This is a genomic window from Acidovorax sp. 22279, from assembly GCF_052045435.1.
In the GTDB taxonomy this organism is placed as follows: domain Bacteria; phylum Pseudomonadota; class Gammaproteobacteria; order Burkholderiales; family Burkholderiaceae_C; genus Acidovorax; species Acidovorax delafieldii.
The window spans coordinates 1-54,656 of sequence record NZ_JBQEOV010000020.1; the positions used below are offsets into that span (position 1 = coordinate 1).

Here is a 54,656-nt window from a genome sequence, read left to right on the forward strand (position 1 = left end):
GCGCGGCTGCGGCGCGCTGGGGCATGTCCTCTACGAGAGTTGCGATGGAGTGCCAGCCGTTGAGCATCCCAGCGCCGGATTGACCATTGATCTCGATACGCGGCCAGCGCAACGAGGCGGAAGAACCCTTGACGTAAGAGCGGGTGCACACCCCCAGCGCAGGCGCGGCAGGAGCCGCCACAGCGCATGCAGCGCCTTTGGTGGCTGGAGGTGTGCGAACGGGGCAGGGTCTCGACATTGGCGGCTCCTAAGAACTTCTTAGAGACCGGAATGTAAGAACCCCTTAGACACCCGCAAAATGATTTCTGCTAAAACCCACTTATATCTAAGGGGTCATTACATGCAGAACACGATGGAGCTTTTCAGCAAAGCGCTTGAAATCAAGCATGCATCGGCATGGGCGCGTGAGTTCAACATCACGCCTGAAGCATTCTCAATGGCGAAGAAGCAAGGACGTCTAAGCCCCGTGCTAGCTGGGAATATTGCTATTGAATTAGGAGAAGATCCAGAGCACTGGATTGCTGTCGCTGCGATAGAGGCGACGAAGGACAGCGAGCTGCTTGCACGACTGAAAAGCCGCGTCAAGTCATGGCGGAGACTGTGAGATTCGAACTCACGGACGGTTGCCCGTCGGCAGTTTTCAAGACTGCTGGTTTAAACCACTCACCCAAGTCTCCGGGAGGGAAGGCGCGAATTCTAGCCGACTGCGGGTGCTGATTTTTTCAGCATGCCCCGGGTCTCGATGAACTTGACCACATCGGCCACGCCAGCCAGGGTTTTGAGGTTGGTCATCACAAACGGCTTGAGGCCCTGGGCGTTGGTGCGCATGCGGGTGGTGTCGGCGTGCATCACATCCAGGTTGGCGCCCACGTGGGGGGCCAAGTCGGTCTTGTTGATGATGAACAGGTCGCTTTTGGTGATGCCAGGGCCGCCTTTGCGGGGAATTTTTTCGCCAGCGGCCACGTCGATGACGTAGATGGTGAGGTCGCTCAGCTCGGGGCTGAAGGTGGCGGCCAGGTTGTCGCCGCCGCTTTCCACAAACACGATGTCGGCGTTGGGGAACTCACCCAGCATGCGGTCGATGGCTTCGAGGTTGATGGAGCAGTCCTCGCGGATGGCGGTGTGGGGGCAGCCGCCGGTTTCCACGCCCAGGATGCGCTCGGCGGGCAGCGCGCCGCTCACGGTGAGCAGGCGCTGGTCTTCCTTGGTGTAGATGTCGTTGGTGATGGCGATGAGGTCGTAGTCATCGCGCATGGTCTTGCACAGCATTTCCAGCAGCGTGGTCTTGCCGGAGCCGACGGGGCCACCGATGCCCACGCGCAGGGGCGGCAGATTCTTGGTGCGGTTCGGGACGTGGTGCAGGTTGCTGGTGGTCATGATCGGAACAGGCGGGAGTATTGGGTTTCGTGCTGGGCTGACAGGATGGCGAGCATGGGCGAAAAGGCCTGGCGCTCGTTGTCCATCAGCCCGATGGCATGGTCGGCTGCGGCTGGGATGGCATCGGCCAGCCGGGCCAGGATGCGCTGGCCGGCGCTTTGGCCCAGCTGCATGGATTTGAGGGCAGCCTGCACCATGTTCTCCGCCCAGCCAAAAGCGTAGGCCAGCAGGACGTCGCGCACGGGCGCCTGGGTGGTGGAGGCGGCCAGTGCGAATGCCACAGGGTAGGTGGGGGGCAATGCGGCCAGGTGGCGCACGGCGGGCATCAGGGTCTCGTCGCCCTGGTTCTGATTGCGCAGCCAGTCGGCCATCGATCGGCCCATTTGCTCGGTCTGCAGGCGCAGTTCGCTCGTTTCTCGGGTCTGCAGCACCCAGTCGTTGAGTTCGCGCACATGCGCCCAGTCGGCGCGCCGCCACGCACCCACAGCCTTGGCGATGAGGGCCATGTCGCCCCGGGCCTGCGTGATGTGGAGCTGGTCCTGCAGCCAGTCACCCACGGCGGTTTCGCTGGCGAGGCCCACATTTTCAATGGCGCTTTCCAGCCCCTCGGAATACGAAAACCCGCCCACCGGCAGTGCAGGGGAGGCCAGCCACATCAGCTGCAAAAAGCTGGCGGCCGGCAGCGGCGTGGGGCGGTCCAGGCGCATGGGCGGGGGCTCAGTGGTCGTGGTTGCAGTTCGGGCCATGCACGTGCCCTTGGGCAACCACGGGGATGGACACGGTGCGGCCTCGAGCTGGGGGCGTGGCCGCAGTCGGTACCTCTGCGTGAGCGTGCCCGTGGTCATGGCCATGATCGAGCGCGTGACCATGCTCGTGGTCGTGATCGTGGCGATGGCCGTGACCCCCATGGTGGTGCCCGCCGCCATGCCCCGCAGCATAGGCACCGCCTTCGGGTTCAAACGGCAGGTTTTGCTCGTTCACGATGAGGTGCATGGCGCGCAGCATGTCGGCCAGCACGTGGTCAGGCTCGATCTTGAGGTGGTCGGGCTGCAGCTCGATGGGCACGTGGCGGTTGCCCAGGTGGTAGGCGGCGCGGGTCAGGTCAAACGGTGTGCCGTGGTGTTGGCAGTGGGTGATGACCAGCACCGGCTGCGGCGCTGCGATCACGCGCACCATGGAACCGTCTTCGGCCACCAGCACATCGCCGCCGCGCACCAGGGTGCCACGGGGCAGGAAGATGCCCAGTTCGCGTCCGGCCGAGTCGGTGGCTGCAAAGCGGCTTTTCTGGCGCACGTCCCAGTCCAGCTCGATGGTGGTGGCGCGCTTGAGCAGTACGGGAGCGAGGCCTTGGCCTTGGGGGAGAAGTTTGGAGACCTGGATCATGGCAAGAGGGAAGGGCGGAGCCGGATAGGCGAGGTCAACATTGTGGCCCTGGCCGAAAGGCGATGCGCGGATGCGCTACAGGGCGCGGCTCATGTAGCGGCTGTGGGGATCGGGCCGGTAACTGCCGAATGGTGCACAGTCGGTAAAGCCATAGCGCAGGTACAGCTGGTGCGCGGGTTCAAAGAAGGGCTGGGTGCCCGTTTCCAGGCTGATGCGCTGGTAGCCCAGGTCCACCGCCTGGCCCAGGATGTGTTCCAGCACGGCCCGGCCCACCCCCTGGCCACGCATGCTGGCTGCTGTGCGCATGGACTTGAGTTCGGCATGGTCGGCATCCAGGTGCTTGAGTGCACCGGTACCCACCAGTTCGTCATCGCCGCGCCAGGCCGTCCAGAAGCGGATCTCAGGCTGGCGCAGTTGCACCATGTCGAGCGCGTGCACGCTCTCCGGTGGCGAGGTGGCACGCATGTCCTTCAAATGCTCCTGCATGAAGGCTTCGATGCGGGGATCGGTCAGGTCGTCCAGGCGGATCCGCAGGTCTTGCAGCAAGGCATTCATGGGAAGCGACCTCAGAACAGGAAGTAGCGCTGTGCCATGGGCAGCACGGTGGCCGCTTCACAGGTGAGCAGCTGGCCGTCGGCGCGCACGGTGTAGGTCTGCGCGTCCACCTCCATCTTGGGCGTGTAGCTGTTGTGCACCATGTCGCGCTTGCGGATGCCGCGGATGTTGCGCACGGCGGAAAGCGTCTTGCGCAGGCCAAAGCGCTCGCCAATGCCAGCAGCCAATCCTGCCTGCGAGACAAAGGTGAGCGACGTTTTGGCGATGGCCCCGCCAAACGCGCCAAACATGGGCCGATAGTGCACGGGCTGCGGCGTGGGGATGGACGCGTTGGGGTCGCCCATCGCAGCCATGGCAATCAGTCCGCCCTTCAGGATCAGCGCGGGCTTGACGCCAAAGAACGCGGGCTTCCAGATCACGATGTCGGCCCACTTGCCGACTTCGAGAGAACCCACCTCGTGGCTGATGCCGTGCGCAATGGCGGGGTTGATGGTGTATTTGGCCACGTAGCGCTTGATGCGCGTGTTGTCGTTGCGGGCGGTGTCACCTTGCAGGCTGCCGCGCTGCACCTTCATCTTGTGCGCCGTCTGCCAGGTGCGCAGGATGACTTCGCCCACACGGCCCATGGCCTGGCTGTCGCTGCTCATCATGCTGATGGCGCCCAGGTCGTGCAGGATGTCTTCGGCCGCGATGGTCTCCTTGCGGATGCGGCTCTCGGCAAAGGCCAGGTCCTCGGCAATGCTCGCGTCCAGGTGGTGGCACACCATGAGCATGTCCACATGCTCGTCCAGCGTGTTGTGCGTGTACGGCATGGTGGGGTTGGTGGAGCTGGGCAGAAAGTTGTCTTCGCCCACCACGCGCAGGATGTCCGGTGCATGGCCGCCGCCCGCGCCCTCAGTGTGGAAGGCGCAGATCCCGCGCCCACCCACGGCGGCAATGGTGTTCTCCACAAAGCCCGATTCGTTGAGCGTGTCGCTGTGGATGGCCACCTGCGTGTCGGTGGCTTCGGCCACATCCAGGCAGTTGCTGATGGCCGAGGGCGTGGTGCCCCAGTCTTCGTGCAGCTTCAGGCCAATGGCACCCGCGTTGATCTGCTCGTGCAGCGCATCGGGCAGGCTGGCGTTGCCCTTGCCGAGGAAGCCGAGGTTCATGGGGAAGGCGTCGGCGGCCTGCAGCATGCGCTCCATGTTGAAGGGGCCCGACGTGCAGGTGGTGGCCAGCGTGCCCGTGGCGGGGCCGGTGCCGCCGCCCAGCATGGTGGTCACGCCGCTGGCCAGGGCCTCTTCGATCTGCTGCGGGCAGATGAAGTGGATGTGACTGTCGATGCCGCCTGCAGTGACGATGTTGCCCTCGCAGCTGATGACCTCCGTGCCGGGGCCAATGATGATGTCCACGCCGGGCTGGGTGTCGGGGTTGCCGGCTTTGCCGATGGCGGCGATGCGGCCTGCGCGCAGGCCGATGTCGGCCTTGAAGATGCCGGTGTGGTCTACCACCAGGGCGTTGGTCAGCACTGTGTCCACCGCGCCTTGTGCGTTGCTGCGCTGGCTCTGTGCCATGCCGTCGCGAATCGTCTTGCCGCCGCCAAACTTCACCTCTTCGCCGTAGCTGCCGGCGCGCAGGGTGTGGTCGGCCTCGACTTCGAGAATGAGTTCGGTGTCGGCCAGGCGCACGCGGTCGCCCACCGTGGGGCCGAACATCTCGGCGTAGGCGCGTCGTCCAATGGTTGCCATGTGAGGGGTGCTCCGCAGGAACGGTTTACTATGTTTTTGATAGCTGCTGGGGCAATTGATACCGGCGCTATCGGCCAATTGGGATTGAAGTTGCTACAGCGGGCCCTGGGTCAGGCCCTGAAAGCCGAACACGCGGCGCTCGCCCGCGTAGTCCACCAGCTCCACGGTGCGCTCCTGGCCGGGTTCAAAGCGCACGGCGGTGCCGGATGCGATGTTGAGCCGCATGCCGCGTGCAGCCACACGGTCAAAGCCCAGGGCGTTGTTGGTCTCGGCAAAGTGGTAGTGCGAGCCCACCTGGATGGGCCGGTCGCCGGTGTTGCGCACCACCACGGTCTGCGTACGGCGGCCCGTGTTGAGCGCGTGCTCGCCGGGTTCGGTAAAGAGTTCGCCTGGGATCATGGTCGGGTCCTTGAGGGGGGAGCTGCTGCTGTGTCGGTATGCATGACGCCAGTCAGACCTGTCAGGCCATCTGGGCCAGCAGGGCGCCACCCATCAGCGCCACGGCAGCGCCTGCAGCGCGGCTGAGCCACACGGTGCGATGGCGCAGTGCCCAGCCTGCCGCCAGCCCCGCGCCATGCAGCAGCACGGTGGCCGTCAGCATGCCCGCCAGGGTTTGCCAGGCGCTGTGGCTGCCCGCCAGCTCGACGCCGTGGGCGACGCCGTGAAAGACGGCAAATACGCCCACGCCCAGCGCGGCCACGAGGCCGGGCACGCGCAGGCGCGACACGACGAGCAGGCCCGTGGCCAGCAGCGACGCGGCAATCATCGGCTCCACCGCAGGCAGTGTCACGCCCTGCAGGCCCAGCACGGCGCCTGCCAGCAACATGGCCGCAAAGCCCACGGGGCCCCACAGCAGTTCGCGTCCAGCACGGCGCGCGGACAGGGCGCTCCACAGGCCCACGGCCACCATGGCGGCCAGGTGGTCCAGGCCGAACAGGGGGTGGGCCAAGCCGCTCAGAAAACTGTTGTGGATGTGGGATTCAGCGCCGGTATGGGCGAAGGCGCTAGAACTGATTGCACTGGCTGCTATGAAAAGAAGAGCGGCTGTGTGACGGTGTGAGAGTGTGATGCGCATGGGGGCTCCACGGAGAGAAGAGGGGGGAGAAAAGGGGTCAGACGATCGGCTGATGGACGGTGACGAGCTTGGTGCCGTCGGGGAAGGTAGCCTCCACCTGGATGTCCGGAATCATCTCGGGGATGCCTTCCATCACGTCCGCGCGGGTCAGCACGGTGCGGCCTTCGCTCATGAGCTGCGCCACGGTCTTGCCGTCGCGCGCGCCTTCCATTACGGCGGCACTGATCAGGGCGACGGCCTCGGGGTAGTTGAGCTTCAGCCCCCGGGCCTTGCGCCGCTCGGCCAGCAGGGCGGCAGTGAAGATCAGCAGCTTGTCTTTCTCACGAGGGGTCAGTTCCATGTCGTTCTGCTCAATGTAAGGAGGGGTGGGCTCGTGTGGCGGGTTGTCCAGGCCGGACACACGGGGCAATCGTCATCGATGGCCATGCGGTCCGAAGGGCAGCGGATTCATCATAGGCAGCAAGCCCCGTGCCCGCCATACGCCAGAGGGCGAAGGTGCGCTGGACGTGAAGGCGAATCGTGGCATGGAAACTGCACTTGCAAGGGCTGCCGTCGTCCTTTGCCCATGCCCCTTTCCACCGCCCCCCTTGCACCGCCCGACGCGGCCTCAGCAGCAGCCTTGGGGCCGGATGCCGACGCGCAGGCGCCGCAGCAGGTCGTGAAGGTCCGGCGCGACTACAACAGCTGGGTGGCCACCGAGACCATGGAGGACTACGCGCTGCGCTACACCCCCCAGCGCTTTCGCAAATGGTCCGAATGGCGGGTGGCCAACACGGCGTTTGGTGCGGCCTCGTTCCTGATCCTGGAGGCCGTGGGCGCCACGCTGCTGGTGCAGTACGGCTTCATCAATGCCTTCTGGGCCATCGTGGCCACGGGGCTCATCATCTTCCTGGCGGGGCTGCCCATCAGCGTGTATGCGGCGCGCTATGGGGTGGATATGGACCTGCTCACGCGCGGCGCGGGCTTTGGCTACATCGGCTCCACGCTCACCTCGCTGATCTACGCCAGCTTCACCTTCATCTTCTTCGCGCTGGAGGCGGCCGTGATGGCCTATGCGCTGGAGCTGGCACTCGACATCCCGCCCACCTGGGGCTACCTGATCTGCGCCATTGTGGTGATTCCGCTGGTCACGCATGGCGTGTCGGCCATCAGCCGCCTGCAGGTGTGGACCCAGCCGCTGTGGCTGGTGATGCTGGTGGTGCCGTTTGCCTATGTGCTGGTGCGCGATCCTGGTGCGTTTTCCGGAGTTGTGCACTACGGTGGTGAATCGATGCGCGGCGCCACGTTCCAACTGCCCTTGTTTGGTGCAGCGCTCACGGTGGGCATTGCACTCATCACCCAGATGGGGGAGCAGGCTGACTATCTGCGCTTCATGCCCGCCCGCACGCCCGCCACGCGCGGGCGCTGGTGGCTGGGCGTGCTGGTGGGCGGGCCGGGCTGGGTGGTGCTGGGGGTGCTCAAGATGCTGGGTGGCGCGCTGCTCGCCTATCTGGCGCTCACCCACATGGTCCCCGCCGACCGGGCGGTGGACCCGAACCAGATGTACCTGGCCGCCTATGAATATGTGTTCCCCAACTACGGCTGGGCGGTGGCGGCCACGGCCTTGTTTGTGGTCGTCTCACAGCTCAAGATCAACGTGACCAACGCCTACGCAGGCTCGCTGGCGTGGTCCAACTTCTTCTCGCGCCTCACGCACAGCCACCCGGGGCGGGTGGTGTGGGTGGTGTTCAACACGCTGATTGCCTTCATGCTGATGGAGATGAACGTGTTCCGCGCCATGGGCGAGGTGCTGGGGCTGTACTCCAACATCGCCATCGCCTGGATCATGTCCGTGGTGGCCGACCTCGTCATCAACAAGCCGCTGGGCTTGTCGCCCAAGGGCATCGAGTTCAAGCGCGCGCATCTGTACGACATCAACCCGGTGGGCGTGGGTTCGATGGCGCTGGCGTCCATCCTTTCCATCAGCGCGCACCTGGGGCTGTTTGGCCCGCTGCCGCAGGCGTTTTCGGCGGTGATTGCGATGGCGGTGGCCTTTGTCACCGCGCCGCTCATTGCCTGGGCCACCGGGGGGCGCTACTACATTGCGCGCCAGCCCGAGCCCGCCACATTGACCGATGTGATGACCGATGTGGTGGCAGTGCCCATGCACGGACCGGTCAGCGGCCAACGAGGTGCTGACCTGGGCAGCTACGTACGCTACACCGTGCAGCGCTGCGTGATCTGCGAGCGTGAATACGAAGCCCCGGACATGGCGCAGTGCCCCGCGTACCGGGGCGCCATCTGCTCGCTGTGCTGCACGCTGGATGCGCGCTGCGGCGACCTGTGCAAGCCCCACGCGAGCATGGCGGTGCAGTGGTCTGCCGCTCTGCGCTGGGTGCTGCCGCGCGCCATGTGGCGCTACCTGGACACGGGCCTGGGGCACTTTTTGCTGCTGATGCTGGTGATTGCGCCGCTTCTGGCCTCGGTGATGGGGCTGCTGTACCACCAGGAGCTCAACACCATCGCCCAGGCGGCCACGGACACCGAGGTGATGGCGGCACCCGAAGTGGCGCTGCGCTCGGGCCTGCTCAAGGCATATCTCGCGCTGCTGGTCATCTCGGGCATCGTGGCCTGGTGGCTGGTGCTGGCGCACAAGAGCCGCCAGGTGGCGCAGGAGGAATCCAATCGCCAGACCGGCCTCTTGGTGCGCGAGATCGAGCTGCACCGCCAGACCGACGAGGCGCTGCAGACAGCGCGCAGCGTCGCCGAGCAGGCGCGCCAGGTGGCCGAAACGGCCCAGCGCGCGGCCGACCAGGCCAACCAGGCCAAGAGCCGCTACATCAGCGCCATCAGCCACGAGATCCGCACACCGCTCAACTCCATCCTGGGCTATGCCCAGCTCATGGGCGAAGACGCGGGTGTGCCGCCGCACCGCAAGCAGGCGGTGCATGTGATCCGGCGCGGCGGCGAGCATTTGTTGTCGCTCATCGAAGGCACGCTCGACATCGCGCGCATCGAGTCGGGCAAGCTCACGCTCGACGTGGCGCCCATGCGCTTTGCCGACGGGCTGCACGAGATGGCCAGCCTGTTCGAACTGCAAGCTGCCGCCAAGGGCCTGGCGTTCACTTTCGATGTGCAAGGCGTGATTCCTGAAGTGGTGCGCGCCGACGACAAGCGGCTGCGCCAGATCCTCATCAACCTGCTGGGCAACGCTGTCAAGTTCACCGCGCACGGCACCGTCACCCTGCGCGTGCGCCATGCGCGCGAGATGGCACGCATCGAGGTGCAGGACACGGGGCCGGGCCTCACGGCCGAGGAGATCGAGCGCATCTTCGAGCCCTTTGCACGCGGCGGCTCGGGCGGCGGCAGCACCACGGCCGCGCCGGGCGCAGGCCTGGGCCTGACCATTGCCAAGATGCTCACCGCGCTCATGGGCGGCGAGCTGACGGTGAGCAGCACGCCGGGCGTAGGCTCGGTGTTCCACGTCAAGCTGTTCCTGCCCGAGGTGCATGGGGATGTGCTGGGCAAGGCGGCGGCGCCCGTGGCGGTGCAAGCCCAGCGTGCCCGCAGGGGGTATGCAGGCGAGCGCCGCCGCATCCTGGTGGTGGACAACGAGGAGCCCGACCGCGAACTGCTGCTGCAACTGCTGGAACCCCTGGGCTTTGAGCTGCGCCAGGCAGCCAGCGGCCACGATGCGCTGGACCTGCTGGCCACCGGCTACCGGCCGCACGCCATCTTCATGGACCTGGCCATGCCGGGCATCGACGGCTGGGAGACTTTGCGACGTGTGCGGCAGATGCGGTTGCCGGACGTGCAATGTGCCATCGTCTCCGCCAATGCCTTCGACAAGGCGCTCGACAACGACGTGGACATCCGGCCCGAAGACTTCATCGTCAAACCTGTGCGCCACCGCGAGCTGCTGGACTGGCTGGAGCGCCGCCTGGGCCTGCAATGGCAATACGACGAGGCTGCCGAGGCCCCCACCGGGCCAGCGCCCACAGCGGCCTCTGCGGCGCCCGCACCCCTCACATACCCCAATACCACTGCGCTGGCGGCTTTGGCGCAGGCAGTGTCTTTGGGCTACTACCGGGGCATTCTCAACACCCTGGACGACATTGAACGCAGCCAGCCCGCGCACAGCGCTTTTGTGGACACCATGCGGCAGCTGGCCAAGCAGTTCCAGTTCGATGCCATGGGCCAGATCCTGGAACAGGCACCCTCGTGATGACCACCGCTAACCCACCTTCCTTCCAGGCCCCGGGCGCGCCGGGTGCCGCGCTGGACCGCACCGACAGCGATGTGGTGCTGATCGTGGACGACGTGCCGGACAACCTGGCCGTCTTGCACGACGCGCTCGATGAGTCGGGCTACACCGTGCTGGTGGCCACGCATGGCGAGGCCGCCTTGCAGCGCGCCGCGCAGGCCCTGCCCGACATCGTGTTGCTGGACGCGATGATGCCCGGCATGGACGGCTTTGAAGTGGCCCGGCGCTTGAAGGCATCGCCCGCCACGGCACACATTCCCATCATCTTCATGACCGGCCTGACCGAGACCGAGCACCTGGTGGCCGCGCTGGAGGCGGGCGGCGTGGACTACGTCACCAAGCCCATCAAGCCGCGCGAGGTGATGGCGCGCATGGGGGTGCACCTGGGCTCTGCCCGCAAGGCCCGGCAGGACGCGCGCCAGGCCCGCGAGGCGCGCAACGCGCTCGATGCGTTTGGCTACGCCAGCATCACCGTGCGTGCGGTGGACGGACGGATCGTGTGGCAGACCCCGCTGGCGCGCGAGCTGCTGCAAAGTTACTTTGGTGAAGTGGGCCCGGACGGCGCGCCCACCGCCTTCGGCCAATGGGCGCCCGAGCCGGTGCAGGCCTGGCTGCGTCGCCATGTGCTGGCCGACAACGCGGCCGAGCTGCTGGCCGCTTCGCTGGCCGAGCCCCCGCGCCTTGCGGTGGAGCAGGGCGCCCGCAGGCTGACCTTCCGTCTGCACCAGCAGGCTGGCGACAGCGCCGGCGGCGGCGACTGGCTCATCGTGATGCGCGAGGTGTCGGATGCCAAGATCATCGAATCCATGAGCCTGTCCTTCAAGCTCACCGCGCGCGAGGCCGAGGTGCTGTACTGGGTGGTCAAGGGAAAGATCAACCGCGACATCGGCGACATCCTGGGCGCCAGCCCCGCCACCGTCAAGAAGCACCTGGAGCGTGTGTTTGCCAAGCTGGGGGTGGAAACACGCACCGCAGCAGCGGCCATGGCCATGAACCGCATCCGGCAGTTGCATCCCCAGTTTGAAGGGTGACCGTCGGGGCCAAAAAAACGCATTGACCTCGTCATGTTGCAGCGCAATAATCGCGCACCTTCATTTCCGGAGCCCCAGCGTGGAAAGTGCCAGTTGTTGCAGTGAACCCCAGCAAGCCGTGACGGCAGCTGCCTGCCAGGCCTCCTGACGCCCGCTCCCGGGCCGTGGATTGCCTTGTGCAAGCTCCGGCCCCGTCTCTCCCCGCCCCTGTTGTACCCCCTGCGCCCCTGTCGGCCATGGCGGTGTGGGTGGCTTTACCGTCTTGCCGCTTTGCTGCATCTGTGCCGTCTGCACGGGCCGCGCCCCTTTGGCTGGGGCATGGCCCGCCTGCTGTGACGGTGCCCCCTGGCACCCATCTGCGTCTGCGTGCTCCGCCCTGCCTGCCAAGGACAACGACCATGCGTTTTTTTGTTGTGGATCTGCCCAGCCTTTTCCAGCGTGCGGTGGCGCCTGGCGCTGAACGCGCCGAGCATGCTGCATCGCTGCCTTCAGGCGCACAGGGCCCTGCCCATGGGGCCGCTGGCAGCCTGCAAGCCGTGGCCGAACTTGACGGCACCACGTTGTGGCCCACGCACCGCATTCGCTGCTACCTGCATGGCCAGCCGCCTGCGCGGGCATTGCGACGGCGGGCGCGGCCGCTTTAAGCCGGCCCACGCCGGTATTGCAACCACTACCCAGGAGGCCCTATGGACCCAGACCCGCGCAGGCGCTCCGAAGCGCCGCCCCACACCACATCCCCATTGAACTTTGCATACCAGGCCCAGGGCCCGGGGCGATGGCTCGCGTGACGGCGTGAGCCTCACGCCTCTGGCCGTTGCCGGCCAGAAGGAGTGACTCACCATGTTCCGTTTCAGTTTCATCAACATTTCTGCGCACACGGCACCACTGCCCGTGACGCGCAACGCCGTCAGCGCTTGCTGCTAGGGAGACCGCCATGAGCTTCCTGCACCACCTGTTCGACCGCTTTCTGCACACCCGCCATGTGACGCGCCACTTTGCGCGGCGGCTGATCCTGGACACGCTGACCCTGGGCCGCGCGCCCACCCCCGCCACGTCGCCCGACCTGCTCAGCCGCGAGCTGCAGCGCGCCGCCAGCGATGACCTGCCCCCACTGATCGAGCGCCTGCAGTCCGACCCTGCGGGTCTGAGTGACGCCCAGGCCGCCGCCGCCCTGGCCCAGCACGGCCCCAACGAGGTGGAGCACGAAAAGCCGTTGCCCGCCTGGCTGCACCTGTGGCACTGCTACAAGAACCCGTTCAACGTGCTGCTCACGGTGCTGGCACTGATCTCGTACCTCACCGAAGACCACGAGGCCACCGTCGTGATTCTGGCGATGGTGGTGCTCTCCACGCTGCTGCGGTTTGTGCAGGAGGGCCGCTCCAACCGCGCGGCCGAGCGCCTCAAGTCGCTGGTCAGCAACACCGCCACGGTGCTGCGCCGCAGCGGCGCGGAGGCCGCAGCCACGCCGCGCGAGCTGCCCATCCACCAGCTGGTGCCGGGCGACCACATTGTGCTGTCGGCGGGCGACATGATCCCGTCGGACTGCCGCGTGCTCACGGCCAAGGACCTGTTCGTGAGCCAGTCGGCCATGACGGGAGAATCGCTGCCGGTCGAAAAATTTGCCGAGCGCAGCCAGCCCGGCACCAGTGCGCTGGACGCCACCAACCTGCTGTTCATGGGCACCAACGTGGTCTCGGGCTCGGCCACGGCGCTGGTGGTGGCCACGGGCAACCACACCTACTTTGGCACGCTGGCCACCCGCGTCACGGCCACCGACCGCACGCCCACCGCGTTCCAGGCAGGCGTCAACAGCGTGAGCTGGCTGCTGATCCGCTTTGCGCTGGTCATGGTGCCTATCGTGCTGGTGGTCAACGGCTTTACCAAGGGAGACTGGCTGGAGGCGTTTCTGTTCGCGCTGTCGGTGGCCGTGGGCCTCACGCCCGAGATGCTGCCCATGATCGTGACCAGCACGCTGGCCAAGGGCGCCGTGCTGCTGTCGCGCAAGAAGGTGGTGGTCAAGCGGCTGGACGCGATCCAGAACTTTGGCGCCATGGACGTGCTGTGCACCGACAAGACCGGCACGCTCACACAGGACAAGATCTTTCTGGAGCGCCACACCGACGTGTTCGGCCACAACAGTGACGAGGTGCTGGCCTTTGCCTACCTCAACAGCCACTACCAGAGCGGCCTGAAGAACCTGCTGGACCACGCCGTGCTGGAGCATGTGGAGCTGCAGACCGACCTGCGCCTGGCGCAGGACTACCGCAAGGTCGATGAGGTGCCGTTCGACTTCGTGCGCCGGCGCATGTCGGTCATCGTCAGCGAGCGCAACGACCACCACGAGCTGATCTGCAAGGGTGCGGTGGAGGAGATGCTGGACGTGTGCACCCAGGTCCGCGTGGTGGAACACACCGGCGCGCAAGACCTGCCGCTGGACGCCACCCTGCGCGCACGGGTGCTGGAGGTGACGCGCGGCCTGAACAACGAAGGCCTGCGCGTGGTCGCCGTGGCCATGAAGGAGACGCCGCCCCAGCAGACGGTGTACAACGTGGCCGATGAATCGGGCCTCACGCTGATCGGCTACGTGGCGTTTCTGGACCCACCGAAGGAATCCACTGCCCCCGCGCTGAAGGCGCTGGCTGCGCACGGTGTGGCCGTGAAGGTGCTGACCGGCGACAACGAGCTGGTGACACTCAAGGTCTGCCGCGAGGTGGGCCTGGCGGTGCAGGGCGTGTTGCTGGGCAAGGACGTGGACGCCATGGACGACGCCACCCTGGCGCGCGCGGCCGACACCCACAACGTGTTTGCCAAGCTCTCGCCACTGCACAAGGAGCGGCTGGTGCGCGCGCTGCGCGCGGGCGGCCATGTGGTGGGCTTCATGGGCGACGGCATCAACGACGCCCCCGCGCTGCGTGCGGCCGACATCGGCATCAGCGTGGACAGCGCGGTGGACATTGCCAAGGAGGCGGCCGACATCATCCTGCTGGAGAAAAGCCTGATGGTGCTGGAAGAGGGCGTGATGGAGGGCCGCAAGACCTTCAGCAACATGCTCAAGTACATCCGCATGACGGCCAGCTCCAACTTCGGCAACGTGTTCTCGGTGCTGGTGGCCAGCGCGTTCCTGCCCTTCTTGCCCATGCTGCCGCTGCATCTCTTGGTGCAGAACCTGCTGTATGACCTGTCGCAGATCGCCATTCCGTTCGACAACGTGGACGAGGAGCTCATCCGCAACCCGCTGAAGTGGAACCCGGGCGACATCGGCCGCTTCATGGTGTTCTTCGGGCCCATCAGTTCGGTGTTCGACATCACCACCTTCGCCGTCATGTGGCACGTGTTTGGTGCCAACAACGTCGGGGCGCAGACGCTGTTCCAGTCGGGCTGGTTCGTGGTGGGGCTGCTCACGCAGACGCTGATCGTGCACATGATCCGCACGCCCAAGCTGCCATTTGTGCAAAGCGTGGCGTCGGTGCCGCTGCTTGCGGCCACGGTGCTCATCATGGCGGTGGGCATCTTCATCCCCATGGGGCCGCTGGCCGGGCACTTCAAGCTGCAGGCGCTGCCGCTGGCTTACTTTCCGTGGCTGGTGGGCATTCTGGCGGGCTACGTGCTGCTGACGACCGTGATGAAGCGCTGGTACATGCAGCGCTACGGCTGGCAGTGAGCGGACGCCAAGCGCGGGCCAGGGTCAGCGCGCCAGCGCCTGCTCCAGTTGCTGCTTGTTCATCCGGGAGCGACCCCGGATGTTCTCTCGCTTGGCGTCCTCGTACAGCTGCTCGCGCGTGCGGCCCTGCGGGCCGCGGTGTGAGTTTTTGCCGCCGCGCACAGGGGCCGGCGTGGCCTTCAGGGTCTTGGGGTTGGCCGTGCGGGCTTCGCCGTGTTGCGCGCGCTCCTTGTTCACGGTGCGCGCGGCAATCTCTTCGGCGGTGCTTTCGCTCTCTCCGCGCTCCAGCAGGCTGTCCTTGATGTGTTCGTACTGGCGCTCGCGTTTGGCGCTCCAGGCGGCACGTGGCATGGGGACTCCTTTCCGATCAACAGGTGGGCTTTTCAGCTTAGACCCGTGACCTGGCGGAGCGGTCAGTGCATCGTGACGGCGGGTGTAGGACAGGCCCGCTTGGCCGCCCGGAGGGGCGCCGCAGCCACTCTGGGCGCTTCTTCGAGCGACATTGGCTGCAAGCGCTAGTGCATCATGCGCTGGCAGCTATCTTTTTTGTAGTGTTGCTACATGCCCAGGGACTTGAGCAGCGCATCCGTGTCGTCCTGGCCGGCGGGCGGTGGGGCGGGCACGGGCGGTGCTTCTTGCGACTGGGCCATCAGCGCGTCCGGGTCGGGAGCTTCCTGCGCTTCAAAGTCGTAGAGCTTGATGAACTCGGTACGGTCGATGGCGAGTTCCAGGTAGAAGATGTTGTTGTTGCTGGTGTAGAAGGTCACGCGCCGGGCCTCGGGCTTGTCGAGGTTGGCGTCCACCGACAGCTGCACCTGCTTGTTCAGCACCAGCATCTTGGGCTGGTTTTGTGTGATGTGGGTCTGCAGTTCGCGGCGCACCTTGCCGGTGAAGTCGCCCACCACCTGGTTCATCAGCTCGCCCATCACGTTGCTGACCTCGTCGGAGGTGTAAGAGCTGACCAGGTCGTCCTTGGACATACCCATGTTCAGCAGGTAGTTGGCGTACAGCTCCATCGCCGCCTGGCCCGAGAAGTTGATGATCACCAGCCCCGAGAAGCCGCCGTCAAACAGCACAAAGCAGCCAATGTCGGGTTTCAGGCAGGTCTTGCTGATGCGCTGCACCATGCCGGAGTAGTGGATCTGGCTGTGTGTAGCCACGCCCAGCACGCGGGTGACGGAGTTGCACAGGCTGATCAAAAGGTCTTCGGTGCCGTAAACGGGGGATTTTTCGGGGGTGCTCATGGTGGGGGTAGCGGAAAACAACTTGGTGCACAGCATAGGCGATGATGCCGCCGTAAACCAGAGTGCAGGCCCTGCCGTGGTGCCGATCCCCCCGTGGTATCCCGGTCATTGACTTTCGACGGGGCTCGGATATCGTGCTTTTCATCCAAATAAGAGAGGGGGGCCCGATGGGCAATGTCTATTTCTATGGCCTGACCGATTTCCAGGCGATCGCCACCGGGGCGGCCGTGCTGGCCAGCGGCGGTGGTGGCAGTTACCAAGACGCATGCGCCATCGTGCAGCAGCTGGCAGACCAGGGCTACACGGGCACGGTGCAGGTGCAGGACTACGACGGCGCCACCAATGCCTGTGTGCTGGCCATCATGGGTTCGCCCGACGCGGCCGACAACCTCACCCTCACGGCGGTGCAGAACTCCATCAGCAACACCGTGGCCGTGATGCAGGCGTACACCGGCATGCAGCCAGGCGCCTTCATCCCGGTGGAGATCGGGCCCATCAATTCGCTGGTGCCGTTGATTGGCGCGGCCATGTCGGGCGGCAGCATCTGGGTGGTGAACGGCGATGGCGCAGGCCGTGCCGTGCCTGAACTGCCCCAGACCACCTTCACCGCCCCTTCCGGGCCAGCGCCCAGTCCCGCCGTGCTGGCCAGCGATGCGTCCACGCTTGTAGCGGCGGAGTACGCGGTGCTGGGCTCCGCCACGGCGTCGGGCATCGAGTCGCTGGCGGGCGGGGTGGTGGGCGGCTTCGGCGGGTACTCGGGCATTGCGATGTGGCCCTCCAACGCGGGCAACCAGTTCGCGTTGTCGGGTAGCTACATTCCGGGCACGCTGGAGCAGGCACGCCAGCTGGGCCTGCAGCTCTTGCAGGCGGTCACGCCGCTGAGCACCCAGGCCGTGGCGGCGGGCATCCAGAACCTCACTGGCCGTGCCGCGCGCGCCGTGGTCACCAACTTTTTCATCACCTCGGTCAGCCAGTCCACGTCCAGCGCGTCGCTGGACTCGGGCATCATCCGGCTGGACAATGCACCCGACCCGGCCCAGAGCACCGAGACACATTACCTCTACAACCTCAACGAGAACCTGATCATGTATTCGGCGGCCAGCACCACCCCCGACATCATTGCACCCGACTCGATCTGCTACTACTCCGAGAGCACGGGTCGTGGGTTCTCCAACGCCAGCGACGACCTGGCCCAGTATTTCGACCCTAAAACGGGCCGCAGCACTGGCAACCAGGTGAGCGTGATTGCGGTGCAGACAGCGCCCCAGCTCTACAACACCCCCGGTGTCGTGGCATCGTTTGCCGCGCTGCTGCGCAATATCGGTTACGCGGGTGGCATGCCGCCCGGCTGAACCCTGAAGCCCGCACCGACGCACGAGAGAAACGGAACGCTGTGAAAAAAGGTGGTCATGGCCATGGGTGAGGCGGACCTGAACAAGGAGCGGCTGGAGCTGGCCCTGGAGGCCGCCGGGCTGGACCTGTGGGAGAACGACCTCATCACCGGCAACGTCACGCGCAAGGCGACCAAGACGTTTGAAGAGCTGGGGTTCTCCGAGGATGAAATCGTCTCGGGCGTGCAGGACATCTACGGCCTATTCCACCCCGACGACATCGACACCGTGCGCAAGGCCGTGGCCGACCACCTGACGGGCGTCACGCCGCAGTACCGGTGTGAGTTCCGGCTGCGCTCCAAGAGTGGCGAGTGGATCTGGTTTGCCAACTATGGCCGCATCATGGACGGCCACAGCGAGACGCCCGGCAAGCGCTTGATCGGCGTCACGTTCAACATCCACGACCGCAAGTGCCGCGAGACCGAGATCGCCCAGATCAACCAGCAGCTCACCGAGCAGAACCGCCTGCTGCAGCAGCTCAACGCCACGCTGGAGCGGCTGGCCGCCAACGACTCGCTCACGGGTCTGTCCAACCGCCGCACGCTGATGGAGCTGGGCGCCAAGGAATACAAGCGCACGGAGCGTTTTGGGCACCCGATGTCCGTGCTGGTGGCAGACATCGACCTGTTCAAGACCGTCAACGACCTGTACGGCCACCTGGCGGGCGACCGCGTGATCTGCGCAGTGGCCCAGGTGTGTGCTGGGCACAAGCGCAGCGGTGTGGACATCGTCGCGCGGTTTGGGGGCGAGGAGTTTGTCATCGTGCTGCCCGAGACCGACAGCGCGAGCGCGTTGCAAGTGGCAGAGTCGCTGCGCCGCGAGGTCGAGTCCTTGCTGGTGTGCGTGGGCGACGAAGGGCAGGAGGTGGCCGTCACCGTGAGCATTGGCGTAGCCACCCTGTACAAGGGCTCGGGGATGAATTTTGAAGAGCTGGTGAACCGTGCCGACCAGGCCCTCTACCAAGCCAAGGGCACAGGGCGCAATGCCGTGTACTGCGCCGACATGCCGCCCGAAAAAGGGGGCGTGGTCGAGCAGGTTTCGCTCGACCTGGGAGGGGGGATCTCTCAGCCCTGAGGCCCGCGCGCAGCCTGGTGGATCGCCGCCCGGATGCGCGGGTAGGTGCCACAGCGGCAGGCATTGCCCGACATGGCGGCGTCGATGTCGGCATCGGTAGGCTGCGGCGTTTTCTTCAGCAGGGCACAGGCTGACATCAGCTGCCCGCTCTGGCAGTAGCCGCACTGCGCCACATCCACTGCGGTCCATGCGGTGCGCAGTGCAGAGGCTTCGGGGCCCTGCAGGCCCTCGATGGTGGTGACCTGGGCGCTGCCCACGGCCGACAGGGGCGTGATGCAGGCGCGCACCGGCTCGCCGTTCAGGTGCACCGTGCAGGCGCCACACAGCGCCATGCCGCAGCCAAACTTGGTGCCGTTCATCTGCAGCTCGCCGCGCAGCACCCACAGCAGGGGCGTGTCGGGTTCGGCGTTGACAGCGACAGGTTGGCCGTTGAGGTTCAGGGTCGTGGTCATGGGGGCTCCGGTGCGTCGGGTCAGCTGAGCTTGAGCGGCAGCGCGCGCAGGCGCTGGCCGGTGAGGGCAAACAAGGCATTGGCCACGGCGGGTGCGATGGGCGGCACGCCGGGCTCGCCCACGCCCTCGGGGGGCTCGGCGCTGGCGATGATGTGGGTCTCCACGCGGGGGCAGTCGGCGATGCGCAGCAGGGGGTAGTCGTGCAGGTTGCTCTGCTGCACCTGGCCATCCTTGATCGTCACTTCGCCCCACAGCGCAGCGGTGAGGCCATAGACCACGGCGCTTTCCATCTGCTGGGCAATGAGGTTGGGGTTGATGGCCGCGCCGCAGTCGATCACGCACACCACGCGGTGCACGCGGATGGCCTTTTCGGCACCCACCGACACCTCGGCCACCTGCGCGACGATGGAGCCGAACGACTGGTGCAGCGCCACGCCGCGCGCCCGTTGCACGCCCGACGCATCGGGCGGCAAGGGCTGGCCCCAGCCCGCCAGCTCGGCCGCCTTTTGCAGGACCTTCAGGTGGCGCGGGTGTTTTTGCAGCAGCGCGGCGCGGAAGGCCACCGGGTCCTTCTTGGCGGCGTGGGCTGCTTCGTCCACAAAACTCTCTTTGAAGAACGCCTGGTGCGAATGCCCCACCGAGCGCCAGAAGCCCACGGGCAGCGGCAGGTCGATGATCTCGTGGGCAATGCGTGCGTGGGGCCACTCGTAGGGCTGGTCGAACGCGCCTTCGGACGTGGTCTTGTCCGGCCCGGCGCCCGGCAGGCCAAAGGTGCGGGCCAGCACCTGCGGCACGATGGCCTGACCGGCCGACACGTTGTGCCAGGCCACCAGCTGGCCCTGTGCGTCCAGCCCGGCCTTGAACCGGGCCACGCAGGCGGGGCGGTAGAAGTCGTGCTGCAGGTCCTGCTCGCGGGACCACAGCGTCTGCACCGGCGCGCCGCCCGCGGCCTTGGCAATGGCGGCGGCCTGGGCCACATAGTCCACCTCCAGCCGCCGGCCAAAGCCACCGCCCAGCAGCAGCTGGTGCACAGTCACCTTGGTGTCGTCGATGCCCAGGGCCTTGGCGGCAGCCATGCGCGCCAGGCCCGGCACCTGGGTGGATGTCCACACGCTGGCCGCGCCATCCTTGAACTGCACGGTGCAGTTGATGGGCTCCATGGTGGCGTGGGCCAGGTAAGGCGCGCGGTAGTCGGCAGTGAGGGTGGTTGCAGCGCCTTGCAGGGCCTGGTCCACATCGCCCACGCTGTGGTAGCCAAAGCCCTGGGCCTGGTCCAGCGCCTGGGTCAGCTGGGTCATGACGGCGGCGCTCGACAGCGCGGCGGCGGGGCCGTGGTCCCACTGCGCGGTGACTGCTGCGGCGGCCTTTTTGGCGTGCCAGGGCGTGTCGGCAATCACGGCCACGCCGCCAGTGCCGCCGTGGTACGGCGCTACGGCCAGCACCTCCTTCACCCCGGGCATTTTTTGCGCGGCTGCGCCATCGAACTGGACTACTTTGCCGCCCCGCGTGGGGCACATCACCACGCTGGCGTACAGCAGGCCGGGCGGGTGGGCATCGATGCCAAACACCGCACTGCCGTCGAGCTTGGAGGGCGCCTCGATGCGGGTGAGCGGCTTGCCGATCAGCTTGAATTCAGCAGGCGCCTTGAGGGGCACCTTGCCTGGAGGCGGCTGCTGCGCCGCCAGTGCGGCCAGCTCGCCAAACGTGGCGCGCTGGCCTGCCGCATGTTCCACCACGCCGGCGTTGGCCTTGCATTCGGCGGCCTGCACCTTCCATTGCACGGCCGCTGCGTTGATGAGCATGGCGCGGGCGTGGGCACCGGCCTCGCGCATGGGACGCCACAGGTCCTTGATGCTGCTGGAGCCACCCGTCATCATCACGCCCACTTCGCGCATGGTCTTGGCGGTCAGCCAGCCCGCCACGGCCTTGATGGAGCCGTCGTTGTCGGGGTGGAACGGCAGGCCGTCCACCACCGTGGCCAGGTTGTTGTAGATGTCGTCGATGGGCGCCATCTCCAGCCGCACCTGGGCCCAGTCGGCGTCCAGCTCTTCCGCCAGGATGGCGGCCAGCCCGGTGTGCGCGCCCTGGCCCATTTCGGACTTGGCCATCATCACCGTCACCGTGTTGTCGGCTGCTACCTTGAGCCAGCCATTCAGCGCCACCTGGCCTGTGCCCTGGGGCAGGGGCTGCGCGGTGTGCAGCCGCTGGCGCGGGGGCACCACGCCCCAGCCAATGACCAGCGCGCCGGCTGTTGCGGCGCCACCGAGAAGCACTGTGCGTCGTTTCACCATGGGTTGTCCTGAGCGGTTGAGAAAGTGCACGCCGGCGTCTTCGATGGCAATCACCGCGTGGCAAGGGCAGGGGGCCATCCTAGCGCCACTGCGCAGCGCTGCGCTGCCGGCGAATGTCGGCTATGTGACGCTGCGCCGCACGCGCATGGCAATGCGGTTGAGCCCGACGGGCGTCAATCCCAGGTGGCGCGCCAGGTCTTTTTGCGGGATGCGCAGCGCCAGGTTGGGGTGTGATGCCAGGAAGGCACGGTAGCGGCCCTCGGGGGTGAGGGTGAGCAATTCGCGCTCACGCGCCTCCTTGCGCGCGGCGTACACCAGGGTCAGCTGGTACAGCGCCTTTGCCCAGGGCAGGTGGCGTTCGGCCAGCGCGAGCAGCACGCCGTGGTCGATGCGCTCCAGGGTGGCGGGCTCGATGGCCGTCACCATGAAGGCCGTGCGGCCGCCAGGCTGCAGGGCGGATACGCTGGCAAAAAAACGTCCTTCTTCGGCAAACGACTTGATCCATTCCGTGCCGTCATCCTGCAGGTAGCTCAGCTTGAACAAGCCTGCTTGAACCGCGTAAACATACGGGTGCTGTACCCCCTGCAGAAAGACCGTGCCGCCTGCCTGTACTGCGTGCGTGGTGATGGCGCGCTCTGCCGTGGCCCAGTCGGGCAGGGCCTGCGTGCCCGCCGCCTGTGTGAGGAGCGACCAGAAGGCGGGGTGCGGGATGGGGGCCATGGCGCGCAGTATGCCGCGTGGCAGTGTGGCGAAGTTTCCGCTGGGCCTGGGGGTGAGAGCCCCCTTCGTTCGCCAATTAACCTGGGTTGATGACGACGGACGGCGCCATGCCTAGAGTGCGGCCCATGTCACACGCTCGCACCCCCACCACCGCACGCCAGGCCGCGCCCGCAGGCCCGTTGCCACGCACCATCGTCACCGGCGCGAGCTCGGGCATTGGCCGGGCGCTGGCCCTGGAGCTGGCACGGTGCGGCGTGCCCGTACTGGCCGTGGCACGGCAGGCTGAGCCGCTGCAGGCGCTGGCAGATGCCCATGGACTGATCGAGCCCTGGGTGGCCGACCTGTCCCGCATCGAAGAGATGGACGGCCTGGCGGCGCAGTGGCTGCTGCGCTATCCCGATATTGGCGCGCTGGTGAACAACGCAGGCATCCAGCACGATCTGCGGATGGACGATGCCGGCTATAGGGCACAGGACATGCGCGCGGAGGTCGAGATCAACCTGCTGGTGCCGATGGCGCTGACGCGCGTGCTGCTGCCCCATTTGCAGGCCCAGCAGCGCGCATGGGTGGTCAATGTCGGGTCGGTGCTGGGCTCTTGCCCCAAGCGCACGGCGGCGGTTTACAGCGCCACCAAGGCCGGGCTGGACCTGTTCACCAAGGCGCTGCGGGTGCAGATGCAAGGCAGCCCAGTGCGGGTGGTTCACGCTGTGATGCCGCTGGTGGACACGCCCATGACCCGGGGCCGAGGGCGCGGCAAGATCCCTCCCGATGTCGCTGCACAGGCACTGGTCCGCGGCCTGATGGCGGGGCACACCGACATCCGCATCGGCAAGGCGCGCGCGGCCTGGCACTTGCAGCGCTGGGCGCCCGGGCTGCTGGCCCGCCTGCTGCGCACTGCTTGATCCAAGCCTGCCGGCTCAACACCTGTTTTCTCATCGACCCCAGGAGATCACCCCATGGCCACCCGTTATGCCTTCTTCATCCACCTGCGTGCACTGCCCGAGTGGCTGCGTTTGCCCCGTGAGCAAAGGCGTGAGTTGGGTGAGGCGCACCTGCATGCCCTGCTGCCCCGCTACCAGGGAGCCCTGCGCTTGCGCCACTTCGATGCCGAGGCCTTCGCAGCGCCTTGCAGCGACCTGATGCTGGTGGAAACCGATGACCCGCTCAAGCACTACGACTTCATGGAGCGGCTGCGCGATTCCCCCCTGCTTACCGTGCCGTATTTCGAGGTGCTGCAGATCCTGCCTGCCATCGAAGACGGCTATGTGGCGTTCGAGCGCGCCGAAACGGCTTAGGCCGCCTTGCAGTCGGCCAGCGCCGGAGCCTTGTGCGTGGGCTGCCGGTCCAGCCAGGCAATGTAGGCCGTGAGCGCCAGCGCACTCAGCGTGACGGCGGCCGCCACCAGCGGAATGGTCTGCAGCGACCACCCGGCCGTGATGACTGCGCCCCCCAGCCAGGCACCAATGGCATTGCCGAGGTTGAATGCGCCGATGTTGAGCGTGGACGCCAGGCTGGGCGCATCGCCCGCCTGCGACACCACCCGCGCCTGCAGCGGCGTGCCCGCCGCGAACGACACCATGCCCCACACCACCACGGTGATGACGGCAGGCCACAGCCACACGCTGGTGAACGAAAACGCTGCCAGCACCCCCGCCAGCACGGCAAAGATGCCCATCAGCGAGGGCAGCAGCTTCCAGTCTGCCAGGCGGCCGCCCAGCAGGTTGCCAATAGTCAGGCCCACGCCGCACAGCAGCAGCACGCCGCTCACGTTCTGGGGCGAGACACCGGTCACGTCGCGCAGGATGGGCGTGATGTAGGTGAACAGCGTGAACATGCTGGTGGATGCGAGCACGCTCACCGCCAGCGCCAGCCACACCTGGCGAATGCGCAGCACGCGGAACTCGCCCAGCGCGCTGCCGCTGATCTGGTGGCGCAGGTGTGGCACCCAGCGCACCACGGCGGCCACGGCCAGCACCCCAATCACCACCACCGCCCAGAAGGTGGAGCGCCAGCCCAGGTGCTGGCCCAGCAGCGTGCCCAGCGGCACGCCCAGCACGTTGGCGAGCGTGAGTCCGGTGAACATCAGCGCCATGGCCTGGGCGCGCTTGTGGGGCTCCACCACGCTGGCGGCCACCACGGCGCCAATGCCAAAAAACGCGGCGTGGCAGAACGAGGTGACCACGCGCGCCACCATCAGCCACGCATAGCTGGGGGCCAGCGCGCAACCCACATTGCCCACGATGAACAGCACCATCAGCCAGGTCAGCGTGGTCTTGCGCGGCCAGCGCGCGGTGGCCACCGCCAGCAGCGGTCCACCCACGGCCACGCCCAGGGCGTAGGCCGACACCAGCATGCCGGCGGCGGGGATGGAGACGGACAGGTCACCTGCCACCTCGGGCAGCAGCCCCAGGATCACGAATTCGGTGGTGCCAATGCCAAAAGCGGCAATGGCCAGGGCCAGCAGGGGGAGGTTCATGGAGCGCAGAGGGACAAAAGGACAGCACCGGGGCCGATGGGGTCAGGCGCGCAAAACTAGGGAAAACCCTTGGATTCTACGGAGGCCCCACAACCTTTGCAGGCCAAGGTTTTTGCATGAAATGGGCTGGTAGCGCTAGTGGTACATGCCGTAACAGCTATTGTTTTCATAGTGAATGCCATCCTTGCCCTTGTGCGCCTGTGGCGTGCATCGGGGGTGGTGAGTCGCCTCGCAACGGCCCCCGTGTGATGCGGGCTCGCCGCGGGGCGTGTACGCCACCCGGCGTATTTCGCCAACCGGCCCCGCTCTCCAGAATCCATTCCATCGCCCGATCCACAGGGGCTCCACACCGGGGCCCACCGGGCGAAGCGGTTTGATTGATTTCCTGATTGAAACCACCACCGGAGAAGCACACATGCAACGTCGTTATTCCCTCAAGGCCCTCGCGGCCGTCGCTACGCTCGCTGGCCTGTCTGCGCTGCCAGCCCACGCCCAGGACACGATCAAGGTCGGCATCCTGCACAGCCTGTCGGGCACCATGGCCATCTCTGAGACCGTGCTGAAAGACACCGTGCTCATGGCGATCGACGAGATCAACGCCAAGGGCGGCGTGCTGGGCAAGAAGCTCGAACCCGTGGTGGTGGACCCAGCCTCCAACTGGCCCCTGTTCGCCGAAAAGACCAAGCAGCTGCTGGGCCAGGACAAGGTCTCGGTCATCTTCGGCTGCTGGACCTCGGTGTCGCGCAAGTCGGTGTTGCCGGTCGTGGAAGAAATGAACGGCCTGCTGTTCTACCCCGTGCAGTACGAAGGTGAAGAGCTGTCCAAGAACGTGTTCTACACCGGCGCCGCGCCCAACCAGCAGGCCATCCCCGCGGTGGACTACCTGATGAGCAAGGACGGCGGCAGCGCCAAGCGCTGGGTACTGCTGGGCACCGACTACGTCTACCCCCGCACCACCAACAAGATCCTGCGCGCCTACCTCAAGAGCAAGGGCGTGAAGGACAGCGACATCGACGAGAAGTACACCCCCTTCGGCCACTCTGACTACCAGACCATCGTGGCCGACATCAAGAAGTTCAGCCAGGGCGGCAAGACGGCCGTGGTCTCCACCATCAACGGTGACTCCAACGTGCCCTTCTACAAGGAACTGGGCAACGCCGGCCTGAAGGCCAAGGACGTGCCCGTGGTCGCCTTCTCGGTGGGCGAGGAAGAGCTGCGCGGTGTGGACACCAAGCCGCTGGTGGGTCACCTGGCTGCCTGGAACTACTTCCAGTCCATCAAGAGCCCGGCCAACACCGAGTTCATCAAGAAGTGGAGCGACTACGCCAAGGCCAAGGGCATTGCCGGCCACAAGGACAAGCCGCTCACCAACGACCCGATGGAAGCCACCTACATCGGCATCAACATGTGGAAGCAAGCGGTTGAAAAGGCCAAGAGCACCGATGTGGACAAAGTGATTGCCGCCATGGCCGGCCAGACCTTCAAGGCACCGTCGGGCATCGTCTCCAAGATGGACGAGAAGAACCACCACCTGCACAAGAGCGTGTTCATCGGCGAGATCAAGGCCGACGGCCAGTTCAACGTGGTGTGGAAGACCCCCGGCCCCGTGAAGGCCAAGCCATGGTCTCCTTACATCGAAGGCAACGACAAGAAAAAAGACGAACCTGAAAAGAAGTAAGCACCTGCAGTGTGCCCAAGAGGGGAGGGCGCCTGTGTGCGCCCTCCCTTTTTCTTTGACACCCGCCTGCCACCGACAGCAGGCCGAATGGAATTCTTCTTATGTTGCGATGTTTTCTGGCCATGCGCTGGTGCCTGGTCAGCCTGTTGTGCCTGGCGGGCAGCGCCCACGCCCTCACCGCCGAGCAGGCCTTGGCCATGGCCGCTGGTGACACCGACGACCGTGTGGCCGCCGTGCAGCAGGCCGTGGTGGAGCCCAGCGAACGCACCGCTGCCTTCTTGCAGGCGCTGGCCGAGGACGCGGTGAAGGTGGCCGATGGCAAGGCGCTGATCGTGCGCGATGACAAGGGCATCGATCCTGTCACTGGCGCCGAGGTCCCCGTGCCCGTCGATGCCGAAGACATCATCAACAACAACCGCATGCGCGGCGAGATCGACACGGCCCTGGCGGGCCTGGCGCTGTTTGGCAAGGACGAAACCCGGCGCATGGCCGCCGCCAAGGCACTGACCAAGGAGCCGGATGCAGGCCGACTGCCCCTGCTCGACAAGGCGCTGGCGCAGGAGACCAACGACAAGATCAAGACCCAGCTGGAGCTGGCGCGTGCCGCCACGCTGCTGGGCAGCGACGACCCCGCACAACGCATCGCGGCCGCCCAGGCACTGTCGCTCAGCGCAACACCTGATACGCGGCTGCTGCTCAACGAACGCGTCACCGTCGAAGAAGACGCCAAGGTCAAGGCCGCGCTGCAGGCCGCACTGCGCGCCATGGAAGGCCAGCTCGCGTGGGGCGAGCGCCTGGGCGCTGCGTTTTCGGGCATCAGCCTGGGCTCCATCCTGCTGCTCGTCGCCTTGGGCCTGGCCATCACCTACGGCCTGATGGGCGTGATCAACATGGCCCACGGCGAGCTGATGATGATCGGCGCCTACGCCACCTATGTGGTGCAGGGCATCTTCCAGAAGTATTTTCCGGGTGCGTTCGACTGGTACCTGGTCGCTGCGCTGCCCCTGGCCTTTGGCGCCTCGGCCGCCGTGGGCGCGGTGCTGGAGCGCGGCGTGCTGCGCTTTCTGTACGGCCGCCCGCTGGAGACGCTGCTGGCCACCTGGGGCATCAGCCTGGTGCTGATGCAACTGGTGCGCACGATTTTTGGCGCGCAGAACGTGGGTGTGGAAAACCCCGCGTGGATGAGCGGTGGCGTGCAGGTGCTCTCCAACCTCACGCTGCCCTACAACCGCCTCGTCATCATTGGCTTTGCCATCGCGGTGCTGCTGGGCATGGGCTACCTGATCGGTCGCACGCGCCTGGGCCTGTTCGTGCGTGGTGTGACGCAAAACCGCCCCATTGCCTCGTGCATGGGCGTGAACACTGCGCGCATCGACACCATGGCCTTTGCGCTGGGCTCGGGCATTGCGGGCCTGGCGGGTTGCGCGCTGAGCCAGGTGGGCAACGTGGGGCCGGACCTGGGGCAGAGCTACATCGTCGATGCCTTCATGGTGGTGGTGCTGGGCGGCGTGGGCCAGCTGGCGGGCACGGTGTATGCCGCGCTGGGCCTGGGCATCCTGAACAAATTCCTCGAAGGCTGGGCGGGCGCGGTGCTGGCCAAGATTGCGGTGCTGGTGTTCATCATCATCTTCATCCAGAAGCGGCCCCAGGGCATCTTCGCGGTCAAAGGGCGTACGGCCGACTGAAGCACCAGAGACGACTGATCATGACTACGCCAACCTCTCCCAACATCCAACTGCCCGCACCGGCGCCGCTGCTCACGCGCGGCGGCTGGTCGGCCTTTATCGTGGCGCTCATCGTGGTGTGCGCCGTGGCACCCGTGCTCAACCTGTGGGTGCCCGCAGGCAGCGTGTTCCACCTCAGCGACTACGCCGTGGCGCTGCTTGGCAAGATCATGTGCTACGCCATCTGTGCGCTGGCCATGGACCTGATCTGGGGCTACACCGGCATCCTGAGCCTGGGCCACGGCCTGTTCTTTGCGCTGGGCGGCTACGTGATGGGCATGTACCTCATGCGCCAGATCGGCCGCGACGGCAACTACAAGAGCGACCTGCCCGACTTCATGGTGTTCCTCGACTGGAAGGAGCTGCCCTGGCACTGGGCGCTGTCCGACAGCTTCATCGCCACGCTGATCCTCATCGTGGCCGTGCCGGGCGTGATCGCGTTTGTGTTCGGCTACTTCGCCTTCCGCTCGCGCATCAAGGGTGTGTACTTCTCCATCATCACCCAGGCCATGACTTATGCGGCCATGCTGCTGTTCTTCCGCAACGAAACCGGCTTTGGCGGCAACAACGGCTTTACCGACTTCAAGCGCATCCTGGGCACGCCCATCGCCACGCAGAACATGCGCATGACGCTGTTCGTGCTGACGGGGTTGTCGCTGCTGGGCTTCTTCCTGCTGGCGCGCTGGCTGGTGCGCAGCAAGTTTGGCCGCGTGCTGCAGGCGGTGCGCGATGCCGAGAGCCGCGTTATGTTCTCGGGCTATTCGCCGCTGCCCTACAAGCTCACCATCTGGACCATCAGCGCCATGATGTGCGGCGTGGCGGGGGCGTTGTATGTGCCCCAGGTCGGCATCATCAACCCCGGCGAGATGAGCGCCGCCAACTCCATCGAGATCGCCGTATGGGCGGCCGTGGGCGGGCGCGCCACACTCATCGGACCCATCGTGGGCGCGTTCATTGTCAACGGTGCCAAGAGCTGGCTCACGGTGACGGCGCCGGAGTTCTGGCTGTACTTTCTGGGCGCGCTGTTCATTGCGGTCACGCTGTTCCTGCCCGACGGTGTGGTGGGGCTGGTCAAGAAGCTCAAGGCAAAAATGACAACACCGAAGGGAGCCGCGCAATGACGCCCGATCTGATGGAAGAAGGCGCGCGGCGGCTGCAGAAGACGCTGGCGCCCGTCGCACTGGGCCAGACCGAGTCGGGCGGCCGCGCTGCAGGCTTCTCGCGCATTGCCACGCCGGGCGAAGTGGACGTGACCCACGGCCGCATCCTGTACCTGGAAGATGTTCATGTGAGCTTTGACGGCTTCAAGGCCATCAACGGCCTGAGCCTGGACATCGCCCCGGGCGAGCTGCGCTGCATCATCGGCCCCAATGGTGCGGGCAAGACGACGATGATGGACATCATCACCGGCAAGACCCGGCCCGACAAAGGCACGGTGTTCTTTGGCTCCACCATCGACCTGCTGCGTCACAACGAGCCCGAGATCGCAAGCCTGGGTATCGGCCGCAAGTTCCAGAAGCCCACGGTGTTCGAGCAGCTCAGCGTGTTCGAGAACCTGGAGCTGGCGCTCAAGACCCACAAGGGCGTGAAGTCCAGCATGTTCTTCAAGCTCGACTCCGCACAGTCGGACCGCCTGGCCGAGATCCTGCACACCATTCACCTGGCCGACAGCGTCACGCGCCAGTCGGGCAACCTGAGCCACGGGCAAAAGCAGTGGCTGGAGATTGGCATGCTGCTCATGCAGGACCCCAAGCTGCTGCTGCTGGACGAACCCGTGGCCGGCATGACCGATGAAGAGACCGCCCGCACTGCGGAGCTGTTCCTCACGCTCAAGGGCAAACACTCGCTCATGGTGGTGGAGCACGACATGGGCTTCATCCGCACCATCTCAGAGAAGGTGACGGTGCTGTGCGACGGCTCGGTGCTGGCCGAAGGCACGCTCGACCAGGTACAGGCCGACGAGCGCGTGATCGAGGTGTACCTCGGCCGGTGAAAGTATTCACTATCAAAAATATAGCTGCCGGCGCATATTGAACTAGCGCTAGCGGCCCAAAACACCCCAAGTCACCATGCTCACCGTCCAGAACATCAACCAGTACTACGGCGGCTCCCACATCCTGCGTGACGTGAGCCTCACCGCCACCCCGGGCAAGGTCACCGTGCTGCTCGGCCGCAACGGCGTGGGCAAGACGACGCTGCTCAAAAGCCTCATGGGGCTGGTGCCCATCAAGAGCGGCAGCATCAGCTTCGACGGCAAACCCATCGACAAAGCCACGCCCTACGACCGGGCGCGCGCAGGCATCGGCTTTGTGCCGCAAGGCCGCGAAATCTTCGGCCGCCTGACGGTGGAAGAAAACCTGCGCATGGGCCTGGCCTACAAAAGCGGATCGACGCCTGTGCCTGCACACCTGTACGAACTCTTCCCGGTGCTCAAGCAGATGCTCAAGCGCCGGGGCGGTGACCTGTCGGGCGGGCAACAACAGCAGCTGGCCATTGCCCGCGCGCTGGCCCCCGGCCCGCGTTTGCTCATCCTGGACGAGCCCACCGAGGGCATCCAGCCCAGCATCATCAAGGACATCGGCCGCGTGATCCGCATGCTGGCCGACCAGGGAGAAATGGCCATCCTGCTGTGCGAGCAGTACTACGACTTTGCGCAGGAACTGGCCGATGAGTACCTGGTGATGGAGCGCGGCGAGGTCATCGCCCGCGGGCCAGGTAGCGAGATGGAAGCCAAGGGCATTCGCAACCTCGTGGCGATTTAAGACCGCACCCCCTGAGTTGCCTGCGGCGCCTTTCCCCTCTCTTGCTGCGTGGGAGGGAGATGCACCCGGTGGCCTGGCGAAGCCAGTTCCAGGGGTGCACTGGCGAGGGGCGCGCCAGTTTCAGGGAGCTGAAGGCAATGCCACGGCGGGGGAAGGTGCTTCCATCGCCTCCACCAGCAGTCGCGTGAAGGTGTCATGCAGCGGCGAAGCCGGTGCGTTGTTCACCGTGGCGATGCCCAGCTGGTAGGCGATACGGGGCCTGAACGGGCGCGACGTGATCGCTTCGTACGGGCAGTGCTGCGCCAGCAAGGCGTTCACGATCGAGACCCCGAGCCCCTGGGCCACGTGGGCGCAGGCCTCGCTGATGGAGTGCACCTCCAGCGCCACGCGCGGCTGCACGCGCCGCTGGCGAAAGGCCATGTCGATGTCGTGGCGGATCTGCCGCTGGCGCCCCAGCAGGATCAGGCTGACGTCGATCAGGTCGGTGGGGCTGACCTCTGCCAGGCCTTCGAGCGCATGGCCCCGGGGCATGATGCACACGGCTTCGGAGTCCAGGCTGACGCGGGTGTTCAGTCCCTGCATTTCCATGGGCAGGCGCACGAGGCCGATGTCCGCATCGCGGCTCAGCAGCGCGCGCTCGGTGTCGTTGTACGAGCCTGACAGCACCTCCAGCACCACGTCCGGGTGCGCCTGCATGAAGCGCTTGGCCAGCACCGGCATGAGTGTGGTGGCCAGCGTGCTGGGCACCGCCACCTTCAGCAGGCGCCGCTTGAAGCCGCCCAGGCGCAACTGTTCGGCATGGCGGCGAAAGCACTGCGCCGAGTCCATCAGCACCTGGGCGTCGTGCAGCAGCGCATGGGCTTCGGCCGTGGGGCTCAGGCGGCCTTTTTCGCGCACGAACAAACGCAGGGCCAGGTCCTCCTCCAGCTGCGCCAGCAAGCGGCTGATGGCGGGCTGCGACAGCCCCATGCGCTCGGCCGCGCCGGTGGTGGAGCCGCTGAGCATGATGGCCTGGAAGGCCTCGAGTTGCTTGAAGTTCATGGGGTGGAAAAGGGGCAGACGTTCGGGTATGCAGGCAGCCAGCCTGCATCTTTGCATTGCTGCCACGCCAGCGCAAACCTGCGGTCTATTGCATAGGGTCATCAGCGTTCGTCATAGCGTTGTGGCCGAGCACCTCGCTCCACAGAATCGGCGGCGTCATCAGCCAACCTGGCACTACCCCTTCAAGGAGCAAGATTTCATGAGGCGCTCATTTCCCTTCGCGCTGGCCGCCTGCGGCCTTTCCGTTTCGGCTGCGGGGCCCGCTGCCGCACAGGACCTGCAGGTCTATGGCCAGGTGCGGCTCACCGTCAACAACGTGAAGACCGGCAACGCCGGTTCCGTCACGGAAGAGCGCGACAACGCATCCCGCCTGGGCTTTCGCGGCAAGGAAGACCTGGGCGATGGCCTGGCCGCCTTGTTCGGCCTGGAGATGGGGCTCGAAGCCGACTCCGGCGCCGCCACCACGCCAGCGTTTCGCAACAGCTATGCCGCCTTGCGCGGCAGCCTGGGCACGGTGGCGCTGGGGCGGCTCGACTCCGCCAACCCGACCGGTTCGCCGCTGTACTCGCAAGTCACGCGCATCACCTCGTTCGCCGCCAACGATGCCGGGGCCACGGCCATCGGCACCTCTATCCTGAACGCGCGCAACCGCACGTCCAACGCCATCGGCTACCAAAGCCCCACCTGGGGCGGCGTCAACCTGCGGGCGCGCTACTACCTGCGCGGCGATGCCAAGACGCCCGAGCAGGAAAACGGCGCCAAGTCGCTGGACCTGGGCCTCAACTATGCCGACGGGCCCTGGTCGGCAGGCATCGGCTACGGCAAGGACACGCGCCCGGGTGGACTGCTGGCCAACGAGTTCTCCAGCAAATGGCAGGCCGGCGTGCGCTACGACTTCGGCGCGATCGAGCCCTATGTGCTGCTGGGCCGCGATACGTACGCCAGGACGTCGGCCACCACCCGCGCCGATGTGGACTACTGGCTGGTGGGCACCCGCTTTTCAGCTGGCCAGCACGCCATCGTCGTCAACGTGATGCAGCGCGATGTGCAGGCGTCGCTGCGCGGCCTGCGCAAGCGCCAGCAGGTAGCCTATACCTATGCCCTGTCCAAACGCACCGAACTGCAGGCCTTCATCGACCGCGACGGCATCGATTCGAGCCGCAGCAATGTGTCCGTGCGCGCCATTGGAGCGGGAGTTCGCCATGATTTCTGATAACAAGCACCGCATGATTCCCTGGATGTCCCGCATTCCGCAAACGCTCGCGCTGTTGTGTTCCTTCATGCTGTGCCACCCCCTGATCGCCGGCGCGGCCGAGTTCCCCGAGAAGCCCGTGCGCATCGTGATTCCGTTTCCGGCAGGGGCAGCTGCGGACACGGCCATGCGTGTGGTGGCACGCAAGATGTCGGACCAGTGGCGGCAGCCTGTCGTCATCGACAACCGGCCCGGTGCGCACGGCTTCCAGGCGGTCTCCTCGGCGCCGGCCGACGGGTACACGCTGTTGATGGGCGCAGGTTCCGGCATGGTGACGGCGCCGCTGCTGTCCAGCAAGCTCACGTACAACCCGTCGCGCGACTTCGTGCCGGTGGGGCGGGTGGTGGTCAACGTGCCCATCCTCACCACACACCCGAGCCTGCAGGTCCGCACGGTGCAGGAGCTTATCGAGCTGGCACGCAAGAACCCCGGCGGCCTGAACTACAGCACCAGCGGCAACGGCAGTCCGGGGCATTTGTCGATGGAGATGTTCCAGGCGGCCACCGGCACGCGCATGGTGCAGATCCCGTACAAGGGCGGCGGCCCGGCGGTGAACGAGCTGGCGGGCGGGCATGTGCAGCTGGGCATCAATGCAGTGCCCAGCGTGGCTGCGCACATCAAGGCGGGCAAGCTGGTGCCGCTGGCGGTGGCCAGCGCCAAGCGCTCGCGTGCCTTCCCGCAGGTGCCGACCATGGCCGAGGCGGGGCTCAAGGACTTCGAGTACGACATCTGGTACGCCCTGTTCGCGCCTACGGGCACGCCGGCGGAGGCGGTGCAAAAAATCAGCAAGGTGCTGCGCGCATCGCTGGCCGATGCGGAGGTGACCGCCTCGCTGGTGGCGCAGGGTGCGGAGCCCGCACCCACCACGCCGCAGGAGCTCGGCCGCTTCATCCAGGAAGACACGGCGCGCTGGGCCAAGCTGGTCAAGGACCGCAACCTCAAGCTCGACTGAGGCAGGAACTTTCATGACCACGATGATGAATCCAATGGCACCGTCCGCCGCCCCGGCCGGTGTGGGCGGGGTGGTGCGTCACACCTGCTGGGTGCCCATGCGCGACGGCGTGCGCCTGGCCACCGATGTGTATCTGCCGGCCGGCCACACCGGCCCCCTGCCGGTGCTGCTGGAGCGCACACCCTACGGCAAAGACGAACCCACCCGGCGCGAGCGCACCGCCGCCAACCCCGCACCCCTGCGGCGCGGCGAGGTGGCCGAGCGGTTTGCCCGCGAGGGCTACGCGGTGGTGGTGCAGGACTGCCGGGGCCGCTTCGACTCCGAGGGGCAGTTCACCAAATACCTGGGCGAGGCCCACGACGGCGCCGACACCATGGCGTGGATCGTGGCGCAGCCCTGGTGCAACGGCGCCGTGGGCACCTACGGCCTGTCGTACGCGGCACACACTCAGACGGCGCTGGCCAGCCAGCGGCCCGCCGGGCTCAAGGCCATGTTTCTCGAATGCGGCGGCTTTGCCAATGCCTACCGGGGCGGCATCCGCCATGGGGGTGCTTTCGAGCTCAAGCAGGCCGTGTGGGCCCTGCGCAATGCGCGCAGCGGCAGCAACAGCCTGAGCGACGCCGCCCGCCAGGCGCTCGACCAGGCCGACATCGGCGAATGGTTCTTGCGCCTGCCCTGGACGCGCGGCGATTCGCCGCTGCAGTGGGCGCCCGAGTACGAGGACTATCTCTTCGGCCAATGGGAGCGCGGCAGCTTCGACGACCATTGGCGCCAGCCCGAGCTGTATGCGGCAGGCCACTATGGCGCCTTCGAAGGCGTGGCCGTGATGCTGATGTGCGGCTGGTGGGACCCCTATGCGCAGACCACCACCGACAACTACCTCGGGCTCTCGCAGCGCGGGCAGGGCGACGTGCGCATGGTGCTGGGCCCCTGGACGCATGGCGAGCGCAGCGTGCCGTACGCGGGCGATGTGGACTTTGGCCGCGATGCGGTGCTGGATGGCACGCTCGCTCCCGACTACGTGCACATGCGGCTCGCGTGGTTCAACCACTGGCTGCGCGGGCAGCCGCTGCCCGAGGGGCAGGACGATGCCGTGCGCTACTTCCGCATGGGCGGGGGCACGGGGCGGCGCACGCCGCAAGGCCGGCTCGACCATGGCGGCATCTGGCGCAGCGCGGCCCGCTGGCCTGTACCGGCGACCACGCTGGTGCCCTGGTACCTCGCGCCGGGCGGGCTGCTGTCGCAGTCCGTACCGCAGGCCGAGGCCCAGGCCGGTTTTTGCTTCGACCCCGCAAGGCCGGTACCCACCATCGGGGGCTCCGTCACCTCGGGCGAACCGCTGATGGTGGCCGGTGCCTACGACCAGCGCACGCACGACGGGCTGTTCGGTGCGCAGGCGCCGTTCGGGCCGCTGGCCGACCGGGACGACGTGCTGGTGTTCCAGACGCCGCCGCTCGACAGCGATGTGGAGATCACCGGGCCGGTGACCATCGCGCTGTGGGTGTCGTCCACCGCACCCGACACCGACTTCACGGCCAAGCTGATCGACCAGTACCCGCCCAGCGAGGACTACCCCGAGGGGTATGCGATGAACCTGACCGACGGCATCCTGCGCTGCCGCTACCGCGACTCGTGGGAGCAGCCGGGGCTGATGGCGCCTGGCGAGGTGGTGGAGATCACCATCGAGCCCATGCCCACGTCCAACCTCTTCCGCCGAGGCCATCGGATACGGCTCGACATCTCGAGCAGCAACTTCCCGCGGTTCGACGTCAACCCCAACACCGGCGCTCCGGAGGGCAGTGCGGGGCCCCGGGTGGTGGCGTTCAACACCGTGCACATGGGGCCGGGGCGTGCGTCCTGTGTGGTCTTGCCGATGCAGCCCATGGCGTCTGCCGAGGACTCCCCCGCGCGGTGACCCAGGGCGCCCGGGCGGCGGCTCAGCGGCGNGGGCGCCGCGCCACGCCAGCGCGACACGCTCTCCATGATCAGCACCGTGCACACCATCCACGTGCCGCCCAGCAGCCAGCCTGCCAGCACATCACTGGCGTAATGCACGTGCAGCACCACACGGCTCCAGCCGGTGGTGAAGATCAGCGCGCCGGCCAGCACCACCGCAGGCAGGTGCCAGGCGCGGGGCAATAGCCGCGTGGCCAGGTAGGCCAGCATGGCATAGGCCACCATCGATGCGCTGCTGTGCCCACTGGGAAAGCTGTAGCCGCTGGCCTCGGCGATGCCGTGCGTGTGCTCGGGCCGCACGCGCTCGAACAGATTCTTCAGCACCTTGGTCAACGCGCCGTTGCCCGCCATGGCCACCAGCCAGCCGGTGGCCAGCAGGCGGTGCCGGCGCAGCCACAGCAGGGCGGCCACGCCCAGTGCCAGCGCGGTCAGCACCCAGGTGTCGCCCAGGTGGGTGAGGGTGGCAAACCATTGCAGCACGGCGGCGGATGCCTGTGCTTGCAAGCCTGCAGCCAGTGCGTCGTCCAGTGCGCCCCAGTTGCCCGGGGCGCGCCCGCTTTCGGCCAGCTCTGCGAGCGCGGCACCTGCCAGAGCCAGCGTGCAGGCCGAGGCGGCCATGGCGGCCACCAACACCCAGCGCGCTTGCGCTGGAAACATGCGGCCCAGCGGGGCGCCTGCGTGTTGTCGCAGGCGGCGCAAGCCGGTCAAGGCGACGCTACCCAGCAGGGCAAACGACAGCACGCCAGCCATCCACCAGCCCAGGGGGTGTTGCGCCAGCAGGGCGCCGATGTCGGTGGCGGCCAAAGCGCTGGAGGTTGTGGTCATGGAGATAGTGGGTCCTTTCTTTGGATGCACCCGCAGGGCGGGCGGCCCCTGGAGAGAAGCCGCGGGTTGTACCGAAGTTCCCAGCATCCCGTTGCGTGGTGGGTGTATTGCATCGTCACTGCCGCTGTCGGAGCCGGCTGACAAAGGGTAGGCGTGGCTACCGGCTGCGCGGGGGGCAGCCGTTTGTCACCATGGAGTGCCCTGCAATCCGTGTTGGCAATCATCGCGTGGTGTGGCCCTTCTGGCTCGCCCGGTCGCTGCGATTGGCTCAGCGCGGTGTGGGGTTGCTCTTGTTTGTTGCAGAGTTTTTGAATGACACCTTCGGAACACACCCTCCCTCCTCAGCCCCGTGGCCCCATCCATCTGGTGGTGCCACGGCGGCTAGGTGCCGACCTGGACCTGCTGCGCGCCAAGCTCGAAGGTGTGCCTGCCCTGCAGGCGCACGACGTGGTGTGGCACGTGCCTGACCGGCGCGCCGACATCGTGCAGCTGGCCGAGCAAGCCGCCCAGGCCGCGCAGGACGATGGCGGACTGGTGGTGGCCGCCGGGGGTGACGGCACCATCAACGCGGTGGCGTCGGCCGCGCTGCGCGCCGGGGTGCCGCTGGGGGTGGTGCCCATGGGCACCTTCAACTATTTCAGCCGCGAGCACGGTCTGGCGCTGGACCCCGAGACCGCCGTGCAGGAACTGCTGCAGGCGCTGCATGCGGGGGACCTGCGGCCTGTGCAGGTGGGGTTTGTGAACCGCCGCATGTTTGTGGTCAACGCCAGCGTGGGCCTGTACCCCAAGATGCTGGCCGACCGCGAGATGGCATCGCGCCGCTTTGGCCGCAAGCGCTGGGTGGCCATAGCGGCGGCGGTGTGGAGCCTGTTTCGTCCCGCATCGGGCCGCCGCTGGCGCGTGGTGATGAAGACGCACCAGGGCGCTGAGGCGCAGCAGGAGGAGCATCTGGTCACCACCCTGTTTGTGGGCAACAACCCCCTGCAGCTGGACCGCATGGGCCTGCCGCAGGCGCAGAAGGTGGCAGACGGCGGGCACTTGGCCGTGGTGATGCTCAAGCCCCAGGGGCGTTGGGCCATCGCCCGCACCGTGTGGAACGCGGCCACCGGCCAGCTCGACAAGGACAACGCGGTGGTCAGCATGGCGTGTGCCGAGCTGACCGTGGCGCCCGCCAGCTGGCGGCCCCCGCAGGTCAAAGTGGCGTTTGACGGCGAGCGGGAGTGGATGGCGCCGCCCCTGCATTTTCGCATCAGTGCGCGGCCGCTGTGGCTGGTGGCACCGAGCCCGCTGGCGCGCGATGGCGCAGCGCAGACCCCACCACCAGAAGAGACCGCTTTCGCAGCCTCCGCAACCGACACGCCTGCGCCCAGCATTACCCCCGCCCCCGGCTTGCTGCCTGCATGATGGGACCCCCCTTGCGCCTGCCCACTGCCTGCGACCACCTGCCATGACTGTTCTGATGCACCTGTCGGACTTGCACTTCGGTGCGCACGACCCGTTGGTGTGTGCCGCTGTGCAGCGGCTGGCGCAACGCCTGGGGGTGGCCATGGTGGTGGTGTCGGGCGACCTCACGCAGCGCGCCACGGCCGAACAGTTTGAGCAGGCCGCGCGGTTTGTGCAGGGCCTGCATGCGCGCACCACCCTGGTGCTGGCGGGCAACCACGACCTGCCTCTGTTTGCGTGGTGGATGCGCTGGGGCCGTTCGTACGAAAGGTTCTCCGAACAGTTCGGCATGGACCAGGAGCCCGTGCGGCAGATGGGAGCGTTCTACGTGGTGGGCGTGAACACCACGCGTGCCTGGCGGCACGAGCGCGGCAGCCTGTCGTCTGCCCAGATCGAGCATGTGGCGCTGCTGCTGGCGCGTGCACCCCCGGGTGCATGGCGCATTGTGGTCAGCCACCACCCGCTGGTAGCGCGCGACGCCGAGGACAGCGACCACCGACCCCACCGCGCCGACGAAGCCGTGGAGCGCTGGCGCATTGCCGGTGCCCAAATGCTGCTGTCCGGCCACGTGCACCAGCCGCGCCTGTTGCAGCCGGTACCGGGGCTGTGGGCCAGCAGCGCGGGCACGGCGGTGTCGCACCGCCTGCGGCACGGCAGCCCCAACAGCCTGGTGGTGCTCAGCACCGAGGCATCGGGCGTTGTGCCAGACGGCCAGGCGAGGGTGGCGGCACGGTGGGACTATGACGGCGCGGTGGGCGAGTTTGTGTGTGTGGACCGGGTGGCTGCCAGGTGACGGCGGAAGAAGTATCAATTGCTATGCTGTTGATAGCATTTGATGTATATGGATGTAGCGCTTCAAGCCAAGAAGACCCAATTTTTCTACCGGGAAGCGCTGCGGCGCTGCTGGCACGCCCCGAACCGGTTTCCTGATAGCGGACAGGTGCCGCTGACCTCGCTGTTGCTGCTTTGCCCGGGGTGTTTTCACCGGTTGACCAGCCGTGGGGCGGCGCCTATTCTGAGTGGTGAATGGCAGGCATTGCCTTTAGAACCTGTTCAAGATCTTGAACAGGTTCTTACCCCACCCACAAAAACCCGGCCGCTCCACGCCCCAGACCTCCATGCACAAAGAATTCCACCACGACGCCGTGCGCCGCCTGCAGGCGCTGATCGAACGCGAAACCGGCAAGCCCCTGGGTGAGGCGGCGCAGGCCGAGATGGCGGGCATCCTGCACGGTATGGAAAACCCCGAAGGTGCTGCCGCCACCGGCCTGGAGGTGGCGCCGCGCGAGGTCACCATCCTGCTCGCCGACCTGCGCGGGTTCACTGCGCTGTCGGGCTCACAGCCCGCATCGGTGGTCATTGCGGCGCTCAACCGCTGCCTGGCACGGCTGTCGGAGGTGGTGTTCAAGTACCAGGGCACCATCGACAAATTCATGGGCGACTCGATCATGGTGCTGTTCGGCGCCCCGGTGGCCCGCGACGACGATGTGGACCGCGCGCTGCTGTGTGCGGTGGAGATGCAGATCGCCATGCGCGAGCTGAACCTGGCCCACCTGACCGAGCGCCTGCCGGAGGTGTTTCTGGGCATTGGCGTGAACACCGGCACGGTGATGGCCGGGCGCTTTGGCTCGGATGTGTATTCCGAATACACGGTGATCGGCGAGGCCGTGAACCTGGCGTCGCGCATTGAGGCGCTGAGCCTGCGGGGCCAGGTGCTCATCAGCGACTCCACCTACCAGCGCTGCTGGGGGCTGGTGTCGGCGTCTGCGCCCATGCAGGTGTTCGTCAAGGGGCGCACGCAGCCCGTCAGCCTGCGTGAGCTGATCGCCATCCCGTCGCACAAGCTCAAGGTGCCCCGCCAGGAGTTCCGCCGCAGCCACCGTGTGGACGCGCGCCTGCCCTGCCTGTGCCAGCGCATGCAGGACAAGATCGTGGTGCCCCACATCGTGCACGGCGCCATCCGCGACATTGGCTACCACGGCCTGCTGGTCGAGCTGATCGAGCCACTGGAACCCCACAGCGAGATCAAGCTGGAGTTCGAGCTGCCGCTGGTGGACTACCGCGTGGCCGATGTGTATGCGCGGGTCATCACCCTCAAGCAAGAGGGCGACGAATGGGTGGCCGGGCTGGAGTTCACCTCCATCAGCGCCGAGTGCCGCGCCAAGGTGCAGATGTTTGTGCAGCTGCTGGTGGCGCACTGACGCGCGCGCACACCGCACCGCTGGCCGTTCAGCATCCCAGCATGTGGGCGAGATCGTTCAGGTCCCTGGCATGCAAGTCATTGCCCGGCTGCGGCGACACATCCTTGGGCTGTGCCACGCCAAACTCGTGTGGCCGTTCGATGTACGCCGTGCGCAGGCCACATCCCCGCGCAGCGGCCAGGTCGTCGTGGTGCGCCGCCACCAGCGCCACCTGCTGTGGTGGCAGGTCAAACACCCGCGCCACGCCCAGGTAGGTGTCGGGATGCGGCTTGTAGGCCTTGAACACCTCGGCGCTCAACACACAGTCCCAGGGCAACCCGGCGCGCTTGGCCATGTTGGTCAGCAGGCCGATGTTGCCGTTCGATAGCGTGGTGATGGTGTAGCGCTGCTTGAGCCGCGTCAGCCCCTGCACGCTGTCGGGCCAGGCATGGAGCCGGTGCCACGCGCGGTTGAGGTGATGGCGCTCGGCATCGCCCAGGTGTGCCAGCCCAAAGCGCGGAAGGATCTCGTCCAGGATCTGCCGGTGCAGGGCATCGATCAGCGTCCAGCCCTGTTCGCCGCGCATCACCCGCGCCATGGCGGGCTGGTAGCCCGCGCGCCACGCCAGTGCAAACGCATCGGCATCCACCTGGGGATAGAGTGCCCGCACCTCGCGCGCAATGCTGCCGTGCCAGTCCACCACGGTGCCAAAGATGTCGAAGGCCAGCACCTGCACCTGGGCAAAGGGATGGTCGGCAGGCAGGGCAGTGGGGTTGGTGGATGGGAGGGTGTTCATGCGCCCATCGTAGAGGCGGCGGCAAGCCCTCGTCCCCACTGCTGCATTGCCGCCACACTGCGCACAAAGGGCTGGAGTGCTGCCCGCAGCTTGCGCTACATTGGCTGCGGGCTGGCCTTTCTGCCAGCCACGTCGCTCGGACGGTTCCGGGCGCTTACGTGAAAGTCACACCGCATGTCTGCATCGCAGGGCAAGCGCCGTTTTGCGCGCATCGATCGCCTCCCTCCCTACGTCTTCAACATCACGGCCGAGCTGAAACTCGCCGCCCGCCGCCGGGGCGAAGACATCATCGACATGAGCATGGGCAACCCCGACGGGGCCACGCCACCGCACATCGTCGCCAAGCTCACCGAAGTGGCCCAGCGGCCCGATACCCACGGCTACAGCGCCAGCAAAGGCATCCCGCGCCTGCGCCGTGCCATCAGCCACTGGTACAAAGACCGCTATGCGGTGGACATCAACCCCGACACCGAGGCCATCGTCACCATCGGCTCCAAGGAGGGCCTGGCCCATCTGATGCTGGCCACGCTGGACCGGGGCGACACCGTGCTCGTGCCCGACCCGAGCTACCCCATCCACATCTACGGCGCGGTGATTGCCGGTGCCGACATCCGCAGCGTGCCCGTGGCGCCCGATGTGGACTTTTTTGCCGAGCTGGAAAAGGCCATTCGCGGCAGCTACCCCAAGCCCAAGATGATGATCTTCGGCTTTCCCAGCAATCCCACGGCGCAGTGCGTGGAGCTGAGTTTCTTCGAGCGCGTGATCGCCCTGGCCAAGAAGCACGACATCCTGGTGGTGCACGACCTGGCCTATGCCGACATCGTGTACGACGGCTACCGCGCCCCCAGCATCATGGAAGTGCCCGGCGCCAAGGACGTGGCGGTGGAGTTCTTCACACTCTCCAAAAGCTACAACATGGCCGGCTGGCGCGTGGGCTTCATGGTGGGCAACCCCGACCTGGTGGCCGCGCTCGCCCGCATCAAGAGCTACCACGACTACGGCACCTTCACCCCCCTGCAGGTCGCGGCCATCGCCGCGCTGGAGGGCGACCAGCAGTGCGTGAAAGATATTACTGCCCAGTACCAGCGCCGCCGTGACGTGCTCTACAAGGGGCTCACCGAAGCCGGCTGGGCCGTGGACTGCCCCAAGGCCAGCATGTACATCTGGGCCCGCATCCCCGAGCCGTATCGCGCGCTGGGCTCGCTGGAATTTGCGCGGCAGCTGCTGGACAAGGCCAAGGTGTGTGTGTCGCCAGGCATCGGCTTTGGCGACCAGGGGGATGAGTACGTGCGCTTTGCACTCATCGAGAACGAGGCGCGGATTCGGCAGGCGGTGCGGGGGATTCGCGCCATGTTCAAGGCGGATGGTTTGTTGAAGCTGCCCCCGGTGATACCCGCCTGAGAAAGGCGCCGCAAGGCGGCGCTGAAACCCGTTGCAACGACTGCTTACGGCATTGGCATGCGCCGCCGCGTAGACTGCGGCGCATGTTTCTGGACTACAACCCCGACGACCTCGACGTCACCATTTCCGAACTGCTGGTGGCCACCAGCGACGCTGCCGATCCCGACCTGCCAGCGGCTGTGCCGCAGGTGCTGAAGCTGCTGCGCACCCGCCTCAACATGGACGTGGCCTTCGTGTCCCAGATCACCGAGGGGCGCAGAACCATTAAGGCGGTGGACAGCGCCGCAGACTTTTCCGCAGTGCAGCCGGGCAGATCGGACCCCGTGGAGGAAAGCTGGTGTCAGTGGGTGATCGAGGGGCGCTTGCCCGAAGCGATCAAGGACGCCGGGCCCCTGGTGGCGGCGGGCCGGGCACCCAACCCCGGCTTTCCCATCGGCACGCATCTGAGCACGCCGGTGCGGCTTTCGGGCGGGGAGATATATGGCACGTTGTGCTGCTTCAGCCGTGGCGTGCAGGCCGACGTGGACATCGGCCGTCTGCGGTACACAGCTGACCTGCTGGCCTCCAGGCTCACACTGGATCCCGGGCAGCGCTGACCTCCTGCAGGGCAGTGTTGATCGGCCCCTTACATCGCCCAGATCCGGGGTGCTTCCCCTTCCAGCGACCACATCGCCTGGCGCCACGCCACCCGCACGGCCTTGAGCAGTTTCATCGCGGGCTCCACCTGCGGCGCCAGCACGCGCACCACCACCATGCGGTCGTTGGGGCTGGTGGCGCCTGCGGTGGCCTTGACCAGGGGGTGCTGATCCATCACCGCACGGGCCGCGTCCAGTGCGGTGTCGCGGCGCGTCCGGTCAAGTGGGGTGCCTGCGGCAAAGAACATGCTGGCCATGCAGCGGTGGCCCGCCAAGCCCAAGGGGCTGCTCAGCAGCCGGTCGTCGGCGGCGTCGATGACGCCGCGCTCCAGCCACAGGCCGGGCACTTCCAGGTGCTGGGTGAAGCGGCCTTGTACAAACGGCTGGCCCGCGTGCGGCAGGCCTAGCGCGGTCACGTCCCAGGCGATGCATTCGGCGCCGGGGGCGAGGTTCAGCGTGAGGTGGTTTTCAGCGTGGCAGGCGCTGTAGCAGAGGGCCTCTAGCGGCAGCCATTCCAGGCGCGCGCCTTCGGCCAGGGTGAGGTGGCTGCGTTGCAGCGCCAGCGGGCCGGTGGAGCGGTAGAAGCGTGTGGCCCCGGGCGTGGTGACCAGGCCGTGGGCGCCTGGGCCCACGGTGGTGGTGATGTCCAGTGTGTCGCCGCCCACCAGGCCGCCGGGCGGGTGCACCAGCACGTTGTGGCAGATGGCGTCGCCCTCGGGGTACAGGCTTTGCAGGATGCGCAGCGGCCCGTTGTGCTCGTAGCGGGCTACCGTGCGGGCGCTATGTTCTGCCGTGTAGTCGAGCTGAAGGCGGGCGTGCCAGGGCATGTTTCGATGGTTTGCTACTAAATGAGTAGCTGATTATGCCCTGCAGGCAAGCGGTAGAGGCCCGTGGGTGCGACACGCGCCACCCGTTTTCTCTACGCTGTTTGGCGTACAGGTGTCTGCACGGGGGCTGTGGGTTCGGCCGTGTACCAGCTGCGCAGCTTGCCCGGGTTGAGCAGGCCCTGCGGGTCGAAGCGGCGCTTCATGCCCACCACGGCCGGGTCCAGGTTGTTCTGCTTGCCGTCTTCCACGATGTACACATGTGGGTTGTTGATCTGCACGCCGTGGTCGCGGTAGATCTGCATGATTTGGTTCAGGCGTTCTTCGGTGGTGTAGCGGATGATCTGCAGGCCGCTGCAGTTGAAGGCGCCCTCCTTGGTGCGCAAGAACTCCAGGTGCATCATCACCTCGCCTTTCAGCGCGGCCTCCAGCGCCTTCACCTGCTTGAGGCGGTGCATGGGGTTGAAGCCGCTCTGGATATAGGTCAGGCCCTTGTCCACCTTGAGGGCGTGCAGGGTGGTGTGGTTCCAGGTGTATTCGAGCAGCGTCTTGTGGCTGCTGGCCACTTCGTCGGCCGTCTTGCGGTAGGTGACCTGACCGCCGTGCTGGGCCACCATGTCGCGCATGCCGGCTTCTGAGTGCGGGGCCACCAGCAGCAGCACGGCGTGCTGGTCGGCAGGCAAGTGTTCGGCCAGACTGGTGAAGTACTGCGGGATGGGCGCGGCCACAAAACACACCTCCTTTTTCTCCAGCCCGGGCGCGCTGCCAAAGCGGTCGGCAAACTCCAGCGCCGCGTCGAATTGCTCGAAGGTGGCGATGCATTCGGTCCACTCCACGGCGGGGGTCAGGGCCACTTCCAGCTCCAGAACGATGCCGTTGGTGCCGTAGGTGTGGTGCAGCAGCATGGCTTCGGGGCCGCGCAGCTCGATGACCTGGGGCTCGGGCTCCACCGTCATCGCGCGCACGGCCAGCACGTTGCCAGGCGCGGCCAGCGGGCCGTGGTTGATGGAGCCTGCGCCCCCAAAGCCGCCGCCAAACAGCCCGCCCAGCGTGGCGCTGCGGTAGGTGCTGGGCAGCCAGCGCAGCTCTTGCCCGTGGGGCTTGGCCTGTGTGTCAAAGTCTGCCAGCCGAATGCCCGACTGCGCGCGGCCCACGCCGCCGCGCACCCAGCCAAAGGCGTTGTAGCCCGACAGGTCCAGGATCACGCCGCCGTGCAGTGGCGTGCTCTGGCCGTAGTTGCCGGTGCCGCTGCCGCGCACGGTGAGAGGGATGCCCGCGCTGGCGCATGCGGCTACCACCTGGCGGATTTCTGCTTCGGTGCGTGGGCGCACGGCGATGTCGCCACGCTTGCCCGCCAGGTCGCGTTTGAGCACAGGGCTGAACCAGGCAAAGTCCTGTGAGAGGCGGCCCACGCGCAGCGGGTCGGCAATCCAGTCCAGATCGGGCAGCAGGTCGGGCAGTTGTTGGGCGGTGGTGGTCATGTCGGTATCTCCTTGGCCGCTGGTGGCCGTTTTGGGCAAAAGGAAGCCCGTGCCGCGCGCCAGTGGCTGCGCGCGGTGTGTTGGCGATGGGGTTGAAAGGGCTAGTCGTGCGACGTTTCGCTGGCGTGCCAGCCGCCCAGGGCGACACGGGTGAGCCAGGCCATCAGCACGAACAAGGCGACGCCAGTGAGCGAAATCAGCAGCAGTGCAGCAAACATGCGCGGGATGTTGAGCTGAAAGCCGGCCTGCAAAATCTGGTACGCAAGCCCCGCACCCTGGCCCCCGGTGCCCGCCACAAACTCCGCCACCACGGCGCCGATGAGCGCCAGGCCGCTGGAAATGCGCAGCCCGCCAAAGAAGTAGGGCAGCGCGCTGGGGATGCGCAGGCGCAGCAGCGTCTGCAGCCGCGTGGCGCGGTTGAGCTGGAAGTAGCTTTGCAGGTCAGGCTCCACACTGCGCAAACCCAGCGTGGTGTTGCTGATGATGGGGAACAGGGCCACCAGTGCGGCGCAGATCACCATCGAGGCCGTCGGGTCCTTGACCCAGATGATGATGAGCGGTGCCACGGCCACGATGGGCGTGACCTGCAGCAGCACGGCGTAGGGGAAGAGCGCCGTCTCGATGCGTTTGCTCTGCACAAACAGGAACGAGATGAGCACACCCGCCACCGTGGCCACCACAAAGGCCAGCACCGTGATCTTGACGGTGACCCACAGCGAGCCGCCCAGGGCGGCCCAGTCGGTGAACAGCGTCTTCATCATCAGGATGGGCGAGGGCACCAGGTAGGGCGGTAGCTCCATGGCCGTGACCAGCCCCTGCCAGAGCGCGATCAGCACCAGGCCGACCAGCACGGGGTAGACCACGCGCTGCACGCGGGGTTGGGCCATGAGCGGCGGGCGTTTGGGTGTGGCCTTGGCGGCAGGTTTGGCAGCGACTGGTGCAGGCGCTGAGCGCGGGGCGGCTGCCGGGTGGGCGGTGACCACGGGCGATGCGATGGATGCGGAAGGGAAGGGGGTGCTCATGCCACGGTCTCCTCGGTGTCCATGCTGGCGCGCAGCAGGCTGTCCTGCAGCAGCTTGGCGTAGCGGCTGAATTCGGGCGACACCATGAAGTCGGCCGTGCGGGGGTAGGGCGCATCGATGCGGAACTCTTCGACCACGCGGCCCGGGCGCGCGGCCATCATGACCACGCGGCTGGAGAGGAACACCGCCTCGTGGATCGAGTGCGTCACAAAGATCACAGTGAGCTTCTTCTTGCGCCACAGATCCAGCAGGTCGGCGTCGAGCTTGTGGCGCGTGATTTCGTCGAGTGCGCCGAAGGGCTCGTCCATCAGCAGCAGGTCGGGCTGGGTGACCAGGCCGCGCGCGATCGATACGCGCATCTGCATGCCGCCCGACAGCGCACGAGGCAGGGCGTTGGCAAACTTGGACAAGCCCACCAGTGCCAGCGCTTCGGTCACGCGCGCATCGGCTTCGGCGCGAGGCACGCCCGCCAGGTCCAGCGGAAGGCGCACATTGGTCTGCACACTGGCCCAGGGCATGAGCGTGGGCGACTGGAAGACAAACGCCATCTTCTTGCCGCTCTCTTCCAGCTGCGCCACGGGCTTGCGCCACAGGTGCAGGCGGCCGTCGGTGGGCTCCAGCAGCCCCGCCACCATTTTCAGCAGCGTGCTCTTGCCGCAGCCCGAGGGGCCGAGCAGGGTGACGAACTCGCCTTCCTCAATGGTCAGGTCCACCGGCAGCAGGGCCTGGGTGCCATTGGGGTAGGTTTTTTCGGCCGAGAGCACCTCCACGGCGGGTGTGGGGCGCGGCGCGGGTGCCAGAGGTGGCGAGGCAGCGGGAATGGACATGGTGGTGCCTTTCGATGGATGTGGCCGGGGAGGCTGGCCGCTGTGTCAGGGCGTTGGGGCTTATCTGTCGTAGCGCTTGGCTTGGCGCCAGCCGCTGGAAACTGGCGCGGCCCGAGCCAGCGAACGCCGAGCAAGGGCCGCCCCGCAGCGAGGGCGTTGTCCCCCTTGGGGGAAGGCGCGAAGCGACTCAGGGGGGATCAAGGAAGAACCTTGAGGTCTTTGACGAACGAAGTTGTGTAGGTCTCGGCCAGCTTCACCTTGGCAGGGTCGATGAGCTTGGCGTCCACCAGGAAGTCGTAGCTGGCCTTGGCGCGTGCGTCGGTCATGATGCCGATGCCCATGGTGGCCGCGTCACCCCCGGTGGCCATGCCCATTTCCTTGAGTTTGGCCACGCTGTAGGCGAGCTGCTCGTCGGTCATGTTGGGGTTGTCCTTCTTGATGAGCGCGTTGGCCGGGGCGGGGTCGGCCAGGTAGCTCTTCCAGCCTTCCATCGATGCCTTCACGAACGAGGCCACGGCGGCGCCGCGGTCCTTCACCGTCTTTTCCATGCACGAGATGGTGGTGGCGTAGGCTGGGTAGCCTTGGTCGCTGAACATCAGCGTGTTCGCCTTGACGCCCGCCTTGGCAATCGCAAACGGCTCGGATGTCAGGTAGCCCTGCTGGGCGGCGTTCTTGTCGGCCACGAAGGGCTGGATGTTGAAGGTGTAGGGGCGGGTCTGCGAATCGGTGAAGCCGTATTTGGCCTTGAGCCAGGGCCAGTAGCCGCGCTGGGCCGACGAGGCGATCAGGATGGTCTTGCCCTTGAGGTCTTCGAATTTCTTCACGTCCTCGTGCGCGATGAGTACCTGCGGGTCCTTCTGGAATACGGCCGCCACATTGACCACGGGCACGCCGCCTTCACGCATCTGGATCATCTGCAGGTCGCTCGACCCCATCACGCATTCGGCCTGGCCGGCGGCCATCATCTGCACGATGTTGACCTGCGGGCCGCCCATCTTGATGGTCACATCCAGCCCGTACTTTTTGTACAGGCCCGTAGCCACCGCCTGGTAGAAGCCGCCATGCTCGGCCTGCGCATACCAGTTGGTCATGTAGGTGAACTTTTCCTGCGCGTGGGCTTGCATGGTGCCGACGGCACCAACAGCGAGCAGCGCGGCTGCACCAAGTTTGGAAAGGCGGGAGGCGGTCTTCATCATGGTGGTACTCCGGTAGGGTGGTGGAGGTGGAACGAAGGGACAACGAAGGGAAAGGCGAAAAGGTTTTGCGATAGCGTTCGCAGGTTTCAGGCCAGTGCGCTGGAGTGCTCCACGTGGCCGGTGTGATGGGCGCGGCCCCAGGTGGGCTCAGTGCGCGGTGCCCACTGCAGCCGATGCAGCTCGGTAATGGCGGCGGCCCAGCTCACGGCCAGCGAGTCGAGGATGGCGTGCCCCTGTTCGGCCGTGGCGGGCAGCGGGTCGCCAATGATTCCGCTGGGGCCGAAGTCGCGTGCACTCCAGGCGCAGGCCGGGCGGCCGTCGGGTGAGAGCAGGGGCGAGTCAAAAACGGGCGGGTAGTTGACTACCGCACGCTCCATGTGCACGGTGTCGGGGGCTAGCGCCAGCATCAACGCCGTCTCGGCGTGGCCTGCGTGCATAGCCAGTTTCTTTTCGGTGTCGGACAGGTACTTGCCCGCCACATGTGGCACACGCCAGGTGAAGCTGGGCACCACAATGAAGTCGCCATGGCGCAGGCGCAGCTCGCGTGCGCACATTTCCATCACCTGCGGCTGGCCGCCGTGGCCGTTGACAAACAGCAGCTTGCGAAAACCCGCGCGGTATACCGACTCGCCCACCTCGTTCATGGTGGCCAGCAGGGTCTCGCCGCTGAGCGTGACGGTGCCGGGGAAGTGCAGGTGCTCTTCGGACTTGCCGTAGGTGATTGGCGCCATCGCGAACGCAGGCACATCGGCCGGCAGGCGCGCCAGCGCATGGCCCACCACACCCGCGCTGATCACCGTGTCCACCGCACAGGGCAGGTGCGGGCCGTGCTGCTCGGTGGCGCCCGTGGGCAGCACGATGACGGTGTTCTCCTTGTCCGGCAGGTCGGCGATCTCGGTCCAGCTCAGGTAGGGCAGGTAGCGGTGGGGCGGGTTGTAGCCGTGCAGCATGAAAGACTTTCGTGAAGGTGTTGGGGGTGTATCAGCGCTGTGGCAGATAGGCCGTGGCTTCGACCTCGATCAGGATGTCGGGCGTGGGCAACATGCCGCTCACTTCCACTACGGTGGATGCGGGGGGCTCGCCGGGGAAGAACAGCTTGCGCACGCGGCTGTACTGTGGGAAGTGGTCCAGGTTCTTGAAGTACTGCACCAGCTTGAACACGTCGGACATCTGGCCGCCGGCGGCCTCGATGGTCTGGCGAATGCGGTCGAGCACATACCAGCTCTGCGCGAGAATGGGGCCCTCCTTGATGTCGCTGCTGAACTCGCCCGTGCGGCCAATCAGCGTGGCGGCCTCATGCGGGATGTCGTCGTAACCGCGCACGATGCGGCTGGCGGCAGGGTCCACGGCGATGATCCCGCTGAGGTAAATGAAGTCGCCTGCGCGGCGCCATGCGGCGTAGCGGGCCAGGGGCTGGGCGATGCCCGGCGCAGGTACGGTTGCAGATGCGGGGCTCATGCGAGGCTCCTTGCGGATGATGTGTTGGGCACGTGGGTGGGTACATGCCAGGCAGCCGGTGCATGGCCGCTGTCGACGCGGCCCTGGCGTAGCACCACGCGGCCGTGCGCGCCCTGTGCGCGCGATGGAAAGCCCCAGTGGTCGGTCTGGGTGAAGACCAGGAGGTCTGCCACCGTGCCAGGCTGCAGCGGCAGCGCGGTGGTGCCAGTGCGGCCGGTGCGCAGCCAGTCGCTGCGGCACAGCGATTCGCTCCATTGGTCGAAAGGTGCCTCCAGCTGCGCCGCCAGCACGCCCGTGGCCAGGGCCTCCAGCGGGTCGAAGCTGCCCACGGGGCAGAACGGGTCTTGCACGTTGTCGCTGGCCACCAGCACCGGGATGCCGCGTGCACGAGCTTCCTTCACCAGCGTCAGGCCACGCCGGCGCGGCGTGCGGCCGGTGGTGGCGTCCTGCAGCAGCAGGTTGGTGATGGGCAGCGTGACCAGGGTGATGGGGCTTTGTGCCACGGCATCGAGCGTGGCGAGGGCCGTGGCCTCGTCCTGTGCGGCCAGGGCGCATGTGTGGCCGCAGACCACATGGCCTTCAAAGCGCAGCTCCTTGAGCAGTGCGGCGGTGGTCGCCAAGCCCTTAGCGTCGGGGTGCAGTTCTTCGTCCACATGCAGGTCCACGTCCAGGCCGTGGTGTTGTGCGGCTTCCAACAAGTGGCGCAGCGCCTGCGGGTCCCAGTTGGTGGAATGCACAAAGCCGCCCAGCAAGCCGCCGGGGCCGCTGGCGGCCACGGTGGCTGCCAGTTGCATGGCGGCGCTGCGTTCTGCGTACAGATGCAGGGGGATCAGGCTCACGCGCTCCAGCGTGATGCGGTCGGCCCAGTCGTGCGCCAGTGCGCGCAACACGTTCCAGGCCAGCGGCTGTGCGTCGGGCTCCCACCAGTCGCAGTGGGTGCGCAGATGCACGGTGCCGGCGTCATAGGCCCATTGCAGCGCGCGGCTGGCGCGGGCGTGGATGTCGGCCTCGGTCCAGCTTTGGCGGTCCACCATCATGGCCTCGATGGCGCCCAGCAGGCCGGGCTTGACCACGCCCATGCGGGGCAAGGTGAAGGCCTTGTCCAGATGGGTGTGTGCGTCCACCAGGCCGGGCAGCACCAGCGCGCCTGCTACGTCCCACACCGTGCCGTGGGGCGCTGGCTGGGTGCCATGGGGCAGCACCTGCACGATGCGGCCCTGGGCCAGGTGCAGGTCGGCCAGTGCGGGGTGGTGGCCCTGCTGCGGCCATGTGGCGGGCAGCAGCCAGCGCGGCAACCTTGCGCGCAGGATGTGGTCGGGGGTGCTGGATGCGTGCATGCCGTGATCCTTAGAAATTGGTCTTATGCAAAGCGCGCCATGGCCTGGCCCACGCGGGCCTTGAAGGCCGCCAGCCGAGGTGGTGTGGCCACGTTCATGTGGTAGTAAGCGTGGTAGTCCACCCGCGCCTTGCCGCCTGTGAGCAGGCGCATGTAGCGGGTGATGGACTTGCGCGGCGGGTCGCCCATGAACAGGGCCGTCCAGCGGGGGCGCCCGTAAGTGACCACGGCTGAGATGCGCTTGATGTGCGTGAGCGAGGGTTTGACGTTGTGCGGATCGCTGATGTCAAAGGCCACGCCGGGCATGAGCACGCGGTCGAAAAATCCCTTGAGCATCGCCGGCATGCCAAAGCACCAGGTGGGAAAGCAGAAGACCACGGCTTCGGCCCAGAGCAGGCGGTCCACATAGCCCTGCACGGGCAACTGGTTGCTGGGCACCTCGTGGTAGCCCAGGCGCTCTTCGCGTGTCATCACGGGGTTGAAGCCCTCGGCGTACAGGTCGCAGTCGTCCACCTCATGGCCCGCGCCGCGCAGCTGCTGCACCACCTCGGTGTGCAGGGCTGCGTTGTAGCTGGTTTCTACCGGGTGGCAATAGATCACGAGGATGCGCATGGCGGGTGTCCTTCGAGTGAGTGGGAGGAGGGGTGGTGCCTAGAGATCCAGCGTCAGCGTGGCGCTGTGGCTGCGTGCGCAGCACACGGCGACGTGGGTGGCTTGCTCTGTGGCGCTCAGGCAGCTGTCGCGGTGGTCGGGTTCGCCGTCCAGCCAGCGGGTCACGCAGGTGCCGCACACGCCCTGCTCGCACAGGGTTTCCAGCGGCACGCCAGCGAGCTGCAGCACATCGGCCATGCTCTCGCCAGAGCCAACAGGCAAGCGCATCTGGCTGCGCTGCAGGATCAGCTCGAACGTGTGTTCTGTGCGGGCGGCGTCGGCGGTGTCAGGGGCTGTCTGCATTGTTTGACCATGTGATTTGATCGATTGGTCAAACTATTGCAAAGGCTGTGCCAGCCACAAAAAGCGGTCAAACGTCTTTGTGGTGGATCAACGCGGCCTGAAAGGGGCTTTTGACGCCGCGTGCTGGTGCAAATTGCCCGGGATTCGCCCCTCGGGCACCCGAGGCATGCCCAGAATGGGGCGGGGGCCTTAGTCTGGTGCGATGCCGCAGCCCAGCAGCACAAAGCTGGTGAGTTCGCGCACGATGGGCTCGCGGTCGATGGGCTCGTCGGGCGCCAGGCCCAGCATGATGTGCACCTGCACGCCGTAGTCGGCGTAGTGCTGCGTCATGCCCCAGATCTGCATCAGCAAAACCTTGGCGTCCACCTTGCGCATGCGGCCTTCGGCAATCCAGCGGTTGATGAGGTCCACCTTCTGCTGGGTGGACTTGACGGCTACGGGCCAGTATTTGCCCAGGTTGCGCCCACCGCCCAGCACCTCGGTGGTGAAGATGCGCGACAGGCCCGGGTTGTCCAGTGCGTAGTCGAGCTTCTTGCGCACATAGCTGCTCAACACCTTCTTGGGATCGTCGCTGTTGCTGTCAAAGATGAAGGCGCCCGACCAGCCGTTGAGCACCGAGTACAGCAGCTCTTCATACAGCTCTTCCTTGCTGCTGATGTAGTAGTGCAACTGGGGCTTGGTCAGGCCCGCGCGCTCGGCAATGGCTTTGGTGGATGCCCCCTTGAAACCATGGCGACTGAACTCGGCAATGGCTGCCTCGCGGATGGCGCCCAAGATGCGTTCGCGCCCCTGTTTGGCGCGGCTGAGCAGCGCGCCGGAGGCGGCTTCGGCTTCGGATTCGGTCATGGCTTTGGTGCGAGGCATGGGGAGTGCAAAGTGTGCGCTGCAGATTCTGCCCGCGCGGGAGTGGGTCAGACTTTCCAGAACCCGATGTGAGGCGCGCTGGCTTCTTCGACCAGCGCCGGGCCGATGCATTCGATGGCGTGGGGCGAGGCGGCAAACACGTCGCGGCACGACAGCTCGGCGTCGCGCTGCTCGGCCCGCTCGCCCCGGAACACGCGCAGGCGCTCGGCATCAATGCCAAACACCACGCGCCCAATGCCCGACCAGAAGATGGCGCCCGCACACATCACGCAGGGCTCGGCCGACGAATACAGCGTGGCCTTGGCCAGGGCATCGCGCCCCACGCGCGGGCTGAGCTGGCGAACAGCATTGGTCTCGGCGTGACCGGTGCAGTCGCCGGTCTCGGTGGTGTTGCAGTAGGCCTCGGCCAGCAGGCGCCCTTCGGCACTGATGACCACGGCACCAAACGGGCGGTTGCCGCGCGCGCGGGCCGTGCACGACCACGCGATGGCCTGGCGCAGGTAGGTGCCGTCCGTGTCGTTGATGGGGGTGGGGTCGTCAAAGCTGGCTGGGGGTGCAGACATGAGCGCGTGCATGGTGTAGGTGTCTCCGTCGATGGTGGGTGGGTGGCTGTCGTTGTGCAACGCCGGACTGTCTGCACGCCCGCCGTTGTGGTGCAGGGCGCTATGCATTTGGCATGCCAATCACAATCAGTGACATGTATGCATGGCTTTTGATGCGCGTGCACAAGCGCTCTCAACCTGCGTGGGCACACATGCATGGCGCCGTGGGCATTCTTCTTGCATCGCTGTTGGCAAGAGTAGAAGCGTTCACTGCATTGCCCCCTGTGCCATCCTGCGCGGGGAGATGCCAGTCGGAAATTGCTCTTGAAGCCCGCTGTGCGCGCAGCGGTGTGCGTTTGCACACCGTGGCTTCAAGGGTTGAAAGGACGGCCGCCGCATGCGGTGCCACCCACTCTTGAAGCACCCAGCGGGAGGGCCTTTCTTCCTTCCACTTGTCTTCAGGAGAACTGCATGACCACCACTGCCACCTACGACCTCGCCGAACTGCAAAAAGAAACGCGCATGGGCGCGATGGGCTCGGAAACCGCGAGCCGCGAGATCCGCCGCATCGACCTCAGCCACTTTGCGCAGCGCAAGACCGAGATTGCCGACCAGCTGTGGGACGCCGCCGTCGATGTCGGCTTTTTCCAGATCGTGAACCACGGCATTGACCTGGCCGAGGTGCACAACGCCTTTGCGATGACCGAGCGCTTTTTTGCGCTGCCGGATGCCGTGAAGGCGCAGTACCCGCTCAAGAAAGCGCTGAATGTGGGCTGGGAAAGCCGCGCGCAGGTGCGTCCCTCC

At 66.5% G+C, this 54,656-nt stretch carries 52 protein-coding genes, 1 tRNA gene and 2 pseudogenes (1 of these 55 running past the window's edge); 23 read left to right on the forward strand and 32 right to left on the reverse strand.

Annotated elements, in window-relative coordinates:
* On the reverse strand, positions 1 to 181 hold a 181-nt coding region (locus ACTJKQ_RS21465; protein ID WP_440598001.1), incomplete at its 3' end, for a hypothetical protein.
* A 159-nt stretch (positions 182 to 340) separates the two neighbouring features.
* Here ACTJKQ_RS21465 and ACTJKQ_RS21470 point away from each other — a divergent pair.
* Positions 341 to 604, forward strand: coding sequence for a hypothetical protein (locus ACTJKQ_RS21470; RefSeq protein WP_440598002.1), 264 nt, complete (start codon positions 341 to 343; stop codon positions 602 to 604).
* Here the strand turns inward: ACTJKQ_RS21470 and ACTJKQ_RS21475 are convergent.
* The 9 genes from ACTJKQ_RS21475 to ACTJKQ_RS21515 all read right to left on the reverse strand — a co-directional run bounded on the left by ACTJKQ_RS21475 (position 590) and on the right by ACTJKQ_RS21515 (position 6,460).
* Positions 590 to 677 (reverse strand) — tRNA-Ser (locus ACTJKQ_RS21475). The two genes, ACTJKQ_RS21470 and ACTJKQ_RS21475, sit on opposite strands and share 15 nt — an antisense overlap.
* A 19-nt stretch (positions 678 to 696) precedes the next feature.
* Entirely contained in the window at positions 697 to 1,377 is a 681-nt protein-coding gene (gene ureG, locus ACTJKQ_RS21480; RefSeq protein ID WP_056060569.1) for an urease accessory protein UreG, read from the reverse strand.
* Positions 1,374 to 2,084: an urease accessory protein UreF gene (locus ACTJKQ_RS21485; RefSeq protein ID WP_440598003.1), complete on the reverse strand. Its 711-nt coding sequence runs from the start codon at positions 2,082 to 2,084 to the stop codon at positions 1,374 to 1,376. The genes ureG and ACTJKQ_RS21485 overlap by 4 nt, the downstream gene beginning before the upstream one ends.
* 10 nt (positions 2,085 to 2,094) lie before the next feature.
* Positions 2,095 to 2,760 carry an urease accessory protein UreE gene (ureE, locus tag ACTJKQ_RS21490; RefSeq protein WP_440598004.1) on the reverse strand — a complete coding sequence of 222 codons (666 nt, stop codon included), beginning with the start codon at positions 2,758 to 2,760 and terminating at the stop codon, positions 2,095 to 2,097.
* Between the two features lie 75 nt (positions 2,761 to 2,835).
* Positions 2,836 to 3,315: a GNAT family N-acetyltransferase gene (locus ACTJKQ_RS21495; protein WP_108497677.1), complete on the reverse strand. Its 480-nt coding sequence runs from the start codon at positions 3,313 to 3,315 to the stop codon at positions 2,836 to 2,838.
* Positions 3,316 to 3,326: 11 nt separating this feature from the next.
* Positions 3,327 to 5,045, reverse strand: a complete 1,719-nt coding sequence (ureC, locus tag ACTJKQ_RS21500) for an urease subunit alpha (protein ID WP_440598005.1) — start codon at positions 5,043 to 5,045, stop codon at positions 3,327 to 3,329.
* A gap of 93 nt (positions 5,046 to 5,138) precedes the next feature.
* Complete coding sequence (locus ACTJKQ_RS21505; protein WP_440598006.1) at positions 5,139 to 5,444, reverse strand: urease subunit beta; 306 nt, start codon at positions 5,442 to 5,444, stop codon at positions 5,139 to 5,141.
* A gap of 61 nt (positions 5,445 to 5,505) precedes the next feature.
* The gene (locus ACTJKQ_RS21510; protein ID WP_440598007.1) at positions 5,506 to 6,120 is read right to left on the reverse strand and encodes a HupE/UreJ family protein; all 615 of its coding nucleotides are present in this window, start codon (positions 6,118 to 6,120) and stop codon (positions 5,506 to 5,508) included.
* 37 nt (positions 6,121 to 6,157) lie between these two features.
* Positions 6,158 to 6,460 carry an urease subunit gamma gene (locus ACTJKQ_RS21515; protein ID WP_015012806.1) on the reverse strand — a complete coding sequence of 101 codons (303 nt, stop codon included), beginning with the start codon at positions 6,458 to 6,460 and terminating at the stop codon, positions 6,158 to 6,160.
* A gap of 225 nt (positions 6,461 to 6,685) precedes the next feature.
* Between ACTJKQ_RS21515 and ACTJKQ_RS21520 the strand changes: the two genes are divergently transcribed.
* From ACTJKQ_RS21520 to mgtA, 4 genes are all read left to right on the forward strand, one after another.
* Positions 6,686 to 10,324, forward strand: a complete 3,639-nt coding sequence (locus ACTJKQ_RS21520; RefSeq protein ID WP_440598008.1) for a hybrid sensor histidine kinase/response regulator — start codon at positions 6,686 to 6,688, stop codon at positions 10,322 to 10,324.
* Positions 10,324 to 11,394 carry a response regulator gene (locus tag ACTJKQ_RS21525; RefSeq protein ID WP_116749102.1) on the forward strand — a complete coding sequence of 357 codons (1,071 nt, stop codon included), beginning with the start codon at positions 10,324 to 10,326 and terminating at the stop codon, positions 11,392 to 11,394. The genes ACTJKQ_RS21520 and ACTJKQ_RS21525 overlap by 1 nt, the downstream gene beginning before the upstream one ends.
* A gap of 398 nt (positions 11,395 to 11,792) precedes the next feature.
* The gene (locus tag ACTJKQ_RS21530) at positions 11,793 to 12,038 is read left to right on the forward strand and encodes a hypothetical protein (RefSeq protein ID WP_056747347.1); all 246 of its coding nucleotides are present in this window, start codon (positions 11,793 to 11,795) and stop codon (positions 12,036 to 12,038) included.
* Between the two features lie 290 nt (positions 12,039 to 12,328).
* Positions 12,329 to 15,055, forward strand: a complete 2,727-nt coding sequence (mgtA, locus tag ACTJKQ_RS21535) for a magnesium-translocating P-type ATPase (protein WP_440598009.1) — start codon at positions 12,329 to 12,331, stop codon at positions 15,053 to 15,055.
* Positions 15,056 to 15,079: 24 nt separating this feature from the next.
* On the opposite strand, the gene ACTJKQ_RS21540 is transcribed toward mgtA, so the two are convergent.
* Together ACTJKQ_RS21540 and ACTJKQ_RS21545 are read right to left on the reverse strand one after the other, a co-directional pair.
* Entirely contained in the window at positions 15,080 to 15,406 is a 327-nt protein-coding gene (locus ACTJKQ_RS21540) for a hypothetical protein (RefSeq protein ID WP_056060603.1), read from the reverse strand.
* A 206-nt stretch (positions 15,407 to 15,612) separates the two neighbouring features.
* Positions 15,613 to 16,299, reverse strand: a complete 687-nt coding sequence (locus ACTJKQ_RS21545; RefSeq protein WP_056062049.1) for a DUF3334 family protein — start codon at positions 16,297 to 16,299, stop codon at positions 15,613 to 15,615.
* Positions 16,300 to 16,466: 167 nt separating this feature from the next.
* Here ACTJKQ_RS21545 and ACTJKQ_RS21550 point away from each other — a divergent pair, with 167 nt between their 5' ends.
* Together ACTJKQ_RS21550 and ACTJKQ_RS21555 are read left to right on the forward strand one after the other, a co-directional pair.
* Positions 16,467 to 17,651 carry an S-methyl thiohydantoin desulfurase domain-containing protein gene (locus ACTJKQ_RS21550; protein ID WP_440598010.1) on the forward strand — a complete coding sequence of 395 codons (1,185 nt, stop codon included), beginning with the start codon at positions 16,467 to 16,469 and terminating at the stop codon, positions 17,649 to 17,651.
* Positions 17,652 to 17,708: 57 nt separating this feature from the next.
* Positions 17,709 to 18,764, forward strand: coding sequence for a sensor domain-containing diguanylate cyclase (locus ACTJKQ_RS21555; RefSeq protein ID WP_225580894.1), 1,056 nt, complete (start codon positions 17,709 to 17,711; stop codon positions 18,762 to 18,764).
* On the opposite strand, the gene ACTJKQ_RS21560 is transcribed toward ACTJKQ_RS21555, so the two are convergent.
* The 3 genes from ACTJKQ_RS21560 to ACTJKQ_RS21570 all read right to left on the reverse strand — a co-directional run bounded on the left by ACTJKQ_RS21560 (position 18,755) and on the right by ACTJKQ_RS21570 (position 22,227).
* Positions 18,755 to 19,216 carry a (2Fe-2S)-binding protein gene (locus tag ACTJKQ_RS21560; protein WP_121943627.1) on the reverse strand — a complete coding sequence of 154 codons (462 nt, stop codon included), beginning with the start codon at positions 19,214 to 19,216 and terminating at the stop codon, positions 18,755 to 18,757. The genes ACTJKQ_RS21555 and ACTJKQ_RS21560 overlap by 10 nt on opposite strands.
* Positions 19,217 to 19,236: 20 nt before the next feature.
* Complete coding sequence (locus ACTJKQ_RS21565; RefSeq protein ID WP_440598011.1) at positions 19,237 to 21,507, reverse strand: molybdopterin cofactor-binding domain-containing protein; 2,271 nt, start codon at positions 21,505 to 21,507, stop codon at positions 19,237 to 19,239.
* A gap of 120 nt (positions 21,508 to 21,627) precedes the next feature.
* Positions 21,628 to 22,227, reverse strand: coding sequence for a Crp/Fnr family transcriptional regulator (locus ACTJKQ_RS21570; RefSeq protein ID WP_260666484.1), 600 nt, complete (start codon positions 22,225 to 22,227; stop codon positions 21,628 to 21,630).
* A 125-nt stretch (positions 22,228 to 22,352) separates the two neighbouring features.
* Between ACTJKQ_RS21570 and ACTJKQ_RS21575 the strand changes: the two genes are divergently transcribed.
* Both ACTJKQ_RS21575 and ACTJKQ_RS21580 read left to right on the forward strand, forming a co-directional pair.
* Entirely contained in the window at positions 22,353 to 23,129 is a 777-nt protein-coding gene (locus tag ACTJKQ_RS21575) for an SDR family NAD(P)-dependent oxidoreductase (RefSeq protein WP_440598012.1), read from the forward strand.
* A 54-nt stretch (positions 23,130 to 23,183) separates the two neighbouring features.
* Positions 23,184 to 23,522, forward strand: a complete 339-nt coding sequence (locus ACTJKQ_RS21580) for a darcynin family protein (protein WP_260666487.1) — start codon at positions 23,184 to 23,186, stop codon at positions 23,520 to 23,522.
* Here the strand turns inward: ACTJKQ_RS21580 and ACTJKQ_RS21585 are convergent.
* Entirely contained in the window at positions 23,519 to 24,703 is a 1,185-nt protein-coding gene (locus tag ACTJKQ_RS21585; protein WP_108497591.1) for an MFS transporter, read from the reverse strand. The genes ACTJKQ_RS21580 and ACTJKQ_RS21585 overlap by 4 nt on opposite strands.
* A 415-nt stretch (positions 24,704 to 25,118) precedes the next feature.
* On the opposite strand from ACTJKQ_RS21585, the gene urtA reads away from it, so the two are divergent.
* The 5 genes from urtA to urtE all read left to right on the forward strand — a co-directional run bounded on the left by urtA (position 25,119) and on the right by urtE (position 30,867).
* On the forward strand, positions 25,119 to 26,381 hold the full coding sequence (gene urtA / locus ACTJKQ_RS21590) for an urea ABC transporter substrate-binding protein (protein ID WP_056641426.1): 1,263 nt from the start codon (positions 25,119 to 25,121) through the stop codon (positions 26,379 to 26,381).
* Positions 26,382 to 26,482: 101 nt separating this feature from the next.
* A complete protein-coding gene (gene urtB, locus ACTJKQ_RS21595; RefSeq protein WP_440598013.1) occupies positions 26,483 to 28,066 on the forward strand; it encodes an urea ABC transporter permease subunit UrtB in 1,584 nt (527 codons plus the stop codon).
* A gap of 20 nt (positions 28,067 to 28,086) precedes the next feature.
* On the forward strand, positions 28,087 to 29,226 hold the full coding sequence (urtC, locus tag ACTJKQ_RS21600; protein ID WP_440598014.1) for an urea ABC transporter permease subunit UrtC: 1,140 nt from the start codon (positions 28,087 to 28,089) through the stop codon (positions 29,224 to 29,226).
* On the forward strand, positions 29,223 to 30,098 hold the full coding sequence (gene urtD / locus ACTJKQ_RS21605; RefSeq protein WP_056060633.1) for an urea ABC transporter ATP-binding protein UrtD: 876 nt from the start codon (positions 29,223 to 29,225) through the stop codon (positions 30,096 to 30,098). Before urtC ends, urtD begins: the two co-directional genes overlap by 4 nt.
* Before the next feature lie 76 nt (positions 30,099 to 30,174).
* Entirely contained in the window at positions 30,175 to 30,867 is a 693-nt protein-coding gene (urtE, locus tag ACTJKQ_RS21610) for an urea ABC transporter ATP-binding subunit UrtE (RefSeq protein ID WP_056060636.1), read from the forward strand.
* A gap of 120 nt (positions 30,868 to 30,987) precedes the next feature.
* On the opposite strand, the gene ACTJKQ_RS21615 is transcribed toward urtE, so the two are convergent.
* Entirely contained in the window at positions 30,988 to 31,908 is a 921-nt protein-coding gene (locus tag ACTJKQ_RS21615) for a LysR family transcriptional regulator (RefSeq protein ID WP_440598015.1), read from the reverse strand.
* Positions 31,909 to 32,107: 199 nt separating this feature from the next.
* Between ACTJKQ_RS21615 and ACTJKQ_RS21620 the strand changes: the two genes are divergently transcribed.
* From ACTJKQ_RS21620 to ACTJKQ_RS21630, 3 genes are read left to right on the forward strand one after another with little or no spacing between them, the layout of a single operon-like run.
* Positions 32,108 to 33,121, forward strand: a complete 1,014-nt coding sequence (locus ACTJKQ_RS21620) for a porin (RefSeq protein ID WP_116749114.1) — start codon at positions 32,108 to 32,110, stop codon at positions 33,119 to 33,121.
* Positions 33,122 to 33,146: 25 nt separating this feature from the next.
* Positions 33,147 to 34,112, forward strand: a complete 966-nt coding sequence (locus tag ACTJKQ_RS21625; protein WP_056062055.1) for a Bug family tripartite tricarboxylate transporter substrate binding protein — start codon at positions 33,147 to 33,149, stop codon at positions 34,110 to 34,112.
* A gap of 13 nt (positions 34,113 to 34,125) precedes the next feature.
* A complete protein-coding gene (locus ACTJKQ_RS21630) occupies positions 34,126 to 36,027 on the forward strand; it encodes a CocE/NonD family hydrolase (RefSeq protein ID WP_440598016.1) in 1,902 nt (633 codons plus the stop codon).
* A gap of 77 nt (positions 36,028 to 36,104) precedes the next feature.
* On the opposite strand, the pseudogene ACTJKQ_RS21635 reads toward ACTJKQ_RS21630, so the two are convergent.
* Positions 36,105 to 36,980, reverse strand: a pseudogene (locus ACTJKQ_RS21635) (phosphatase PAP2 family protein); the annotation flags it as partial.
* Positions 36,981 to 37,205: 225 nt separating this feature from the next.
* Here ACTJKQ_RS21635 and ACTJKQ_RS21640 point away from each other — a divergent pair.
* A pseudogene (locus ACTJKQ_RS21640) lies at positions 37,206 to 37,583 on the forward strand (diacylglycerol/lipid kinase family protein); the annotation flags it as partial.
* Here the strand turns inward: ACTJKQ_RS21640 and ACTJKQ_RS21645 are convergent.
* Positions 37,526 to 38,266 (reverse strand): DUF2694 family protein, encoded by a 741-nt coding sequence (locus ACTJKQ_RS21645; protein WP_440598051.1) that lies wholly within the window; start codon positions 38,264 to 38,266, stop codon positions 37,526 to 37,528. The pseudogene ACTJKQ_RS21640 and the gene ACTJKQ_RS21645 overlap by 58 nt on opposite strands.
* Before the next feature lie 74 nt (positions 38,267 to 38,340).
* Here ACTJKQ_RS21645 and ACTJKQ_RS21650 point away from each other — a divergent pair, with 74 nt between their 5' ends.
* A complete protein-coding gene (locus ACTJKQ_RS21650; RefSeq protein ID WP_440598017.1) occupies positions 38,341 to 39,129 on the forward strand; it encodes a metallophosphoesterase family protein in 789 nt (262 codons plus the stop codon).
* A gap of 325 nt (positions 39,130 to 39,454) precedes the next feature.
* Positions 39,455 to 40,537: an adenylate/guanylate cyclase domain-containing protein gene (locus ACTJKQ_RS21655; RefSeq protein ID WP_108498312.1), complete on the forward strand. Its 1,083-nt coding sequence runs from the start codon at positions 39,455 to 39,457 to the stop codon at positions 40,535 to 40,537.
* A 28-nt stretch (positions 40,538 to 40,565) separates the two neighbouring features.
* On the opposite strand, the gene ACTJKQ_RS21660 is transcribed toward ACTJKQ_RS21655, so the two are convergent.
* The gene (locus ACTJKQ_RS21660) at positions 40,566 to 41,312 is read right to left on the reverse strand and encodes a haloacid dehalogenase type II (protein ID WP_440598018.1); all 747 of its coding nucleotides are present in this window, start codon (positions 41,310 to 41,312) and stop codon (positions 40,566 to 40,568) included.
* Between the two features lie 174 nt (positions 41,313 to 41,486).
* On the opposite strand from ACTJKQ_RS21660, the gene alaC reads away from it, so the two are divergent.
* Positions 41,487 to 42,713 (forward strand): alanine transaminase, encoded by a 1,227-nt coding sequence (alaC, locus tag ACTJKQ_RS21665; RefSeq protein WP_440598019.1) that lies wholly within the window; start codon positions 41,487 to 41,489, stop codon positions 42,711 to 42,713.
* Positions 42,714 to 42,796: 83 nt separating this feature from the next.
* Positions 42,797 to 43,309, forward strand: a complete 513-nt coding sequence (locus tag ACTJKQ_RS21670; protein WP_260666500.1) for a GAF domain-containing protein — start codon at positions 42,797 to 42,799, stop codon at positions 43,307 to 43,309.
* Positions 43,310 to 43,338: 29 nt separating this feature from the next.
* Here the strand turns inward: ACTJKQ_RS21670 and ACTJKQ_RS21675 are convergent, their stop codons facing one another.
* The 12 genes from ACTJKQ_RS21675 to ACTJKQ_RS21730 all read right to left on the reverse strand — a co-directional run bounded on the left by ACTJKQ_RS21675 (position 43,339) and on the right by ACTJKQ_RS21730 (position 53,873).
* Positions 43,339 to 44,175: an urease accessory protein UreD gene (locus tag ACTJKQ_RS21675; RefSeq protein WP_440598020.1), complete on the reverse strand. Its 837-nt coding sequence runs from the start codon at positions 44,173 to 44,175 to the stop codon at positions 43,339 to 43,341.
* Between the two features lie 92 nt (positions 44,176 to 44,267).
* On the reverse strand, positions 44,268 to 45,653 hold the full coding sequence (locus ACTJKQ_RS21680; RefSeq protein ID WP_440598021.1) for an FAD-binding oxidoreductase: 1,386 nt from the start codon (positions 45,651 to 45,653) through the stop codon (positions 44,268 to 44,270).
* A gap of 101 nt (positions 45,654 to 45,754) precedes the next feature.
* A complete protein-coding gene (locus ACTJKQ_RS21685; RefSeq protein ID WP_440598022.1) occupies positions 45,755 to 46,675 on the reverse strand; it encodes an ABC transporter permease in 921 nt (306 codons plus the stop codon).
* Complete coding sequence (locus tag ACTJKQ_RS21690; protein ID WP_440598023.1) at positions 46,672 to 47,502, reverse strand: ABC transporter ATP-binding protein; 831 nt, start codon at positions 47,500 to 47,502, stop codon at positions 46,672 to 46,674. The genes ACTJKQ_RS21685 and ACTJKQ_RS21690 overlap by 4 nt, the downstream gene beginning before the upstream one ends.
* A 197-nt stretch (positions 47,503 to 47,699) precedes the next feature.
* Positions 47,700 to 48,698: an ABC transporter substrate-binding protein gene (locus tag ACTJKQ_RS21695; protein ID WP_056060679.1), complete on the reverse strand. Its 999-nt coding sequence runs from the start codon at positions 48,696 to 48,698 to the stop codon at positions 47,700 to 47,702.
* 86 nt (positions 48,699 to 48,784) lie between these two features.
* Entirely contained in the window at positions 48,785 to 49,648 is an 864-nt protein-coding gene (locus tag ACTJKQ_RS21700) for a creatininase family protein (RefSeq protein ID WP_121505600.1), read from the reverse strand.
* 31 nt (positions 49,649 to 49,679) lie between these two features.
* Entirely contained in the window at positions 49,680 to 50,156 is a 477-nt protein-coding gene (locus ACTJKQ_RS21705; RefSeq protein WP_440598024.1) for a RidA family protein, read from the reverse strand.
* The gene (locus tag ACTJKQ_RS21710) at positions 50,153 to 51,493 is read right to left on the reverse strand and encodes an amidohydrolase family protein (protein ID WP_440598025.1); all 1,341 of its coding nucleotides are present in this window, start codon (positions 51,491 to 51,493) and stop codon (positions 50,153 to 50,155) included. The genes ACTJKQ_RS21705 and ACTJKQ_RS21710 overlap by 4 nt, the downstream gene beginning before the upstream one ends.
* A gap of 23 nt (positions 51,494 to 51,516) precedes the next feature.
* Positions 51,517 to 52,104, reverse strand: coding sequence for an NAD(P)H-dependent oxidoreductase (locus ACTJKQ_RS21715; protein WP_044398955.1), 588 nt, complete (start codon positions 52,102 to 52,104; stop codon positions 51,517 to 51,519).
* Between the two features lie 39 nt (positions 52,105 to 52,143).
* Positions 52,144 to 52,446, reverse strand: coding sequence for a 2Fe-2S iron-sulfur cluster-binding protein (locus tag ACTJKQ_RS21720; RefSeq protein WP_440598026.1), 303 nt, complete (start codon positions 52,444 to 52,446; stop codon positions 52,144 to 52,146).
* Positions 52,447 to 52,635: 189 nt separating this feature from the next.
* Positions 52,636 to 53,292 carry a TetR/AcrR family transcriptional regulator gene (locus ACTJKQ_RS21725; RefSeq protein ID WP_440598052.1) on the reverse strand — a complete coding sequence of 219 codons (657 nt, stop codon included), beginning with the start codon at positions 53,290 to 53,292 and terminating at the stop codon, positions 52,636 to 52,638.
* Positions 53,293 to 53,357: 65 nt separating this feature from the next.
* Positions 53,358 to 53,873, reverse strand: a complete 516-nt coding sequence (locus ACTJKQ_RS21730) for a nucleoside deaminase (protein WP_369750496.1) — start codon at positions 53,871 to 53,873, stop codon at positions 53,358 to 53,360.
* Positions 53,874 to 54,323: 450 nt separating this feature from the next.
* On the opposite strand from ACTJKQ_RS21730, the gene ACTJKQ_RS21735 reads away from it, so the two are divergent.
* Positions 54,324 to 54,656 carry the 5' portion of an isopenicillin N synthase family dioxygenase gene (locus tag ACTJKQ_RS21735; RefSeq protein ID WP_440598027.1) on the forward strand. Its footprint extends 663 nt past the window's final position, so 333 of the gene's 996 nt are visible here — the first part of the coding sequence; its start codon is at positions 54,324 to 54,326; its stop codon lies off the right edge, out of view.

Excerpts from the sequence above, each read along its gene's own strand:
- ACTJKQ_RS21510 (WP_440598007.1), bottom strand. The coding sequence starts at position 6,120 with ATGCGCATCACACTCTCACACCGTCACACAGCCGCTCTTCTTTTCATA.
- ACTJKQ_RS21615 (WP_440598015.1), bottom strand. The coding sequence starts at position 31,908 with ATGAACTTCAAGCAACTCGAGGCCTTCCAGGCCATCATGCTCAGCGGC.
- ACTJKQ_RS21720 (WP_440598026.1), bottom strand. The coding sequence starts at position 52,446 with ATGCAGACAGCCCCTGACACCGCCGACGCCGCCCGCACAGAACACACG.
- ACTJKQ_RS21570 (WP_260666484.1), bottom strand. The coding sequence starts at position 22,227 with ATGGCCCCCATCCCGCACCCCGCCTTCTGGTCGCTCCTCACACAGGCG.
- ACTJKQ_RS21565 (WP_440598011.1), bottom strand. The coding sequence starts at position 21,507 with ATGGTGAAACGACGCACAGTGCTTCTCGGTGGCGCCGCAACAGCCGGC.
- ACTJKQ_RS21730 (WP_369750496.1), bottom strand. The coding sequence starts at position 53,873 with ATGTCTGCACCCCCAGCCAGCTTTGACGACCCCACCCCCATCAACGAC.
- ACTJKQ_RS21655 (WP_108498312.1), top strand. The coding sequence starts at position 39,455 with ATGCACAAAGAATTCCACCACGACGCCGTGCGCCGCCTGCAGGCGCTG.
- ACTJKQ_RS21540 (WP_056060603.1), bottom strand. The coding sequence starts at position 15,406 with ATGCCACGTGCCGCCTGGAGCGCCAAACGCGAGCGCCAGTACGAACAC.
- ACTJKQ_RS21555 (WP_225580894.1), top strand. The coding sequence starts at position 17,709 with ATGGCCATGGGTGAGGCGGACCTGAACAAGGAGCGGCTGGAGCTGGCC.
- ACTJKQ_RS21530 (WP_056747347.1), top strand. The coding sequence starts at position 11,793 with ATGCGTTTTTTTGTTGTGGATCTGCCCAGCCTTTTCCAGCGTGCGGTG.
- ACTJKQ_RS21545 (WP_056062049.1), bottom strand. The coding sequence starts at position 16,299 with ATGAGCACCCCCGAAAAATCCCCCGTTTACGGCACCGAAGACCTTTTG.
- ACTJKQ_RS21525 (WP_116749102.1), top strand. The coding sequence starts at position 10,324 with ATGACCACCGCTAACCCACCTTCCTTCCAGGCCCCGGGCGCGCCGGGT.
- ACTJKQ_RS21660 (WP_440598018.1), bottom strand. The coding sequence starts at position 41,312 with ATGAACACCCTCCCATCCACCAACCCCACTGCCCTGCCTGCCGACCAT.
- ACTJKQ_RS21505 (WP_440598006.1), bottom strand. The coding sequence starts at position 5,444 with ATGATCCCAGGCGAACTCTTTACCGAACCCGGCGAGCACGCGCTCAAC.
- ACTJKQ_RS21650 (WP_440598017.1), top strand. The coding sequence starts at position 38,341 with ATGACTGTTCTGATGCACCTGTCGGACTTGCACTTCGGTGCGCACGAC.
- ACTJKQ_RS21515 (WP_015012806.1), bottom strand. The coding sequence starts at position 6,460 with ATGGAACTGACCCCTCGTGAGAAAGACAAGCTGCTGATCTTCACTGCC.
- ACTJKQ_RS21560 (WP_121943627.1), bottom strand. The coding sequence starts at position 19,216 with ATGACCACGACCCTGAACCTCAACGGCCAACCTGTCGCTGTCAACGCC.
- urtE (WP_056060636.1), top strand. The coding sequence starts at position 30,175 with ATGCTCACCGTCCAGAACATCAACCAGTACTACGGCGGCTCCCACATC.
- ACTJKQ_RS21700 (WP_121505600.1), bottom strand. The coding sequence starts at position 49,648 with ATGCTGCACGGCTACAACCCGCCCCACCGCTACCTGCCCTACCTGAGC.
- ACTJKQ_RS21685 (WP_440598022.1), bottom strand. The coding sequence starts at position 46,675 with ATGAGCACCCCCTTCCCTTCCGCATCCATCGCATCGCCCGTGGTCACC.
- ACTJKQ_RS21645 (WP_440598051.1), bottom strand. The coding sequence starts at position 38,266 with ATGCTGGGCGCAGGCGTGTCGGTTGCGGAGGCTGCGAAAGCGGTCTCT.
- ACTJKQ_RS21575 (WP_440598012.1), top strand. The coding sequence starts at position 22,353 with ATGTCACACGCTCGCACCCCCACCACCGCACGCCAGGCCGCGCCCGCA.
- ACTJKQ_RS21715 (WP_044398955.1), bottom strand. The coding sequence starts at position 52,104 with ATGCGCATCCTCGTGATCTATTGCCACCCGGTAGAAACCAGCTACAAC.
- ACTJKQ_RS21690 (WP_440598023.1), bottom strand. The coding sequence starts at position 47,502 with ATGTCCATTCCCGCTGCCTCGCCACCTCTGGCACCCGCGCCGCGCCCC.
- ACTJKQ_RS21710 (WP_440598025.1), bottom strand. The coding sequence starts at position 51,493 with ATGCACGCATCCAGCACCCCCGACCACATCCTGCGCGCAAGGTTGCCG.
- ACTJKQ_RS21675 (WP_440598020.1), bottom strand. The coding sequence starts at position 44,175 with ATGCCCTGGCACGCCCGCCTTCAGCTCGACTACACGGCAGAACATAGC.
- ACTJKQ_RS21495 (WP_108497677.1), bottom strand. The coding sequence starts at position 3,315 with ATGAATGCCTTGCTGCAAGACCTGCGGATCCGCCTGGACGACCTGACC.
- ACTJKQ_RS21680 (WP_440598021.1), bottom strand. The coding sequence starts at position 45,653 with ATGACCACCACCGCCCAACAACTGCCCGACCTGCTGCCCGATCTGGAC.
- ACTJKQ_RS21630 (WP_440598016.1), top strand. The coding sequence starts at position 34,126 with ATGACCACGATGATGAATCCAATGGCACCGTCCGCCGCCCCGGCCGGT.
- ACTJKQ_RS21705 (WP_440598024.1), bottom strand. The coding sequence starts at position 50,156 with ATGAGCCCCGCATCTGCAACCGTACCTGCGCCGGGCATCGCCCAGCCC.
- ACTJKQ_RS21585 (WP_108497591.1), bottom strand. The coding sequence starts at position 24,703 with ATGAACCTCCCCCTGCTGGCCCTGGCCATTGCCGCTTTTGGCATTGGC.
- urtA (WP_056641426.1), top strand. The coding sequence starts at position 25,119 with ATGCAACGTCGTTATTCCCTCAAGGCCCTCGCGGCCGTCGCTACGCTC.
- ACTJKQ_RS21520 (WP_440598008.1), top strand. The coding sequence starts at position 6,686 with ATGCCCCTTTCCACCGCCCCCCTTGCACCGCCCGACGCGGCCTCAGCA.
- ACTJKQ_RS21485 (WP_440598003.1), bottom strand. The coding sequence starts at position 2,084 with ATGCGCCTGGACCGCCCCACGCCGCTGCCGGCCGCCAGCTTTTTGCAG.
- ACTJKQ_RS21550 (WP_440598010.1), top strand. The coding sequence starts at position 16,467 with ATGGGCAATGTCTATTTCTATGGCCTGACCGATTTCCAGGCGATCGCC.
- ACTJKQ_RS21695 (WP_056060679.1), bottom strand. The coding sequence starts at position 48,698 with ATGATGAAGACCGCCTCCCGCCTTTCCAAACTTGGTGCAGCCGCGCTG.
- ureC (WP_440598005.1), bottom strand. The coding sequence starts at position 5,045 with ATGGCAACCATTGGACGACGCGCCTACGCCGAGATGTTCGGCCCCACG.
- ACTJKQ_RS21725 (WP_440598052.1), bottom strand. The coding sequence starts at position 53,292 with ATGACCGAATCCGAAGCCGAAGCCGCCTCCGGCGCGCTGCTCAGCCGC.
- ACTJKQ_RS21620 (WP_116749114.1), top strand. The coding sequence starts at position 32,108 with ATGAGGCGCTCATTTCCCTTCGCGCTGGCCGCCTGCGGCCTTTCCGTT.
- alaC (WP_440598019.1), top strand. The coding sequence starts at position 41,487 with ATGTCTGCATCGCAGGGCAAGCGCCGTTTTGCGCGCATCGATCGCCTC.
- ACTJKQ_RS21580 (WP_260666487.1), top strand. The coding sequence starts at position 23,184 with ATGGCCACCCGTTATGCCTTCTTCATCCACCTGCGTGCACTGCCCGAG.
- ACTJKQ_RS21470 (WP_440598002.1), top strand. The coding sequence starts at position 341 with ATGCAGAACACGATGGAGCTTTTCAGCAAAGCGCTTGAAATCAAGCAT.
- ureG (WP_056060569.1), bottom strand. The coding sequence starts at position 1,377 with ATGACCACCAGCAACCTGCACCACGTCCCGAACCGCACCAAGAATCTG.
- mgtA (WP_440598009.1), top strand. The coding sequence starts at position 12,329 with ATGAGCTTCCTGCACCACCTGTTCGACCGCTTTCTGCACACCCGCCAT.
- urtC (WP_440598014.1), top strand. The coding sequence starts at position 28,087 with ATGACTACGCCAACCTCTCCCAACATCCAACTGCCCGCACCGGCGCCG.
- ACTJKQ_RS21670 (WP_260666500.1), top strand. The coding sequence starts at position 42,797 with ATGTTTCTGGACTACAACCCCGACGACCTCGACGTCACCATTTCCGAA.
- urtD (WP_056060633.1), top strand. The coding sequence starts at position 29,223 with ATGACGCCCGATCTGATGGAAGAAGGCGCGCGGCGGCTGCAGAAGACG.
- ACTJKQ_RS21625 (WP_056062055.1), top strand. The coding sequence starts at position 33,147 with ATGTCCCGCATTCCGCAAACGCTCGCGCTGTTGTGTTCCTTCATGCTG.
- ureE (WP_440598004.1), bottom strand. The coding sequence starts at position 2,760 with ATGATCCAGGTCTCCAAACTTCTCCCCCAAGGCCAAGGCCTCGCTCCC.
- urtB (WP_440598013.1), top strand. The coding sequence starts at position 26,483 with ATGTTGCGATGTTTTCTGGCCATGCGCTGGTGCCTGGTCAGCCTGTTG.